Here is a 56,591-nt window from a genome sequence, read left to right as displayed (position 1 = left end):
GACGTCGTGATGCAGTTCGACGAGTGCACGCCGTATGCAACCAACGGCGTGCCGACCACGCACAAGGAAGCGGCCGACTCGATGCGCATGTCGCTGCGCTGGGCGAAGCGCTCGCTCGACGAGTTCAACCGGCTCGGCAACCCGAACGCGCTGTTCGGGATCGTCCAGGGCGGGATGTTCGAGGACCTGCGCGACGAATCGCTCGCGGGCCTCGCGGAACTCGGCTTCCACGGCCTCGCGATCGGCGGGCTGTCGGTCGGCGAACCGAAGGAAGACATGATGCGCGTGCTGCGGCACGTGGGCCCGAAGCTTCCGGCCAACAAGCCGCACTACCTGATGGGTGTCGGCACCCCGGAAGACCTGGTCGAGGGCGTGGCCAACGGCGTCGACATGTTCGACTGCGTGATGCCGACCCGCAACGCGCGCAACGGCTGGCTCTTCACGCGCTTCGGCGACGTGAAGATCCGCAACGCGACGCACAAGAACTCGCTGAAGCCGCTCGACGCGAGCTGCACGTGCTACACGTGCCAGAACTTCTCGCGCGGCTACCTGCATCACCTGCACCGCGTCGGCGAGATCCTCGGCGCGCAGCTCAACACGATCCACAACCTGCACTACTACCTGCAGCTGATGAGCGAGATCCGCGACGCGATCGAGACCCATACCTTCGACGCGTTCCGCCAGCGCTTCGCGGAGGATCGCGCCAGAGGTGTCGACTGACGGACCGGCTGCCCGCGCCGCGGCCCGTCACATCGGACGTGTACTAAATAACGCATCCCAACTGCCGAACCCGACCGCCAAATATTACAATCACCTTTCCAAACAAGTCGCAACGGTAACGGTTCGCGCTTTAACAGCTTGATCCGAAAGCGCATTTGCCGATCCGTTTGCGCATGGGGCCGGTGGTAGAATAACCGGCTTATTTTTCGATCTTCCCCTACGGAGAGACCAACGTGCCGTTCATTTCCAACGCGTTCGCGCAAGGTGCCGGTGGCGCCGAATCGAGCCTGATGAGCTTCCTGCCGCTCATCCTGATGTTTGCCGTGCTCTACTTCATCATGATCCGTCCGCAGATGAAGCGTCAGAAGGAGCACCGCAACATGCTCGCGGCCATGGCCAAGGGCGACGAAGTCGTCACGAGCGGCGGCCTCGTGGGCAAGGTGACGAAGGTCACCGAAGGCTACATCGGCGTCGAGATCGCCGAAGGCACCGAAATCACCGTGCAGAAGGCTGCGGTCACGACCATTCTGCCGAAGGGCACGATCAAGTCGCTGTAAGCCCTTCACCGAGCGTCCGGCTCCCCGCGCCGTGCCCGCCTGAGAGAGCGGGCCGCCGCGGCGCCGGACGCGACGCTTTCACGCCAACCACCCGTTCGGCTCCCTCATGAATCGTTATCCACTCTGGAAATATGTCGTGATGGTCGTGGCGCTCGCCATCGGCCTTCTGTACACATTGCCCAACTTCTTCGGCGAAGCGCCGGCGGTGCAGGTGTCGAGCGGCAAGGCCACGGTCAAGCTCGACTCGACCACGCTGACCCAGGTCGAATCGGCGCTCGCGTCCGCGCAGATCACGCCGGACGACGTCACCTTCGAGAACACGGCGACCAACGCGAACATCCGCGTGCGCCTGAAGGACACCGATACGCAGCTGCGCGTCAAGGACCTGCTGCAGAAGTCGCTGAACACCGACCCGAACGATCCGCAGTACGTCGTCGCCCTGAACCTGCAGAGCGCGTCGCCGCGCTGGCTGACCTCCCTGCACGCGCTGCCGATGTATCTCGGCCTCGACCTGCGCGGCGGCGTCCACTTCCTGCTCCAGGTCGACATGACGGGCGCGCTGACGAAGAAGCTCGATTCCGACGCGTCCGACGCGCGCACGCTGCTGCGCGACAAGAACATCCGCGACGGCGGCGTGAGCCGCGTCGACCAGTCCGTGGTCGTCAATTTCAGCGATGCGCAGACGGCGGAAGACGCCCGCAAGGTGCTCGCGCTGTCGATCACCGAACTGCAATGGGCGACCCAGCCCGGCGGCGGCGGCACGCAGGTCGTCGGCACGTTTACGCCGGCCGTGCAGAAGTCCGTCGAGGACGCCGCGCTCAAGCAGAACCTGACGACGCTCCACAACCGCGTGAACGAACTCGGCGTGTCGGAGCCGATCCTGCAGCAGCAGGGCAGCGACCGCATCGTCGTCGAGTTGCCGGGCGTGCAGGACACCGCGAAGGCGAAGGACATCATCGGTCGCACCGCGACGCTCGAAGCGCGCCTCGCCGACCCGCTCAACACGCACCCGAACCCGAACGACCCGGTGCCGCCGGGTGAAGAGCTGTTCACGCAGGGCAACCAGGCGCCCGTGCTGCTGAAGAAGGAAGTGATCTTCACGGGCGACCGCATCATCGATGCATCGGCCGGCTTCGACGATCACCAGCGTCCGTCGGTCAACATCCGCCTCGATTCGGCGGGCGGCCGCTCGGTGCGCGCGGTATCGCGCGAGAACATCGGCAAGCCGATGGCGATGGTGCTGTTCGAGAAGGGCAAGGGCGAAGTGCTGACGGTCGCGACGATCCAGTCGGAACTCGGCGACCGCTTCCAGATCACGGGCCAGCCGACGCCGCAGGCCGCAGCCGACCTCGCGCTGCTGCTGCGCGCCGGTTCGCTCGCAGCGCCGATGGACATCATCGAGGAACGCACGATCGGCCCGAGCCTCGGTGCCGACAACATCAAGATGGGCGTCCACTCGGTGATCTGGGGCTTCTGCGCGATCGCCGTGTTCATGATCGCGTACTACATGCTGTTCGGCGTGATCTCGGTGATCGGCCTGTCGGTGAACCTGCTGCTGCTCGTCGCCGTGCTGTCGCTGATGCAGGCAACGCTGACGCTGCCCGGTATCGCCGCTATCGCGCTCGCGCTCGGTATGGCGATCGACTCGAACGTGCTGATCAACGAGCGCGTGCGTGAAGAACTGCGCGCCGGCCAGCCGCCGCAGCTCGCGATCCAGTCCGGCTACGCGCATGCATGGGCGACGATTCTCGACTCGAACGTCACGACGCTGATCGCCGGCCTCGCGCTGCTCGCGTTCGGCTCGGGCCCGGTTCGCGCGTTCGCGATCGTGCACTGCCTCGGTATCCTGACGTCGATGTTCTCCGCGGTGTTCTTCTCGCGCGGGATCGTCAACCTCTGGTACGGCGGCCGCAAGAAGCTGAAGTCGCTCGCGATCGGCCAGGTGTGGAAGCCGGAAGGCGCCACTGCCGGCGCGTCGTTCACCGACGCCGACGAATCGACCGACACCGCACGCGCCGCGAAGCTCGCCGCCCCCGCGAAGGGCAACGCGCCGCGCGCCGGCAAGCCGCAGCTGCGCAATCGCGCGCAGCAAGGCGTGTCGCCGAAAAAACCGGGCTCGACCCAATAAGGCCCCGGAGACGAGACCATGGAATTTTTCCGCATCCGTAAAGACATTCCGTTCATGCGGCACGCGCTGGTGTTCAACGTGATCTCGCTGGTCACGTTCCTCGCCGCCGTGTTCTTCCTGTTCCACCGCGGGCTCCACCTGTCCGTCGAATTCACCGGCGGGACGGTGATCGAGGTGCAGTACCAGCAGGCCGCGGAACTCGAACCCGTGCGCGCGACGCTCGGCAAGCTCGGCTACGCCGACGCGCAGGTGCAGAACTTCGGCACGTCGCGCAACGTGCTGATCCGCCTGCAGCTGAAGGAAGGCCTCACGTCCGCGCAGCAGAGCGACCAGGTGATGGGCGCGCTGAAGGCGCAGAGCCCGGACGTCACGCTGCAGCGCGTCGAGTTCGTCGGCCCGCAGGTCGGCCGGGAGCTCGCGACCGACGGCCTGCTCGCGCTCGCGTGCGTCGTGATCGGCATCGTGATCTACCTGTCGTTCCGCTTCGAGTGGAAGTACGCAGTGGCCGGCATCATCGCCAACCTGCACGACGTCGTGATCATTCTCGGCTTCTTCGCGTTCTTCCAGTGGGAGTTCTCGCTGGCGGTGCTCGCGGCGATCCTCGCGGTGCTCGGCTACTCGGTCAACGAGTCGGTCGTCATCTTCGACCGGATCCGCGAGACGTTCCGCCGCGAACGCAAGATGAGCGTGCAGGAAGTGATCAACCACGCGATCACGACCACGATGTCGCGCACGATCATCACGCACACGTCGACCGAAATGATGGTGCTGTCGATGTTCTTCTTCGGCGGCCCGACGCTGCACTACTTCGCGCTCGCGCTGACGGTCGGCATCATGTTCGGCATCTACTCGTCGGTGTTCGTCGCGGGTTCGCTCGCGATGTGGCTCGGCATCAAGCGCGAAGACCTGATCAAGGACAAGAAGACCGCGCACGATCCGGACGATCCCAACGCAGGCGCGCAGGTTTAAGCGCCACGCTGCTTCGGCACAGACGAAAAGCCGGCCCGGTTGGGCCGGCTTTTTTCATGCCCGCGCCACCCGACATGCGTCGCGCAGCCCGCGGGCCCTGCCCCGTCACGCGTGTCGGCTACAATCGTGACCGTCCCGCCGCGCCACAAGCCAGCCGCGCGCCGGCGGGACAGCGCCTTCGCCCTCCGTTCAAACGTGCGGTCCCGATGATTCCCACGCGTGTCGTTCCTCGCCTTGCCGTTTGCGCAGCCGTCACGGTCGCGCTCCTGCCGTGCGTGTCGTCCGTCGGTGCGCAACAGCCGGCATCCGATCCGCCCGCTTCCGCTTCCGCTTCCGCTTCCGCTTCCGCACCCGCCACCTCGCCCGCCACGCCGGCCTCACCCGCCACCGCCCGGCCGCCTTCGCCCTGCCCGCCCGACTGGGAGCCGCAGATCTGCGAGCTCAAGGCCGCGGTGGAAGTCCTGAAGCGGCAGCACCTGACCGACGTCGACATCGGCGCGCTGCTCGACGCAACGACCCATGCGGGAATCAAGACGCTGCCGTACGCGCGTTTCTTCGACACGAAGGAGGAGCAGGCGCGGCGCGACGACGAACGGCGCGCGCGCGACGGCACGCCCGGCATTGGCATCGTGTTCGAGACACGGCCCGACGGGCTGCACATCGTCGACGTGATTCCCGACGCGCCCGCGGAAAAGGCTGGCGTGCGCCCCGACGATCTCGTCGTCGCGATGAACGATACGAGCGTCGTCGGCATCGATCCCGCCGACCTGACCAAGCTCGCCAAGGGCGACGCGGGGGCGCCGCTGAAGCTTACGGTCCAGCGCGGCCCGTCGCACACGATGCTGAGCTTCGCGCCCGTGCGGACGATCCTCAAGCCGCATCCGGCGACTACGAAACGGCTCGACGGCGACATCCTGTACACGCGGCTGTCGAGCTTCCCCGAACCGGCGGTCGGCGACACCATCGACGCCGTGCAGGCCGCGCGCCGCGCAGGCCCGCCCGTGAAAGGCATGATTCTCGACCTGCGCATCAACGGCGGCGGCGCGCTCAATGCGGCGATCGGCATCACCGCGCTGTTCACTGGCCGCGACCGCACCGCAATGGTGACGGTCGAACGCGGCGACACCAACCGCCGCCGCTACACGACCAACTGGCCCGATTACGAATTACCGGTCATGCACGGGCAGGACCCGCTCGCGCCGCTGCAAGCCGACGACTGGTGGCGCACCGTGCCGCTCGTCGTGCTCGTCGACGGACAGAGCGCGTCGGCCGCCGAAGCGACCGCAGCGGCGCTGAAGGATCTCGGCCGCGCGAAGCTGCTCGGCATGCCGACTTACGGCAAGGGGCTCGCGCAGACGGGCGTCGACCTGATCGACGGCACGCGCCTGAATTTCACGTTCGCGCGCAACCTGCGGCCGAACGGCTGCCCGATGGACGGCTACGGCGTCGTGCCGGACTGGCTCGTGCCGCCGCGCCGCGACTCCGACCTCGACGGCGTGCTGCTGTGGTACCGGGAAGCCGATCTCGCCCGCGCGCCGTATGCGGACCGGCTGGCGCCCGATCCGTTCGCGAAGGTGCGCAAGGAGCGGCAGAAGCTGCGCGAGCAACGTGCGCTCGCGAAGATCGATACGGCGAAGAGCGCGGCGTTGCCGCAGCGCGTATTCGGCACGGCAGCCGACTGGCAGCTCAGGCAGGCGCTTGCCGCACTCGCCGGGCGCCCCGTGCAGACCGTCGAAGCCAAACCGCAACTGATGCCCGCGCGGCCCGTGTGCGAACACGCCGGCAACTGACGCACGCCGCCCGCCCGATTACCGGAAGCCGAACCGCCGGCGCAGCACGACCAGCGCCACGAGGCTCAGCACGGCCGCGAACATCAGGTAGAAGCTCGGCGCGGTCTTCATCCCGGTCGCCTTGATCAGCCACGCGATGATGAACGGCCCGAAGCCGCCGAAGATCGTCACTGCGACGTTATATGCGAGCGACATCCCGGTCGTGCGCGTCTGCACCGGAAACACTTCGGACAACAAACCCGGCAGCGCCGCGAAGTACCCCGTCATCAGGAACGCGAGCAGCACCTGCAGCGCGATCAGCGTGCCGAAGCCCGGATGGGCAACCAGGTACGCGAACGCCGGGTAGATCAGCACGAGGATACCGACGGCCGGCGCGATCATCACACGCACGCGGCCGTAGGTGTCCGACCAGTGGCCGACGAGCGGCGCGAACGCCATCTGGATCACGCCGACGACGAGGATCGCCGCGAACGCGGCGGACGGCGCGAGGCCGAGCTGCTTCACGCCGTAGGTCGGCATGAACAGCACGAGATAGGTCGCGACGGTGCCGAGCACGACCACGCCCATTGCGGCGACGAGGCGCGCCTTGTGCGACGCGAACGTGTCGCGCAGCGGGTTCGCGGTGCCTTCCGCCGCGAGGAATTCGGGCGTCTCGTCGACCTTCGTGCGGATGTAATACGCGACCGGCCCGAGCAGCAGGCCGAAGAAGAACGGCACGCGCCAGCCCCACGATGCCATCTGCGCGGCCGACAGCTGCGCGTTCAGCACGGTGCCGAAGCCGGCGGCGAGCAGCGTCGTGAGCCCCTGGCTCGCAACCTGCCAGCTCGCGAAGAAGCCGCGCCGGCCCGGCACGTGCTCGGCAAGGAACGCGGTCGCGCTGCCGAACTCGCCGCCGGCCGAGAAGCCCTGCATCAGCCGCGCGGCGACGAGGATCACCGGCGCGGCGACGCCGATCGTCTCGTAGGTCGGCAGCACCGCGATGACCAGCGTGCCGGCCATCATCAGCAGGATCGACAGCGTGAGCGCGGCCTTGCGGCCCGCGCGGTCGGCATACGCGCCGAGCACGATCGCGCCGAGCGGGCGCATGAAGAACGACACGCCGAACGTGCCGAGCGTGAGCAGCAGCGACACGGTGTCGTTGCCGGCCGGGAAGAACAGCTTCGAGATCGTCACCGCGAAGAAGCCGTAGACGACGAGATCGAACCACTCGAGCGCATTGCCGATCGACGCGGCGACCACCGCGCGCCACACGCGCGGCGACGAGGCAATGGAACGGGACTGCGTGACGGCATGCATCGGCGATCTCCTTGTCGTTGTATGTTCTGTTCGAGGCGGCCGCTGTCGCACACAGTCTGGCCGCCCGGCGCCGCATGGCCGCATGCCGCGTTCGGGCGATTATAGGCGCGCAAAAAAAACCGCCGCGCCCCTGTAACGGGAGCGCGGCGGTTTGACCGCATGGGCCGGCGCGATGGCCGGCCCCGCCGGCGCACTTACTGCTGCTTGACCGCTTCTGCCGTGATCAGCAGCTTCGTCTTCATCTTGAAGCCGTACTGCTTGCCGTAGTCGAGGCCGAAGTCGTCGCGGCTGAATTCGCCGACCGCGTCGACGCCGCACACTTCACGCTTGAGCATCGGGTGCGGCATGCACTTGAACGAGTCGATCTTCAGCGTGACCGGCTTCGTGACGCCATGCAGCGTCAGGTTGCCGACCACCGACACCGGCTTGTCGCCGTCGAACTTGATCGCGCCCTTGTAGTTCGCCTGCGGGAACTTGGAGACGTCGAAGAATTCGGCCGTCTGCAGGTGCTCGTCGAGCTTCGCGCTACCCGTGTGGATCGACGCGATGTCGGTCGTCACGTCGACCGTGCCGGTCTTCGCCGCGCGATCGAGCGTCACCGTGCCGCTCGACTTGTCGAACTTGCCGCGCCAGACCGACAGGCCACCGAAGTGGTCGGCCTCGAAGCTCGGGTACGTGTGGCTCGGGTCGAACTGGTAGGTCGCGCTTTCGGCGAAGGCCGAGAACGACAGCGAAGCAGCCAGCGCGCCTGCGGCGATGATCAGATGCTTTTTCAAACTCTTTCTCCTAAGAACGGCGCCGCGCCCTCGCGCGGCATTCTGGTGAGGCGACAACCCGCCGCTTACTTCGTTGCGACGAGGTGGAACTTGATCTGCACTTCATCCGCGACGATCGACGTGTCCTTCCATTCGCCGGTGCCGACGTTGAAGGTCGAACGCTTGATCGGCAGCACGCCGTCGAACGTCTGCGTCGCGCCGTTTTGCGCGACCGTGACGGGCACCGTGACGGTCTCGGCCTTGCCCTTGATCGTCAGCTTGCCGGTCACGTTGTACTTGTTGCCGCCCGCCGGCGCGATCGTCGACGACACGAACGTCGCCTGCGGATACGCCTTCGCGTCGAACCAGTCCTTGCCGGCGACCTGGTCGTTGTACATCTTGTCGCCGAGGTCGAAGCTCGCGACGTCGATCGTCATTTGCGCGCTGCCCTGCGCGGCTTTCGCCGGGTCGAACTTCACCTGCGCGGAAAACTTCTTGAACGCGCCTTCGGTCGGCACGTTCATCTGCTTCGACACGGCGGACACCTTGCTCTTCGCGAGATCGACATCGGCATGCGCCGCGCCCGACGCGACAAGCGCCGCCGCGGCGAACGCGGTCAGCATGGAGCGGGAGAAAGACACTTTCATGGGATCCTTCATTTGGCAAAGGGAAGCATGCGCGACAGCAGGCCGTCGCGGTCCAACAGCTGGTGCTTGAGCGCCGCGAGCACGTGCATCGCAACGAGCGCAAGCAGAATGTAATTCAAAGACACATGCAGCGTCTTGAAGGTTTCCTTGAGCACCGGATCGGGATCGATCAGGCGCGGCAGCGGCACGATGCCGAGGTAGACGACCGGGATGTTCGACGCCGAGCTGTACAGGTAGCCGGTCACCGGGATCACGATCATCAGCACGTACAGCAGCATGTGCACGCCGTGGGACGCGGCCCGCTGCCATGCCGGCGTATTGCCCGGCAGCGCGGGGGCGGCGTGGGTCGCACGCCAGAGCACGCGCAAGACGGCCAGCACGAATGCCGTCACACCGATCCACTTGTGCCACGAGAAGTACTTCAGCTTGGTCGGCGTGAAGCCGGGGATGTCCGTCATCACCCAGCCGAGCGCGAACGCGCAGACGATCAGCAGCGCGATCAGCCAGTGCAGCGCGATCGCCGTCTGCGTATAGCTTACCGGTCTGGCCGGCAACGATTTCGATGCCATCTTGGATTCCTCAGTTCAGCGAAAAGCCGCGCCGGCCATTCGTCCGACGCTAGTCAAGGGCGCCATGCTACCGCAACCTTTTGACACGCGCGGACTCTGAAGACAGGCGCGCCAGCCAGCTGACAGTTTCCTGTCATGTTACCGATCAGTCACCGAACACACGATCGTTGACGCGCCGAAAAAGGCCTTTTGGTAAGATTGGCGCGGGTTCCGGCCCCGTCGACGGGTCTCCCCAGCCGTCGCACAACTGCCTTTTCCATGCAACGAAACGACCTGATTGCCTGTCACGAGTGCGACGCACTGTTGCACAAACCGCGCCTGAGCGGACGTGAAATCGCGCGCTGCCCGCGCTGCGATGCGCTGCTCTATCGCAATAGCGCCGCGCAGATCGAGCGGATCTGCGCGCTCGCGCTCGCGGCGCTGATCACGTTCACGATCGCGCAGGCGTTCCCGATCCTCGAAATGGACGTGAACGGCAACCGCGTGCAGACCACGCTGATCGGCGCGATCGATTCGCTGTGGCACCAGGACATGGCGATCGTCGGTGTGATGGTGTTCTGCTCGACCGTGCTGTTCCCGCTCGTCGAGATGGCCGCGCTGCTGTACCTGCTGCTGCCGATACGGCGCGGCGTCGTGCCGCCCGGCTTCAACCTGGTACTGCGCGCGATCGAACTCGTGCGGCCATGGGGCATGATCGAGGTGTTCATGCTCGGGATCCTCGTCACGATCGTGAAGATGGTGAGTCTGGCAAGAGTCGTTCCCGATGCCGCGCTGTTCGCGTTCGCCGCGCTCACGCTGATGATCGCCGTCGTGCTGATGTTCGATCCGCGCACGCTGTGGGACATCGCCGACGACCTGCGCGCCGGGCGCCCGCCCGGGCAGCCCGGCGATGCCGCTCCGCTGCCGGAAGCCGCCCGCCGATGACGATCCCGACCGCTGCCCGCGAGGGCTACGCCAGCTGCCACGCGTGCGGCCTCGTGCAGACGCTCGACCGTCCGCACGCACACTGCGCGCGCTGCGGCAGCGCGCTCCATTTCCGCACGCCGAACAGCCTGATGCGCACGTGGGCACTGCTGCTCGCGGCCGCGATCCTCTACATTCCCGCGAACCTGCTGCCGATCATGCGCACGGCGTCGATCGTCGGCTCGCAGGAAGACACGATCATGAGCGGCGTCATCTATTTCTGGATCTCCGGCGATTGGCCGCTCGCCGTCGTCGTGTTCGTCGCGAGTATCCTCGTGCCGATGCTCAAGCTCGGCGTGCTGCTGATCCTCGTGATCAGCACGCAGCGCCGCACCGCCTGGCGGCCGCTGCAGCGCACGCGCCTGTTCCGGATCGTCGAGCGCATCGGCCGCTGGTCGATGCTCGACATCTTCGTCGTGACGCTGACCGTCGCGCTCGTCCATTTCCGTTCGCTCGCCGTCATCACGGCCGGCCCCGGCGCACTCGCGTTCGGTTCCGTCGTGATCCTGACGATGCTCGCGTCGATGCAGTTCGATCCCCGCCTGATCTGGGATCCAGTCGAAACCTCAGGGAATCACCATGAATAGTCCACAAGGCCCGCAGCACGACGCGCCCCGGCCGCCCGATCCGACGATCTCGACGAAAAGCGGCTGGCTGCCGTCGCTCGTCTGGCTCGTGCCGCTGATCGCCGCGCTGATCGGCATCGGCCTCGTGATCAAGTCCGTGCGCGAGCGCGGCCCGGAAATCACGATCAGCTTCCACAGCGCCGAAGGGCTCGAGCCCGGCAAGACCCAGGTCAAGTACAAGGACGTCGAGATCGGCATGGTCAAGACGATCAAGCTGTCGAAGGACCTGGCGCGCGTGCTCGTCCAGGTGCAGCTCAAGAAGGAAGCGGAGGACTTTGCGGTCAAGGGCTCGCGCTTCTGGATCGTGCGGCCGCGCGTCGGCGCGACCGGCGTGTCGGGGCTCGGCACGCTGCTGTCGGGCGCGTATATCGGCGTCGACGCCGGGCGCTCGGAGGATACGGTGACCGACTTCACCGGCCTCGAGTCACCGCCTGCCGTCACGGGCGACCAGAAGGGCACGCAGTACGTGCTGCGCGGCGATTCGCTCGGCTCGGTCGACATCGGCTCGCCGGTCTACTACCGCCGCGTGCAGGTCGGCCAGGTGGTCGGCTTCTCGCTCGACAAGGACGGCACGGGCGTCACGTTCAACGTGTTCGTCAATGCGCCGTACGACCAGTACGTCGGCGTGAACTCGCGCTGGTGGCAGGCGAGCGGCGTCGACCTGCGGCTCGACTCGAGCGGCCTGAAGCTGAACACGCAGTCGCTCGCGACGGTGATCCTCGGCGGCATCGCATTCCAGACGCCGCCGAACCAGGGCGCCGGCACGACGGCACCGAACAACACGACATTCCGCCTCGCATCCGACGAGGGCGACGCAATGCGCGACCCGGACGGCCAGCCGCTGCAGGTCGTGATGAACTTCAACCAGTCGCTGCGCGGGCTCGCCGTCGGCGCGACGGTCGACTTCCGCGGCATCGTGCTCGGTGAAGTGACGAACATCGGCATCGACTTCGATCCGAAGACGAAGAACTTCCTGATGCCGGTGACGATGAACGTGTATCCGGAACGCCTCGGCCGGCGCTTCCGCGAAACGATCGAGAGCAAGGGCGAACCGGCCCGCCGCGAGATCGTCGAGCGGCTCGTCCAGCACGGGCTGCGCGGCCAGCTGCGCACCGGCAACCTGCTGACGAGCCAGCTGTACGTCGCACTCGACTTCTTCCCGAAGGCGCCGGCCGTGAAGATCGACACGGCGCGCCAGCCGCTCGAGCTGCCGACCGTGCCGAACACGCTCGACGAGCTGCAGCTGCAGGTCGCCGACATCGCGAAGAAGCTCGACAAGGTGCCGTTCGACCAGATCGGCGCGAACCTGAACAGCGCGCTCGCGAACGCCGACAAGCTGTTCAAGCAGCTCGACACGCAAGTCGCGCCGGAAGCGCGCGACACGCTGTCGGCCGCGAAGCAGACCTTCTCGACTGCCGAAGCGACGCTGCAGCAGGATTCGCCGCTGCAGTCCGACGTGCGCGGCGCGCTGAAGGAACTCACGCGCACGCTGCAGTCGCTGAACGCGCTCGCCGACTACCTCGAGCGCCACCCCGAATCGCTGCTCAAGGGCAAGCCAGGAGATCAACAATGACGACACGCGTGAACGGTTTCGCGAGCGGCACGGCGGCGGCTGTCGCCGCCCTTGCGCTCGCCGCGTGCAGCTCGCCGCCCGCGCGGTTCTACACGCTCAGCCCGGCCGACGCCGCAGCGCCGCTGCGCACGGCGCCGGCCAATCCGGCGTTCCTGATCGAGGTGCCGTCCGTCGGCGTGCCCGAACAGGTCGCGAAGAACCAGCTGGTCGTGCAGAAAAACGCCGCGCAGGTCGACGTGCTCGAGCAGGAACGCTGGGCGTCGCCGCCCGCCGACGAGATCCGCCGCGCGCTGTCGGACGATCTCGCGGCGCAGCTCGGGACGATCGACGTCGCGAATTCCGCGACCCCGCCCGGCGTGCCCGTGTATCGGATCAGCGTGAACGTGCAGCGCTTCGAGTCGTGGCCAGCCAAGCGCGCGGCGGTCGACGCCGTGTGGAGCGTGCGCTCGCTCGCCACGCAGGCCGTGATGACCTGCCGCACGAGCGTCGCGGAGCCGGTCGCCGATGGCTACGACGCACTCGTCGCCGGCCACCGGCGCGCGCTCGACGTGATTGCCACGCAAGCCGCGGCCGGTGTGCGCGCGATGGCCGCGCGCCGCAGTGCGCCGGCTTCGACGGCGCCCGCGGCCGGCGGCAAGACGGCCGCCGCGCCGGTCGTGCCGTGCCCGGCCAACCCGACGCCGGGCGGCGACGCCGCAGGCGCGACGGGCAAGTCCGGCGCATAAGGAGACCGCCGGCGGCCGCGCGGGCCTGCGCGGATTCGCCCGGCCGGTTCACCGGCCATCTCGCATGCGCCGGCCGGCGAGCCTCCCCGCCGGCTCGCCGGCGACCACCTGATGCGCGCCGCATCGTCGAAACCTTCGCGGCACCGGTGTCCACGCCATGCCTCGCCTGCATCGCCCGAACGGCCAACTTTGCATTGTTTGTCATAGGCGACCGGAACCGGTGTCTTAAAATGCGGTCGGCTTGCGTTTTCACCTGCGATTGACGATCCTACGCACTTTCAGGCTCGCGCCGCTCGTCGTGCGCGCCAGCCAGCGGCGCCGGGCCGCGTTCGGCCCGACCGCCATGCCTCCCGGCGCCCGCACGCGATCGGCGTGCACCGCAGCGGGGCAGCCGCATCGCGGGTCGCCGCGCATCGTCCTGCAACCGGCCCCGTCTCACCCGTTCTCCCCGGCGCCGCGCCGTTTCCCCGGCCGGCATCCCGAACCCGCCCGTCGAGGGCTTTCGCTATTCCGTTTATGTTTCGTTCCCTGACGACCCTGATCAAGAAGTGGCGCGCGTCGCGCAATGCCGGTCACCAGCTCGATGCGCTGCTCGCGCACGCCGACGCCGATGCGTCGTACGCCGAGCGCAGCGAATGGCTGATCGAGCTCGCGCACTGGCTGCGCCGCACCGGCACGATGCAGGCCGCGCAGGACACGCCGGCCGAGCGCGACGCCGATGCGCGCGCGTATCCGGCCCATGCGCGGCTGCGCTACCTGTTCCACATGCTCGATCGCAATCCCGCATGGAAAGCGCACGCTGCGCGCATCCTGCGCGGCGTCCTGCGCGAGTGCGACGGCATCTCGCTCCTGTGCGACGCCGGCATGCCCGTGCACTCGGGCTTCTTCGGCGCGCTGTTCGAGCGGATCGACTCGTCGCTGATCCCGCCCGCGCCGAACCGCCGCGAGCTATCGGCACTCTTCACGCTGATGTTCCCGACGCCGGAAGATGCGCAATGGATCGACGCGCTGCCCGACGACCTGCTCGCCCGCCTCGCCGAGCTGATCTCGTTCGACGTCACCGACGAGGAGCGCCACGAGCCGGGCTCGTTCTCGCGCGACCTGCTGGCCGCGCTGCACAACCTGACCTGCCAGATCAGCTCGACCGGCCTGTCGCAGACGGTGCGCAGCCGGCTCTCCGACGACGACGCGCGCAAGCCGCTCGAGACGCAGCCGTTCTACCGCCTCACGCGCGCGATGCTCGCGGTCGAGACCGCGCACGCGGCCGTCGAGGACGGTGGCGACCCGAGCAAGCTGCTGCACGAGGTGAACTACCTGCGCGTGCTGCTCGACGAATGCCGGATCGCCGTCGACGACGTGTTCTTGCACCTGTACCGCAACGGCGTGTCGGTCGACATCGTGTTCCAGGTCGAGCGGATGCGCATGCGCATCCTGCGCGCCGAGATGCTGCTCAACGCGTGGATGGCGCGCGACGACCTGCACGGGATGGCGCACCTGACGGCCGAACTCATCGACGCGAACCACAACAGCCAGAGCGTGTCGCACCTCGTGCGCAGCAACTTCTCGCTGTTCGCGCGCAAGCTCGTCGAGACCAACGCGGACACCGGCGAGCACTACATCTCGCGCGGCCGCGCCGAGTACCTGAAGATGCTGCGAATGGCCGCGGGCGGCGGCCTCGTCACCGTCGTGACCGTGTGCGTGAAGTTCGCGATCACGGGCGCGCACCTGCAGTCGATGCTCGAAGGGCTGCTCGCGGGCGTCAACTACGCGGCCAGCTTCATGCTGATGCACTTCCTGCACTTCACGCTCGCGACCAAGCAGCCCGCGATGACCGCGCCGACGCTCGCGCGCGAGCTCGACGACACCGGCCACGAGGAAGGCGTGAAGGCGTTCGTGTCGTCGGTGATCGCGCTGATCCGCACGCAGGCCGCCGCGATTTCCGGCAACGTGCTCGTCGTGCTGCCCGTGTGCCTGCTCGTGCAACTGTTCGCGGGCAACGTTCTGCACGCGAACCTGATTTCGCCGGAGAAGGCGCACGCGACGCTGCACTCGTTCTCGCTGCTCGGCCCGACGCCGCTCTACGCGGCGCTGACGGGCGTGCTGCTGTGGGCGTCGAGCCTGCTCGCGGGCTGGGCCGACAACTGGTTCGTGCTGCACCGGGTCGGCGACGCGCTCACGTACAACCGCCGGCTGCGCCTCACGCTCGGTGCGGCCGGCGCCGCGAAGCTCGCGCACTTCTGCCGGTCGAACGTTGCCGGCGTGGTCGCGAACGTCGGCCTCGGCCTGATGCTCGGCCTCATTCCGGCGATCGTCACCGTGTTCATGTTCCCGTTCGAGGTAAGGCACGTGACGCTGTCGGCCGGTTCGATCGGCATCGCGCTCGGCGTGCTCGGCAAGGACGCCCTCGGCACGCCCGAGCTGTGGTGGGCCGGCGCCGGCGTGCTCAGCATGGCGATCCTCAACGTGCTCGTGAGCTTCGCGCTCGCATTCACGATGGCCGTGCGCTCGCGCAGCCTGCGCCCGACCAAGGTGCGCGCGCTCGTCGCCGCGATCCTCCGCACGGTGCTGTCGAATCCGCTCGCGCTGTTCTGGCCGGGCAACGGCCAGGCCGCGCGCGCCGGCCAGCCGGGCTCGCACTGACCCCGCGGCGGCATGGCGGTGCCCGCCCGGGCGCCGCCGCGCCGGCCTCCCGGCACGCCTGCACGGCACCCGGGCCGGCACCGCAGCACCGAAACGCGACGCAACGCCGGCCCCGGCCGCCCGCGCCGCGTACAATGGTGGACTTTTGCACGTCCTCACCCGCCTTATGTCCTCGCCCACCCTGTACGAATTCTTCGCCCCCTGCCCGCGCGGCCTCGAAGCGGCGCTTGCCGCCGAGCTGGCCGAAATCGCCGGCCGCCACCTGAACGGCGCGCCGTTCACCGCGGGCGCGCAGGTGCCGGGCGGCGTCCACTTCAGCGGCGGCTGGGCCGCCGGCATGGCCGCGAACCTCCATTCGCGGATCGCAAGCCGGGTCCTGCTGAAGATCGCGCACCGCGCATACCGCAACGAGCAGGACGTCTACGCGCTTGCGCTCGAGCAGCCGTGGGAGCGCTGGTTCGCGGCGACGCAGACGCTGCGCGTCGACATCACCGCAATCAAGTCGCCGCTGAAGAGCCTCGAATTCGCGACGTTGCGCGTGAAGGACGCGATCTGCGACCGGATGCGCGACAAGACCGGCTCGCGCCCGAGCATCGACACCGGTGCGCCGGACGTGCGCGTGTTCGCATTCCTGACGGCGGGCGAGTGCACGCTGTACCTCGACACGTCGGGCGAGCCGCTGTTCAAGCGCGGCTGGCGTCTCGACAAGGGCGCGGCGCCGCTGCGCGAGAACCTCGCCGCCGGCATCCTGCGCCTGACGGGCTGGACGCCCGGCACGGCGCTGTACGACCCGATGTGCGGCAGCGGCACGTTCCTCGCGGAAGCCGCGCAGATCGCACTCGGCGTGGCGCCCGGCGTCGAGCGCCGGTTCGGCTTCGAGAAACTCAAGCAATACGACATCACCGCGTGGCAGGGGCTGAAGGTCCCGGCACTGGACGCGAAGCGCGCGGCGCGCGGCAAACGCGGCGAAGCGCTCGGCGTGTACGGCAGCGACATCTCCGGCGACATGCTCGAGAAGGCGCGCGCGAACCTCGAGCGCGCGGGCGTGCCGTCGGTGTGGCTCAAGCAGGTCGACGCGCGCGGGATGACGCCGCCGTGCGACGGCCCGGGCATCATCCTCGCGAACCCGCCGTACGGCGAGCGGATCGAGGTGCGCGGCCGCAGCGCGCGCGGCGAGGTGCGCGAGACGGGCCGCAACCGCGGCAACGACGACGCATTCCGCCGCACCCACACCGACGCGCCGGACAGCGAGTTCTTCAACGCACTCGGCGATGCGCTGAAGCAGCGCTTCACGGGTTGGCAGGCGTTCCTGCTGACGTCCGACCGTTCGCTGCCGGGCCAGTTGCGGCTGCGCGAATCGGCAAAGACGCCGCTGTTCAACGGCGCGCTCGAATGCCGGCTGTTCCGCTTCGACCTGATTGCCGGCAGCGTGAAAGCGCGCCCGGCCACGCCGGAAGGCGACGCGTAATCCGCATCATCGCCGCGATGGGGCCGCCGGTGCGGCTCCTCCGCGGCCACCGGAACGCCGCCGTTACCGCATCCGCGGCAACGGCGGCGTTTCGCTTCAGTGCTTCGAGCACTCCCGGCGCCCCATCGTGAACGGCAGCGCCTGCCCCGTCTCGAGCAACGTCTTGAGGCTCGACAGCACGACCGGCCACCCGCCGCGAATCCCGCGATCCATCTCCGAGCCCGGCAGCAGCCCGTCGTGCGTGACGGTCAGCTTCACGACGCCCTCGTGCGGCTCGACGAGATAGGTCACGCGCGATTCCTCGCCATCCCCCGACGGCGTACGCCACGTGACGACCAGCTTGCGTGGCGGATCGTGCTCGACCACTTCGCCGACGATGTCGACCCGCGACGGATCGTCGTAGTCCTGATGTTCCCAGCGCGAGCCCGGCCGCCAGTCGGGCGACGCGTTGCGATGCCGCACCCAGTAATCCTTCGTCAGCTCGGCGTTGGTCAACGCGTCGAACACGCGCTCGGGCGTCGATGCAATGAACGTCACGTACACAAAGGCGGGATTACTCATCGTTGCCTCCAGAATCGCCGGCCGCTTCCAGCCCGCGCTTGAGATCCGCCAGCGCCTGCAGGCGTTGACGCTCGAACTGGCCGATCCAGCGTTCTGCGATGTCGTGGATCGGCACCGGATTCAGGTAATGCAGCTTCTCCCTGCCGCGCCACGTCGTCGCGACGAGATTCGCAGCCTCCAGCAGCGCGAGATGCTTGCTCACGGCCTGCCGGCTCATCGCGAGCCCGTCGCACAGCTCGGACAGGGTCTGCCCGCTCTTCGCGCGCAGGAGGTCAAGCAACTGGCGGCGCGTGGCATCGGCCAGCGCCTTGAAAACGAGATCCATGCCGCTCCCGGGTCGATGACCTCATTATGCAACCAAACGGTTGCATGTCAAGGATGACAACTCTACTGACAATACGGTGTCAGCAGGCCGCGATCACACTGCAATCCCGGCGCAATGCAAGGCTGGTTTCCGCACCGAATCCGAATAACAACGTAACAAGGAGCTCGTCATGACGTCCGCAACTGCCACCGCCACCGCTACCCTGGAGCGCGCGATCGCGTGGTTCGACATTCCGTCCCTCGATTTCGACCGGGCGATCCGCTTTTACGAAGCCGTGCTGCAAACGACGCTGCAGCGCGAAGTCATCGGCGGCGTGCCGATGGCCACGTTCGACCGCGACGCATCGAGCACGGGCGGCAGCATCGTGTTCGATCCGCAGCAGATGAAGCCGAGCGCGAATGGCGTGCTCGTCTACCTGAACGCCGGCGAATCGGTCGTCGCGGCGCTCGAACGCGCGAAGCGTGCGGGCGGCGTCGTGCAGGGTTCGGTCGTCGAGCTGCCGAACAACTACGGCTACGTCGGCTACCTGATCGACACCGAAGGCAACCGCGTCGGCCTGCACGCGCCGAAATGCCACTGAGCGCAGCGGCCGGCCGGCTCGCGCGGCGCTATCATCGCGAAGTTCCCACCGCCGTTGGAGTCGAGGTGCCGTCATGACGCGCCGTGCCGACCGCCTGTTCCAGATCGCCGAGCTGCTGCGCGGGCGTCGTCTCACGACCGCACAGCAACTGGCCGACTGGCTGTCGGTGTCGCCGCGCACCGTCTATCGCGACGTGCGCGACCTGCAACTGTCAGGGGTGCCGATCGAAGGCGAAGCCGGCATCGGCTACCGGCTGAACCGCAACGCGAGCCTGCCGCCGCTCACGTTCACGGCCGAGGAGCTCGCGGCGCTCGCCACCGGCGCACGCATGCTCGAAACCTGGGGCGGTGCGCGCTTCGCGAGCGGCGCGCGCTCGGCGCTCGCGAAGATCGCGTCGGCCATGCCGGCCGACAAGCGCACCGCACTCGACCGCCTGCCCGTGTTCGCGCCGTCGTTCCACATCGACGAGACGTTTTGCGCGAAGGTCGACGCGATCCACCAGGCCATCGATACGCGCCACGTCGTCAGCTTCGGCTACCGCGACCGGCTCGGCGCGCATTCGCAACGCCGCGTGTGGCCGCTCGGGCTCGTCTACTGGGGCGGGCGCTGGACGATCGGCGCGTGGTGCGAGCTGCGCGGCGATTTCCGCACCTTCGACATCGCACGGATGGGCGACATCGTCGTGCACGAACAGTTTCCGGACATGGAAGGACGGCGGATCGCCGACTACATGCGGATCGCGGAAGCGCCGATGCGCTGACGCCGCACGACGGCGTGCGCACCGCGCGCCGCCGCCGTTCATGTTCCGGGCCGCCGTGCGGCCCCCGGCCTGCCTCTCCCTACTCGCCGAACACCACCGTCCGCTTCGGCCGCTCGTCGACGTGCAGCGAGAACACGTCGGGCCGCGCGTAATGCCCGACCACGTCGAAGTCGTAGCGCGCCCGCACGAGTTCATCGGTATCGACACGCGCGGTCACGAGCCCCGCTTCGCCGATCAGCGGCTCCGTCAGCAGGTCGCCGAGCGGCCCGACGATCACGCTGCCGCCGCGGATCAGCGGCCGCTCCGGATCCCATCCCGGCACGTCGATGCCGAGCGCGCGCGGCGACGGCTGCACCTGGCACGCACTGACGACGAAGCAGCGGCCCTCGTGCGCGATATGCCGCATCGAGCTCTGCCAGACATCGCGCTCGTCGACGGTCGGTGCGCACCAGATCTGCACGCCCTTCGCGTACATCGCACAGCGCAGCAGCGGCATGTGGTTCTCCCAGCAGATTGCGGCGCCCGCGCGGCCCGCGGCCGTGTCGACGACGGGCAGCGTCGAGCCGTCGCCCTGCCCCCAGATCAGCCGCTCGGTGCCGGTCGGCATCAGCTTGCGGTGTTTCGCGACGAGCCCGTCGCGCGGATCGAAGAACAGCGCCGTGCAGTAGAGCGTGCTGCCGCCGCGCTCGATCACGCCGACCACGAGGCTCGCGCCGGTGCGCTGCGACAACGCGGCCAGCTCGTCGGCTTCCGGCCCCGGCACGTCGATCGCCTGCGCGGCGTAGCGCGCATACGCGTCGCGGCCTTCGGGCAGCCGGTAGCCGAGCCGCGTGCCGAAGATCTCGCCTTTCGGATAGCCGCCGAGCACGGCCTCGGGCAGCACGACGAGCGACGCGCCGCTGTCGCGGATCGCGGTTTCGTAGCCGAGGATCGTATCGAGCGTGGCGCGCGTGCCGGCGGGCGATGCGCCGATCTGCAATGCGGCGATGACTGAAGTGGGCATGAAGGCGTCTCCGGTGAATGGGGTAACGCCATCTTTATCGATATGATGTCATCGATCAAATCGATAGAACGATAAGTGTCATGAATGCAGATGATATCGCCGGCCTCGACCTGAACCTGCTGAAGGTGTTCGAGGCGCTGTACGAGGAAGGCGGCGCGAGCCGCGCGGCGCTGCGGCTCGGCCTCACCCAGTCGGCGGTGAGCGCGGCGCTGGCGCGGCTGCGCGTGATCTATGCCGATCCGCTGTTCGTGCGCACCGGCCGCGGGCTCGCGCCGACGCCACGCGCGGACGAACTGAAACCGATCCTGTCCGACGCGCTCGACCGCTGCCGCGAAAGCCTCGCGATCGCGGCCGACGGCGGCGACCGCATCGGCCGCACGATCTCGATCGGGCTGTCGGACGACTTCGAGATCGCGCTCGGCCGCGCGCTGATCGATGGCGTCGCGCGGGAAGCCGCCGGCATCCGTCTGATCTTCCGGCAGACGCACAGCGGCATCGCCGGCGACGCGCTGCTGCGGCACGGCGTCGATCTCGCGATCGCATCGGGCGGCTTCTCGGCGAACGGGCTCAGCCGGCGTGCGGTCGCGACGGGCGGCTACGCGTGCCTGATCGATCCGGCCCCCCGCCCGCGGCCACCGCGCACGCTGACGCTCGCCGATTTCCTGCGGCGCGACCACCTGCTCGTGTCGTCGGGCGGCGTGATCGGGATCGTCGACGAGGCGCTGGCCACGCTCGGCCACAAGCGGCGCGTCGCGGCGTCGACCACGCATTTCGCCGCGTTGCCATACCTGCTCGCCGGCTCCGACGCGGTGGCCACGATTCCCGCGCACGCGGCGCGTGCGATCGCGCAATCCACGCCGCTGCGCGCGCTTGCATGCCCGGTCGACTTGCCGCACTACCCGGTCGAAATCGGCTGGCGCACGAGCACGCAGCGCGACCCGGCGATCGTGCGCGTCCGCGACACGATCGCCGCATGCGTCGCGCACCTCGTCGCACCATGAAAAAGGCCCGGCCGGTTTGCCCGCGAATCGAAGCGGGCAGCCGCGTTGCCGGCACGTGCGTCAGTCGACCGACTTCACCATGTCCTCGATGACCTTCTTCGCGTCGCCGAACACCATCATCGTCTTGTCCATGTAGAACAGGTCGTTGTCGAGGCCCGCGTAGCCGGCCGCCATCGAGCGCTTGTTGACGATCACCGTGCGCGCCTTGTACGCCTCGATGATCGGCATCCCCGCGATCGGCGATGCCGGATCGTTCTTCGCCGCCGGGTTCACGACGTCGTTCGCGCCGAGCACGAGCACGACGTCGACCTGGCCGAATTCGCCGTTGATGTCCTCCATCTCGTGCACGATCTCGTACGGCACCTCCGCTTCCGCGAGCAGCACGTTCATGTGCCCCGGCATCCGGCCCGCGACCGGATGGATCGCATACTTCACGTCGATGCCCTTCTCGATCAGCTTGTCGGTCAGCTCCTTCAGCGCGTGCTGCGCACGGGCCACTGCGAGCCCGTAGCCCGGCACGATCACGACCGTTTCCGCGTTGCCGAGCATGAACGACGCGTCTTCGGCCGAGCCGGATTTCACCGGACGCTGCTCCTTCGCACCGGCTGCCCCACCGGCCGCCGCCTCGCCGCCGAAACCGCCGAGGATCACGTTGAAGAACGAGCGGTTCATCGCATGGCACATGATGTACGACAGGATCGCGCCCGACGAGCCGACGAGCGAACCGGCGATGATCAGCATCGCGTTGTTCAGCGAGAAGCCGATGCCGGCCGCCGCCCACCCGGAATACGAGTTCAGCATCGACACGACCACCGGCATGTCCGCGCCGCCGATCGGGATGATGATCAGCACGCCGAGCACGAACGCGATCGCCGTCATGATGATGAACGGCAGCCACGACTGCGTGATGAAGAACAGGATGCCGAAGCCGAGCATCGCGAGCGCGAGCATCAGGTTGAGCAGGTGCTGCCCCGCATACACGACCGGCGCGCCCTGGAACAACCGGAACGTGTACTTGCCCGACAGCTTGCCGAACGCAATCACCGAACCGGAAAACGTGATCGCGCCGACGAACGTGCCGATGAACAGCTCGACGCGGTTGCCGTACGGGATGAAGCTCGACGACACCGCGTCCTGCGGCACGAGCCCGAACGCTTCCGGCTCCGACACCACCGCATACGCGATGCACACGGCCGCGAGACCGATCAGCGAGTGCATCGCCGCGACGAGTTCCGGCATCTTCGTCATCTCGACGCGCGCGGCGACGAACGCACCCACGCCGCCGCCGACGATCAGCGCGCCGAGCACCAGCGCGAGGCCGAGCGGCAGGTTCGCGCCGAGCCACGCGGCCTGCTTGACGATCAGCGCAATCGTCGTGAGGATCGCGATGGCCATCCCGGCCATTCCGAACAGGTTGCCGCGCCGCGCGCTCTTCGGGTTCGACAGGCCTTTCAGCGCCTGGATGAAGCACACCGACGCGACGAGGTACAGCAGCGTGACGACGTTCATGCTCATCGCGCGCCCTCCTTGCCACCCTCGGCCTGCCTGGGCGCCTTCTTGCGGAACATTTCCAGCATGCGCCTCGTCACGAGGAAGCCGCCGAACACGTTGACGGCCGCGAGCGCGACCGCGAGCGTGCCGAACACCTTGCCGGTCACGCCGACGGTGAGCGCCGCCGCGAGCATCGCGCCGACGATCACGATCGCCGAGATCGCGTTGGTCACGGCCATCAGCGGCGTATGCAGCGCCGGCGTGACGTTCCACACCACGTGGTACCCGACGTACACCGCAAGCACGAAGATGATCACGTTGATCACCGTGTGATTGATGACTTCCATGGTCTCCTCCTCTCCCCGGTTACTTGTGCGCGACTTCGCCGTCGCGGCACAAGAGCGTCGCGGCGACGATGTCGTCGGTCAGGTCGATGTTGAGCGTGCCGTCCTTCGTGACGATCAGCTTCATGAAGTCGAGCAGGTTGCGCGCATACAGCGCCGACGCGTCCGATGCGACCATCGACGCGAGATTCGTGTAGCCGGCGATCGTCACGCCGTCGTGCACGATCACCTGGTCGGCGACCGTCAACGGGCAGTTGCCGCTCCTGCGGCCGTCGAATTCCGGGCCGCGGCCGGCCGCGAGATCGACGAGCACCGAGCCCGGCTTCATCGACTGCACGGTTTCAACGGAGATCAAGGTCGGCGCCGGGCGCCCGGGAATCAGTGCAGTCGTGATCACGATGTCGGCCTGCTTCGCGCGCTCGTGCACGAGCGCGGCCTGGCGGCCGAGCCACGACGGCGGCATCGGGCGCGCATAGCCGCCCACCCCCTGCGCAGCCTCGCGCTCTTCGTCGGTTTCGTACGGGACATCGAGGAATTTCGCGCCGAGCGACTCGATCTGCTCCTTCACGGCCGGCCGCACGTCGGACGCCTCGATCACCGCGCCGAGGCGCTTCGCGGTCGCGATCGCCTGCAGGCCCGCGACGCCCGCGCCGAGGATCAGCACGCGCGCGGCCTTCACGGTGCCCGCGGCCGTCATCAGCATCGGAAAGAAGCGCGGATACAGCGCCGCGGCAACCAGCACGGCCTTGTAGCCCGCGATGTTCGCCTGCGACGACAGCACGTCGAGACTCTGCGCGCGCGTCGTGCGCGGCGCGGCTTCGAGCGCGAAGCCCGTCACGCCGGCCGCGGCGAGTTTTGCCGCCTGCTCGCCGTTGAACGGCTCGAGCATGCCGACCAGCACGGCGCCGCGCTTGAGCAACGGCAGTTCGGCGTCGGTGGGCGCCTGGACCTTCAGCACGATGTCGGCATCGAAAGCGGCCGACTGGCCGGTCAATTCGGCACCGGCGGCCGCGTAAGCCTGGTCCGGATAACTGGCCGCGATGCCGGCTCCTTTCGCGATACTGACGCGATGGCCGGCCGCCGCGTATTTCTTCACGGTTTCCGGCGTCGCAGCCACGCGCGCCTCGTTCGCCCGCGTTTCAGCAGGCACGCCAATATGCATCGTCGGTCCCTCCAGTCGTTGCCAGTATTTCGTTTCTTGCGATTTCTGCTGCACAGCGAGCCGGGCAGGCTGACTACCGGCTCACGAGCAATGGCATTCATCATCCACTTTAGGCGAAAGCGATGGCCGTACCAGCACGCTCCGCACGATCGTGCGAGATTGCGACGCCAGGCCGTCCGGTGTCGCCGCGCATCGGCGGGACAGACGAGTTTCGAGGGTCGGATTCGTTTAGCGCACCGACCGGCAGTATTCGGGCGCAACCGGTAAAATGCCGAACCATGAAACCCGAAATCTGGACCCCGCATGTGACGGTCGCCGCGCTCGTCGAGCACGCCGGCCGCTTTCTCGTGATCGAGGAAGAAACCTCGTCGGGCCTGCGCATCAACCAGCCGGCAGGCCATCTCGAAGCCGGCGAAACGCTGGCCGACGCCGTGATCCGAGAGACGCTCGAGGAAACCGCGCACCCGTTCACGCCCGACGCGCTCGTCGGCGTCTATCTGGCGCACTACGACCGTCCCGGCACCGCCGGTGCAACCTATTTGCGCTTCACGTTCTGCGGCACGGCCGGCGAGCCGATCGCGGGCCACGCGCTCGACGACGGCATCGTCCGCACGCTGTGGATGAGCGCCGACGAACTGCGCGCGTGCCACGAGCGCCACCGCTCGCCCGCGGTGATGCGCTGCGTCGACGATTACCTTGCCGGGCGGCGCATTCCGCTCGATTTCGTGCACACGCATTCGGTCGCGCCGCGCCCCGAAGCATTCGAACGTCAGGCGGTCAACAAATGAGCAAGCGCCGTGTAGTGGTAGGCATGTCGGGCGGCGTCGATTCGTCGGTGACCGCGTGGCTGCTGAAGGAACAGGGCTATGACGTGGTCGGCCTGTTCATGAAGAACTGGGAAGACGACGACGACGGCGAATACTGCTCGACGCGCCAGGACTGGATCGACGTCGTGTCGGTGGCCGACCTGATCGGCATCGACGTGGAAGCCGTCAACTTCGCGGCGGAATACAAGGATCGCGTGTTCGCCGAATTCCTGCGCGAATACTCGGCCGGCCGCACGCCGAACCCCGACGTGCTGTGCAACGCCGAAATCAAGTTCAAGGCGTTCCTCGATCACGCGATGTCGCTCGACGCGGAAATGATCGCGACCGGCCACTATGCGCGCGTGCGCGAGCGCGACGGGCGTTTCGAACTGCTGAAGGCTTTCGATCATACGAAAGACCAGTCGTACTTCCTGCACCGGCTGAACCAGGCGCAACTGTCGAAGACGATGTTCCCGCTGGGCGAGATCCCGAAGACGAAGGTGCGCGAGATCGCCGCGCAGATCGGGCTGCCGAACGCGAAGAAAAAGGATTCGACGGGTATCTGCTTCATCGGCGAACGGCCGTTCCGCGATTTCCTGAACCGCTATCTGCCGACGAAACCCGGCCCGATGAAGACGCCGGACGGCAAGGTCGTCGGCGAGCACATCGGCCTCGCGTTCTACACGTTCGGCCAGCGCAAGGGCATCGGCCTCGGCGGCAGCAAGAGCGGCAACGGCGATCCGTGGTTCGTCGCCGCGAAGGACATCGCGTCGAACACGCTGTACGTCGTGCAGGGCCACGATCATCCGTGGCTGCTGTCGCGCGGGCTCGTCGCCGGCAACGTGAGCTGGGTCGCCGGCGAACCGCCGGCCGACGGCTTCGCCTGCGGCGCGAAAACGCGCTACCGGCAGGCCGACGCGGCGTGCGCGTTCGGCGCCGCCACGCCCGGCCCGGCAGGCGAAGCGCGCTTCTCGCTCGCGTTCGACGACGCGCAGTGGGCCGTCACGCCCGGCCAGTCGGCCGTGCTGTACGACGGCGAGATCTGCCTCGGCGGCGGGATCATCGAATCCGCGGCTGCCGCCCCGGCGGACGGCCACGCGCGCTCGCTCGCCGAAGCACGCTGACACCTATTCGGTTTAGACTTGCGGCTCGCCGCGTCCGGCGGAACACGATTCCGTCGCGGCCGGCGTGCCGCCGCGCAGCGTACGCATGGCGGTATTTCAAAATGCAGGGTCTATTCATGTATGGAACGCGCATGCGTTGCCACGAGAAGGGCCGCTCGCGACGCCGCGAGCGGCCCTTCTCGTGGCAACCCCAAATTTACAAATTCATTCCACGGGAATAGACCCTAGGAGTCCCCATGCTTTCACGACGCTATCTGGCGATGTGGTGTGCCGTCCTGCTGCTCGTCGCAGCAGCCGCGCTCGCCTCGATCCACGTGCTCTCCTGGTTCTGGATCGTTCTCCCCGCCGCCCTCGTCGCGCTCGGCCTGTACGACCTGAAGCAGGACCGCCACGCGATCCTGCGCAACTATCCGCTCTGGGGCCACTTCCGCTTCCTGTTCGAATTCATCCGACCTGAAATCCGCCAGTATTTCGTCGAGGACGACACCGACGAGAAGCCGTTCTCGCGTGCGCAGCGCAGCCTCGTCTACCAGCGCGCGAAGAACGTCGCCGACAATCGTCCGTACGGCACCGAGCTGAACGTGAAGGCCGTCGCGCACGAATGGATCAGCCACTCGCTCGCGCCGACGAAACTGCCGAACCACGATTTCCGCGTCCGCGTCGGCGCGAATCGCGCGCAACCGTACGACATTTCGATCTTCAACATCTCGGCGATGAGCTTCGGCTCGCTGTCCGCGAACGCGATCCGCTCGCTGAACCTCGGCGCGAAGAAAGGCGGTTTCGCACACGACACGGGCGAAGGCTCGCTGTCGAAGTACCACCGCGAGAACGGCGGCGACATCATCTGGGAAATCGCGTCCGGCTACTTCGGCTGCCGCAACGACGACGGCACCTTCAATCCCGACAAGTTCGCGAAGCAGGCCGCCGATCCGCAGGTCAAGATGATCGAGGTCAAGCTGTCGCAGGGCGCGAAGCCCGGTCACGGCGGTGTGCTGCCGGCCGCGAAGATCACGCCGGAGATCGCCGAGACGCGCGGCGTGCCGATGGGCAAGGACTGCATCTCGCCCGCGACGCACTCGGAGTTCTCGACGCCGCGCGGGCTGCTCGAATTCGTCGAGCGGCTGCGCACGCTGTCGGGCGGCAAGCCGACCGGCTTCAAGCTGTGCGTCGGCCATCCGTGGGAATTCTTCGGGATCGCGAAGGCGATGATCGAGACCGGCATCGTGCCGGACTTCATCGTCGTCGACGGTGCGGAAGGCGGCACCGGCGCGGCGCCGCTCGAATTCACCGACCACGTCGGCGTGCCGCTGCAGGAAGGGCTGCTGCTCGTGCACAACACGCTCGTCGGGATCGGCGTGCGCGATCGCGTGAAGATCGGCGCGAGCGGCAAGATCATCACCGCGTTCGACGTCGCCCGCACGCTCGCGATCGGCGCGGACTGGGTGAACTCGGCGCGCGGCTTCATGTTCGCGGTCGGCTGCATCCAGGCACAGACCTGCCACACGGGCCGCTGCCCGACCGGCGTCGCCACCCAGGATCCGGTGCGCCAGCGCGCGCTCGTCGTGCCGGACAAGGCCGACCGCGTGTACAACTTCCACCGCAATACCCTGCACGCGCTGCAGGAACTCGTGCAGGCGGCCGGCCTGTCGCATCCGTCGGAGCTGCGCGCGCATCACATCGTGCAGCGCATCGCGCCGCACGAGGTCCGGCTGATGTCGCAGTTGCTGAAGTACCTGAAACCCGGCGCACTGCTCGACGGCAACACCTGCGGCTTTACGCTGTACGACAAGTGGTGGCCCATTTCGCGCAGCGATTCGTTCACGCTCGGCGAGGCCGTGTACGCGTCGATCGAATGAAGCGCGCAACCGCCCCCCGCTGCGGGGCGGCCCGGCAAAAAGAAAAGCGCCCCGCGGGGCGCTTTTCTTTCGTCTGCCGAATGCGTGAATGCGCCGCGTGCGGCTCAGTTCTGCGGCGGCGTATCGGTGAACGACGGCCGTTGCAGCAGCTTCACGAAGTGCTTGTCGAGGTTCGGATGGCGATCGCGCCAGTTGAGCTCGGGCATCCGGAAATCGAGATAGCCGAGCGCGCAGCCAAGTGCGATGTCGGCGAGCGTGTAATGATTACCGACGCACCACGTCTTGCCGCCGAGCCCCTGCGACATCGCGACGAGGCCGTCGTCGATCTTGCGTTGCTGGCGCGCGATCCAGCTCGCACTGCGCTGCGCCTCGTCGCGCATCGTATGCTCGACGCGAATCGCGACTGCCGCGTCGATCACGCCGTCGCCCAGCGCTTCCCAGCAGCGCACTTCGAGGCGCTCGCGGCCCGACGGCGGAATCAGCTTGCCGACCGGCGACAGCGTGTCGACGTATTCGCAGATCACGCGGGAATCGAACACCGCGGCACCATCCTCCATCACGAGGCACGGGACCTTGCCGAGCGGATTCGATGCATGAATATCCGTCTCCGGCGCCCACACGTTCTCGAGCTCCAGCTTGTAGTCGATCTTCTTTTCAGCCAGCACGATCCGCGCCTTGCGGACGTACGGGCTGCTGAGCGAACCGATTAATTTCATCATCTGCCTTTTTAAGGGAACCGCCGAGAGTATACGTTGTCGCCGATCATAACCGGCCCGCGTCGCGCGACAGAAAATCGCCCGGACGGCCTGTGGATGGTTTGCAACAACCGCCGCGCGGGCCTTCCGGCACGGCTTCCCGCCCCTCTCTCACGCGCGGCGTCCCGCAGCGCTACAATCGCACGATGAATGCGCCCCTCGATACCGCCATCGCCGTCGACGTCTACCGCCAGCGCCGTGAACGCGTGCTTGCCGCACTGCGTGCCGCGGGCGGCGGCGTCGCTATCGTCCCCACCGCACCCGAAGTGCCGCGCAACCGCGATACGGACTATCCGTACCGGTTCGACAGCTACTTCCACTACCTGACGGGCTTCGGCGAGCCGGATGCCGTGCTCGTGCTGAACGCGGCCGCGCCGCACGGCGCGCCGGAGTCGATCCTGTTCTGCCGCGGCAAGAATGCCGATCGCGAGATCTGGGAAGGCTTCCATTACGGGCCCGAAGCGGCGCGCGACGCGTTCGGCTTCGACGCGGCGTTCGCGGTCGACGTGATCGACACCGAGATGCCGCGCCTGCTCGCCGACTCGGGCACCGTGCACTACCGGTTCGGCGCATCGGCCGATTTCGAGCGCCAGCTCGCGGGCTGGGTCGACGCGGTGCGCGCGCTGGCGCGCACGGGCGTCGCCGCACCGGACGCGATGCTCGACCTCACGCCGCTGCTCGACGACATGCGGCTCGTGAAGGACGCGCACGAGCTCGCGATCATGATGCGCGCCGCACACATCTCCGCGCTCGCGCACCGCCGCGCGATGCAGGCGTGCCGCCCCGGCATCCGCGAATACGAACTCGAAGCCGAGCTGCTGTACCTGTTCCGCAAGCACGGCGCGCAGTCGCCAGCGTACGGTTCGATCGTCGCGGCCGGCGCGAATGCATGCGTGCTGCACTACCCGGCCGGCAACGCGGCCGCGCGGGACGGCGACCTGATCCTGATCGACGCCGCCTGCGAACTCGACGGCTATGCGTCGGACATCACGCGCACGTTCCCGGCCAACGGGCGCTTCTCGCCCGCGCAGCGCACGCTGTACGACATCGTGCTCGCCGCTCAGCAGGCCGCGATCGACGCGACGCGTGCGGGCGTGCCGTTCGAGGCGCCGCACGACGCCGCCGTACGCGTGCTCGCGCAGGGGCTGCTCGACACCGGCATCATCCCGACAACACGCTTCTCGAACGTCGACGACGTGATCGCCGAGCGTGCGTACACGCGCTTCTACATGCACCGCACCGGCCACTGGATCGGCATGGACGTGCACGATTGCGGCGACTACCGCGAGCGGCTCGCCGAGCGCGACGGCAACGGCGCGCTGCCGTGGCGCACGCTGAAGGCCGGCATGACGCTGACGGTCGAACCCGGCCTGTACGTGCGCGCCGCCGACGACGTGCCGCCCGAGTACTGGAACATCGGCATCCGCATCGAGGACGACGCAATCGTGCGCGAGCACGGCTGCGAGCTGATCACGCGCGGCGTGCCCGTCGCGGCGGACGAGATCGAAGCGCTGATGCGCGCGGGCGCATGACCGGCTGCCGCCCACCGTTACCACCGTTCCACGAATCAAGATGACGACCGCTTCCTCCCCGGCCACGCCGCACTACGACCTCGCCATCGTCGGCGCGGGCCCCGTCGGGCTTGCGCTCGCCGGCTGGCTCGCGCGCCGCAGCGCCACGCAGCATGCATCGATCGCGCTGATCGATGCACGCGAACCGGCCGCGAGCGCGAACGATCCGCGCGCGATCGCCGTGTCGCACGGCAGCCGCGTGCTGCTCGACACGCTCGCGTGGCCTGCCGACGCGACACCGATCGAACATATCCACGTATCGCAGCGCGGCCATTTCGGCCGCACGCTGATCGACCGCGACGAGCACGATCTCGCCGCGCTCGGCTATGTCGTGCGCTACGGCTCGCTCGTGCAGGCGCTCGCGGGCGCCGTGCGCGGCACGCGCGTCGACTGGCTCACGTCCACCACCGCACGCGCGCCGCAGCAGGATGCCGACGGCGTCACGCTGACGCTCGACGGCCCGCAAGGCGAGCGCACGCTGCGCGCACGCATCGTCATCAATGCCGAAGGCGGGCTGTTCCACGAACAGCAGGCCGATACGGCCAAGCATCGCCGCGACTACGGGCAGACGGCGCTCGTCGGCACGGTCACGGTATCGGCGCCGCGCCCGAACGTCGCGTGGGAACGCTTCACGCACGAGGGCCCGCTCGCGCTGCTGCCGCTCGGCGGGCCGCGCCAGGCCGAGTACGCGCTCGTCTGGTGCTGCACGCCCGACGAAGCGGCGCGCCGCGCCGCGCTGCCCGACGACGCGTTCCTGCGCGAACTCGGCAGCGCGTTCGGCGAACGCATGGGCGACTTCGTCGCGATCGCGGGCCGTGCGTCGTTCCCGCTCGGCCTGAACGCCGCCCAGACGCTCGTCAACGGCCGCGTCGCGATCGTCGGCAATGCCGCGCAAACCCTGCACCCCGTTGCGGGCCAGGGGCTCAACCTCGGGCTGCGCGATGGGCATACGCTCGTCGACACGTTGTCCACGCAAGGCTTCGAAGCGACCGCGCTCGCCACCTTCAACGCGCGCCGCGCGCTCGACCGGCGCTTCACGATCGGCGCGACCGACACGCTGGCTCGCCTGTTCACGATCGACTCGGGCCCGCTCCCGCTGTTGCGCGGCGCCGCACTCACCGCGCTCGAGTTCGTCCCACCGCTCAAGAAGATGATCGCGCGCCAGATGATGTTCGGCCAGCGCAACTGACGCGCGGCGCGCACAGTCGCGCCACTCAAACCGGGTCAAATCGGCGGGGCATGGGAATACGGTAAAATACGCGTTTCCGTCTGCCCTTTCCCTGCCCGCGCCCGCCGCGGGCGGTGCCATTGCGATGCCCGTTATCGGCCCTCACGTATTGCGTAACAACCTGTTCGTCGCTCCGATGGCCGGGGTGACGGATCGTCCGTTCCGCCAGCTCTGCAAGCGGCTGGGGGCCGGTTACGCCGTGTCCGAGATGGTCGCGTCCAACGCGCAGCTGTGGAAAAGCGCAAAGACGATGCGGCGCGCGAACCACGAAGGCGAGGTCGAACCGATCGCGGTCCAGATCGCGGGCGCCGATCCGGCGATGATGGCCGAAGCGGCCCGCTACAACGTCGACAACGGCGCGCAGATCATCGACATCAACATGGGCTGCCCGGCGAAGAAGGTCTGCAACGTCGCGGCCGGCTCCGCGCTGCTGCAGAACGAGCCGCTCGTGCAGCGGATCGTCGAGGCGGTCGTCGCGGCGGTCGGCACGGGGCCCGATGCGGTGCCCGTCACGCTGAAGATCCGCACGGGCTGGGATCGCGAACACAAGAACGCGATCACGGTCGCGCGCCTGGCCGAAGCCGCCGGCATCTCGATGCTCACCGTGCATGGCCGCACGCGCGCCGACCTGTACCGCGGCGACGCCGAATACGAAACCATCGCGGCCGTGAAGGCGGCGGTGCGGATTCCGGTGGTCGCGAACGGCGACATCACGTCGCCCGCGAAGGCGAAGGCCGTGCTCGATGCAACCGGCGCCGATGCCCTGATGATCGGTCGTGCCGCGCAAGGTCGGCCGTGGCTGTTCCGCGAAATCGATCATTTCCTGCAAACCGGCGAGCTGCTGCCCCCGCCGCGGATCGACGAGATCCAGCACGTGATGAACGAACACCTGGAAGACCACTACGCGTTCTACGGTGAATTCACGGGAGTCCGTACTGCGCGCAAGCACATCGGCTGGTACACTCGCGGCCTTTCCGGTGCCAACGGGTTCCGGCACAGGATGAACACGCTCGATTCCACCCGCGAGCAGCTCGCCGCCGTCAATGCATTCTTCGAGGCGCAAAAGGCGCTGTCGGACCACCTCGTCTACGTCGATGACGAAGAGGAAAACGGCCAGGGCGAGTCGGACGACCATAACCAGTTAGCAGCATGAGCAAGCACAACATCGAACAATGTGTCCGCGAGAGCCTGGACGTGTATTTCCGGGATCTAGACGGCTCCAATCCGCACGACGTCTATGAAATGGTGATGTCCTGCGTCGAAAAGCCGATGCTCGAGGTCGTGCTCGTACAGGCAGGCGGCAACCAGTCGCTCGCCGCGGAGTACCTCGGCATCAATCGCAATACGCTGCGCAAGAAGCTGCAGCAGCACGGCCTGCTGTAGGCAGCCGTCCCGTCCCCGTTTCCCTGGCTATTGGTGGTTCCATCATGATCAAGCAAGCGCTCATTTCCGTTTCCGACAAGACCGGCATCGTCGACTTCGCGAAGTCGCTGTCCGACCTCGGCGTCAAGCTGCTGTCGACGGGCGGCACTGCGAAACTCCTCGCCGACGCGGGCCTGCCCGTTACCGAAGTGGCTGATTACACGGGCTTCCCGGAAATGCTCGATGGGCGCGTGAAGACGCTCCACCCGAAGGTGCACGGCGGCATCCTCGCCCGCCGCGACCTGCCCGAGCACATGCAGGCGCTGGAACAGCACGGCATCCCGACGATCGACCTGCTCGTCGTGAACCTGTACCCGTTCGTCGCGACCATCGCGAAGGACGACTGCACGCTCGCCGACGCGATCGAGAACATCGACATCGGCGGCCCGACGATGCTGCGCTCGGCCGCGAAGAACCACCGCGACGTGACGGTCGTCGTCGATCCGGCCGACTACGCAGTCGTGCTCGACGAAATGAAGGCGAACGGCAATGCGATCGGCTACGCGACCAACTTCCGTCTCGCGACGAAAGTGTTCGCGCACACCGCGCAATACGACGGCGCGATCACGAACTACCTGACGAGCCTGACCGACGAGCTGCAGCATGCATCGCGCAGCGCGTACCCGGCAACGCTGAACATGGCGTTCGACAAGGTGCAGGACCTGCGCTACGGCGAGAACCCGCACCAAAGCGCCGCGTTCTACCGCGACCTCGCGACGCCGGCCGGCGCACTGGCGAACTACCGCCAGCTGCAGGGCAAGGAACTGTCGTACAACAACATTGCCGATTCGGACGCAGCGTGGGAATGCGTGAAGACGTTCGACGCACCGGCCTGCGTGATCATCAAGCATGCGAACCCGTGCGGCGTGGCCGTTGGCAACGATTCGGCCGACGCGTACGCGAAGGCGTTCCAGACGGATCCGACCTCGGCGTTCGGCGGCATCATCGCGTTCAACCACGAAGTCGACGAAGCGGCTGCCCAGGCCGTCGCGAAGCAGTTCGTCGAAGTGCTGATCGCACCGTCGTTCTCCGACGCCGCGAAGCAGGTGTTCGCCGCGAAGCAGAACGTGCGACTGCTGGAAATCGCGCTCGGCGACGGCCACAACGCATTCGACCTGAAGCGCGTGGGCGGCGGCCTGCTCGTGCAGTCGCTCGACTCGCGCAACGTGCAGCCGAGCGAGCTGCGCGTCGTCACGAAGCGCCAGCCGACCGCGAAGGAAATGGACGACCTGCTGTTCGCGTGGCGCGTCGCGAAGTACGTGAAGTCGAACGCGATCGTGTTCTGCGGCAACGGCATGACGCTCGGCGTCGGCGCCGGCCAGATGAGCCGCGTCGATTCCGCGCGCATCGCGAGCATCAAGGCGCAGAACGCGGGCCTCACGCTGGCCGGTTCGGCGGTCGCATCGGATGCGTTCTTCCCGTTCCGCGACGGCCTCGACGTCGTCGTGGCGGCCGGCGCGACCTGCGTGATCCAGCCGGGCGGCTCGATGCGCGACGACGAAGTGATCGCGGCAGCCGACGAGCACGGCATCGCGATGGTCCTGACGGGCGTGCGCCACTTCCGTCACTGATCGCATGCGGCACGCGCGGCCGCTGCACGACGACCCGGCGGCATCGCACCCGCCGGGTTTTTTATTGCGCGGCGCCTGCGTACACGACCGAGCGGCCAGCGCGCCGCACCATTCGTTGTAGTATCGCTGCATCACGCATTTCTCCTTACTCATGCGAATTCTCGGCATCGACCCCGGCCTGCGCGTCACCGGCTTCGGCATCATCGACGTCAGCGGCCACCGCCTCGCGTATGTCGCGAGCGGCGTGATCCGCACGCCGACCGCCGACCTGGCCACCCGGCTCGGCACGATCTTCCAGGGTGTCTCGACCATCGTGCGCGAGCACGCACCCGACCAGGCCGCGATCGAAAAGGTGTTCGTCAACGTGAACCCGCAGTCGACGCTGCTGCTCGGCCAGGCGCGCGGCGCCGCGATCTGCGGCCTCGTCGCGGGCGGCCTGCCCGTCGCCGAATACACGGCGCTGCAGCTCAAGCAGGCGGTGGTCGGCTACGGCCGCGCGACCAAGACGCAGATGCAGGAAATGGTCACGCGGCTGCTCAACCTCTCGGGACAACCGGGCTCCGACGCGGCCGACGCGCTCGGCATGGCGATCTGCCACGCACACGGCGGCAACACACTCAGCACGCTCGGCGGCCTCGCGCCGGCGCTCGCGAAGAAAGGGCTGCGCGTGCGGCGCGGGCGGCTGGTCGGCTGACACCGCGCGCCTTTACACGGCACGCCGGACCGGCCGCCGTGCCCGTGCGCGACGCACCCGCGACGTGCGTCGCCCCGGCCTGACGGCCGATCCCGTCGGCATTGCGCCGCACGTGCGCTACACTCGCGCTTTCTCCCTCGCATCACGCCATCCATGATCGGTCGCATCGCCGGCATCCTGCTCGAAAAAAACCCGCCTCACCTGCTCGTCGACTGCAACGGCGTCGGCTACGAAATCGACGTGCCGATGAGCACCTTCTACAACCTGCCGCAAACGGGCGAGCGTATCGTGCTGCTCACGCAGCAGATCGTCCGCGAGGACGCGCACTTGCTGTACGGCTTCCTGAGCCCGCAAGAGCGCACGACCTTCCGCGAGCTGCTGAAGATCACCGGCATCGGCGCGCGCATGGCGCTCGCCGTGCTGTCCGGCATGAGCGTGCAGGAACTCGCGCAGGCCGTGACGATGCAGGACGCCGCGCGCCTTACGCGCCTGCCCGGCATCGGCAAGAAGACAGCCGAGCGCCTGCTGCTCGAACTGAAGGGCAAGCTCGGCGCCGATCTCGGCGCGCTCGCCGGCGCCGCGTCGCCGTCCGACCATGCGACCGACATCCTCAACGCGCTGCTCGCGCTCGGCTATTCCGAGAAGGAAGGCCTCGCCGCGATCAAGAACGTGCCGGCCGGCACCGGTGTATCCGACGGCATCAAGCTCGCACTGAAGGCGCTGTCGAAGGCGTAACGTACGCATGACGCGCCGCCAGACGGTGCGTTGAAGCCAGTGTCGCGCGGCCGCGCGGCGCTCGCCAGTCGGCCGTTCGGCCAGGTGGGCGGGACAGCCGCGCGCGGTACAATGGCCGCATGATTGAAACCGACAAACTCGCCACCGAGCAGCGGATCATCGCCGCCACGCCCGCCTCGTCGCACGAGGAGGTGTTCGAACGTGCGCTGCGGCCGCGCCAGCTCGACGACTACGTCGGCCAGGAAAAGGTGCGCGGCCAGCTCGAGATCTTCATCGAAGCCGCCAAGCGCCGCTCCGAGCCGCTCGACCACGTGCTGCTGTTCGGGCCGCCGGGCCTCGGCAAGACGACGCTCGCGCACATCATCGCGCGGGAGATGGGCGTGAACCTGCGCCAGACGTCGGGCCCCGTGCTTGAGCGCGCGGGCGATCTCGCCGCGCTGCTGACGAACCTCGAGGCGAACGACGTGCTGTTCATCGACGAGATCCACCGGCTGTCGCCGGTCGTCGAGGAAATCCTGTACCCGGCGCTGGAGGATTACCAGATCGACATCATGATCGGCGAAGGCCCGGCCGCGCGCAGCGTGAAGCTCGACCTGCAGCCGTTCACGCTGGTCGGCGCCACCACCCGCGCCGGGATGCTGACCAACCCGCTGCGCGATCGCTTCGGGATCGTCGCGCGCCTCGAGTTCTACGACGCCGAGCAACTGTCGCGCATCGTGCGGCGCTCGGCGTCGCTGCTGAACGCGCAGATCGATCCGCACGGCGCGCTGGAAATCGCGAAGCGCTCGCGCGGCACGCCGCGGATTGCCAACCGGCTGCTGCGCCGCGTGCGCGACTTCGCGGAAGTAAAGGCCGACGGCCAGATCACCGCAGCCGTTGCCGATGCCGCGCTGGCGATGCTCGACGTCGATCCGGTCGGCTTCGACCTGATGGACCGCAAGCTGCTCGAGGCGATCCTGTACAAGTTCGACGGCGGCCCGGTCGGTATCGACAACCTCGCGGCGGCGATCGGCGAAGAGCGCGACACGATCGAGGACGTACTCGAGCCGTACCTGATCCAGCAGGGCTTCCTGCAGCGCACGCCGCGCGGGCGCATCGCGACCCTGCTCACGTATCGCCACTTCGGGCTTTCCGCACCCGACGCCGGCCGCACCGAACGCGGCGAATGGGCGGCTCCCGACGGGAAGTAACCCGTCGCCCGAGCCGCACCCGCCATGACGACACCACCCAGCCGCCACCCCGCCGCACCCGCACCGGGCCCGCGCTGGGCCGAGCCGATCCGCAAGCGGCTCGTGGCCGGCGTCACGCACCTGACGGCGGGCGGTGGCGGCCCGTCGCTCGACCTCTCTTCGCCGCCGGGAGACCCGGGGCTGTTCGGCCCCGACGCCGTCTGCTGGCGCGTGCATGCCGACTTCACGTCGATGATGACGGGCGGCATCGCCGCGCTGCTGCTGCAGGCGCTCCATCCGCTCGCCCTCGCGGGCGTCTGGGATCACTCGTCGTTTCGCACCGACATCCTGGGCCGCTTGCGGCGCACCGCCACGTTCATCACCGGTACGACGTTCGGTAGTCGCGCGGACGCACTCGCGCTGATCGAGCGCGTGAAATCGATCCACGCGCGCATATCGGGCACCGCGCCCGACGGCCGGCCATACCGTGCCGACGATCCGGCGTTGCTGACCTGGGTGCATGTCGCGGAAGTGTCGAGTTTCCTCGCCGCGCATCTGCGCTACGTGAATCCGGCGCTGCCGGGCGAGTTGCAGGATCGCTACTATGCCGAAACGGCATTGATCGCCGAACTGCTCGGCGCACACGAGGTGCCTCGTTCGCGCGCCGAGGTGGCCGCGTATCTCGCGCGCATGCAGCCCGAGCTCGAGGCCGGGCCGCGCACCTTCGACGTGATGTCCATCCTGCTGAACGTGCCGGTTGCGAAGCCCGCGCTGCGGCCAGCCGCGTCGCTCGTGATGCACGCCGGGATCGACCTGCTACCGCCGTGGGCGCAGCGCATGCTCGGCGTGTCGACGTTCGCGCCGCTGCGGCGCGCGGTGGTCCGGCCGGGCATACGGGTCGTCGCACCCGTGCTGCGCTGGGCGCTCGTGAACGGCGCGTCGAAGCGTGCGCGCCGCCGCGCCACCGCGAAACCGCCCGACGGCACCCCGCCCGCCTGACGATCCGCTTCCTCTTATCATTTCAATTTACTGTCAAATACCTGTGACAAGCTGACGGGCTTGCACCCGCGCACGGCCGCACGTGCCGTACGTCCCGCCCGCCGTGACCCGCGTGGCGTCCTGCCAACCCGACCGACACCCGATGCCCGCGATGCCACGCCTGCCGATTCGTTTCGCCCTTGCCGCCAGCCTGTCCGCCGTCTTCGCCCTCACCGCCTGCGGCGGCGACGATATCGCCGCCGTCGCGCGCTCGGACGCGCAACCGTCACCCGGCGGCACCCCGGCCACGCCAGCCCCAACGCCGCCCGCCACCGTCACGCCGCAACCGGGCAAGTGGAAAGCCGCTCGCGCGGGCGACCTGATCGACGTAACGCTCGGCGACCTCCATCCGACGCAAGGCGCGATCGGCTACGACCAGATCTACTACAAGCTCGGCCGCTACGAACTGCAGCCCGACAAGAAATTCGACGACTTCTGCGCGGACGAAGGCCTCGGCGGCATCGCTTCGGCTGGCTACACGGCCAGGTCAGTGCTGCGCGAGCCCGCGAGCTACACGTGCACGACGACCGACGCGAACGCCCGCGACCGCTCGGTGCTGAACCCGGTCGTGATCGGCCCGAACGGCGATGCGCTGTACCTGACCGATGGCCACCACGGCCTGTCGACCTACTACGAGACGCCCGGCGGTGGCCCGGCGCTGCACGTGCACGTCGTCGTCAAGGACAACCTCAGCGACTACTCGGGCGACGCGTTCTGGCAGCAGATGCAGAGCCGCGGCTATCTGCGACTCAAGGACGGTGAAGGCAAGCCGATCACGGCCGCCCAACTGCCGACCGGGCTCGGCCTGACACTCGGGATGACGAACGACCGCTACCGCTCGCTCGTCTATTTCACGCGCGACATCGGCTACAGCAAGCCCGCACAAGCCACCGACTACCTCGAGTTCTACTGGGCCGACTGGCTGCGCGCGCAACCGGGCACGTTCTCGCTCGCCAGCTATGACCTGACGCGCGTCGGCGCAACCGACCCTGATCCGGCGAAGGCCGACACGGGCTACCTGAACGCGGCCTGGAACGCGTCGACGCGTATGGTCGCGGCCACCGACCCCGTGATCGACGGCAAGACGGGGGCCGACCTCGGGCGCGCGGACGCGATCAACGGCGGGAAGAAATACAACAAGGGGGAATTCGACAAGCTGCGCCAGCCGATCACGGCGGACAAGCCCGGCAAGATCGCGTACGCGCTCGACTACAAGACACGCCACGCGCTGCCGCAGTAAGCAGCAAACACCACGCAGGAAGGAAACCGGCCGGCCATGCCGGACGGGACTGCTGGCTTAGAGCACCTTGCGGTACCCGTCGTCGTCGCTTGCGGCGTCCAGGTGCGACACGTCGGCCCACTGCACGACCTGCGCGCGGCCATCCACGTAATCGACGACGTTGATGCTCGTGTTGAGCAGCTGATAATTGCGCGGCGCCGACAGTTCGATGCCGTTCGCAAACCGGTACACGCAGTCGAGCACGCCACCGTGCGCGACGCACGCGATCCGGCCACCCGGATGCGCGGCGACGATCGGCTCGAGCGCATGCAGCACGCGGTGATAGAACGCACGCTGCGACTCGCCGCCCTCCGGCGCGAAGCCCGGATCACGCGTCTGCCACGCCGCGTACGCGTCCGGAAACAACGCCTCGATCTCGGTGCTGTCGTGCCCCTGGAATGCGCCGTACGAGCGTTCGCGCAGCCCTTCCCGCAGCAGCAGCGGCAACCCGAGCGTATCGGCGAAGGGCTGCGCGGTCTGCTGCGCACGCATCAGGTCGCTCGAATAGACCGCGTCGATCCGCGCACCGTCACGCGCGTCGCGTGCGAGCCGCGCGGCCAGCTTTTGCGCCTGCGCGAGCCCCGTGTCGGCCAGCGGGATGTCGATATGACCCTGGATGCGCTTGATGCGATTCCAGGCGGTCTCGCCGTGGCGGATGAAAAGAATCTGCGTGGTGGCCATCGCGGCGCGTCTCCGGGGAAGAATCAGGGCCGCACTTGCAGCCAGAATGTCACGGGGCCGTCGTTGACGAGCGACACCTGCATGTCGGCGCCGAACTCGCCCGTCTCGACGACCGGATGGCGTGCACGTGCGGCCGCGACGAAATAGTCGAACAGCCGCGCGCCTTCATCGGGCGGCGCGGCCGGCGTGAAGCTCGGACGCAGCCCACTGTTGGTATCGGCCGCCAGCGTGAACTGCGACACGAGCAGCAGGCCGCCCGCGCGGCCCTCGCCGTCGATATTCGACACCGGCAGGTTCATCTTGCCGGCGGAGTCGCTGAACACGCGGTAGCCGAGCATCTTCGCGAGCAGCTTGTCGGCCGCTGCGTCGGTGTCGCCGCGCTCCGCGCAGACGAGCGCGAGCAGGCCCGCGCCGATCTCGCCCGTCGTGCGGTCGCCGACGCGCACGTCGGCGCGCTTCACGCGCTGGATCAGCGCGATCATGCGGTCAGCGTGACGCGCGCGAAGCGGCGCTTGCCGACCTGCACGACGAACTCGCCGGCTTCGACCTTCAGGCCCTTGTCCGACACGGTCGCGCCATCGATCTTCACGCCGCCCTGCTCGATGTTGCGCAGTGCCTCGCTCGTCGACGGCACGAGACCGGCCTGCTTCAGCAACTGGCCGATCGCGAGCGGCGCGCCCGCGAGCGTGACCGACGGAATGTCGTCCGGCACGCCGCCCTTCGCGCGGTGGTTGAAATCTTCGAGCGCACGCTCGGCCTCGGCCTGCGAGTGGAACCGCGCGACGATTTCCTGCGCGAGCAGCACCTTGAAGTCGCGCGGGTTGCGGCCGCCCTCGATCTCGCGCTTGAAGCCGGCGATCTCGTCCATCGGGCGGAACGACAGCAGTTCGAAGTAACGCCACATCAGCGTGTCCGAGATGCTCATCAGCTTGCCGAACATGTCGGTCGGCTTCTCGCTGATGCCGACGTAGTTGCCCTTCGACTTCGACATCTTCTCGACACCGTCGAGGCCTTCGAGCAGCGGCATCGTGAGAATGCACTGCTGTTCCTGACCGTACTGCTTCTGCAGTTCGCGGCCGACCAGCAGGTTGAACTTCTGGTCGGTGCCGCCGAGCTCGAGATCGGCGTTCAGCGCGACCGAATCGTAGCCCTGCATCAGCGGGTACAGGAATTCGTGGATCGAGATCGGCACCCCGCCCTGGAAGCGCTTCGTGAAATCCTCGCGTTCGAGGATCCGCGCGACCGTGTAGCGCGACGCGAGCTTGATCATCCCGTCCGCGCCGAGCGGCATCGACCATTCGCTGTTGTAGCGGATCTCGGTCTTGGCGCGATCGAGCACGAGCGCGGCCTGCTCGAAGTAGGTCTTCGCGTTCGATTCGATCTGCTCACGCGTGAGCGGCGGACGCGTCGCGTTGCGGCCCGACGGATCGCCGATCAGCGACGTGAAATCGCCGATCAGGAAGATCACCGTGTGGCCGAGATCCTGCAGCTGACGCATCTTGTTCAGCACGACCGTATGGCCGATGTGGATGTCGGGCGCGGTCGGGTCGAGACCGAGCTTGATGCGCAGCGGCGTGCCGGTGGCCGCGCTGCGCGCGAGCTTCTGCGCGAACTCTTCCTCGATCAGCAGCTCGTCGACGCCGCGCTTCGTGACGGCGAGCGCATGCCGGACTTCGTCGGTGATCGGGAAAACAGGCTTGGAACTGGGTTCGGTGCTCATCGGTGCCAGGAAGAATGTCGCAAAAACAGGGATTTTCCCATAACTTGCGCGCGCATCGCTTAACGGCGCGTCAGGTTGCGCGGATAATCGGGCGCAAGGCGCGTGGCACCGGCCCGCGCCGCACGATCCAGGAGGACCCAACGTGCCGCAACGACAGCCGCAAAACGCCCATCCGGCCGACGGCATCTACTTCGGGCTGATGTCGGGAACCAGCATGGACGGCGTCGATGGCGTCGCCGTGCGTTTCGAGGCCGGCCGCGCGCCGGTCGTGCTCGCGGAAGCGTTCGTCGGCTTCGCGCAATCGCTGCGCGACGCGCTGTTCGCGCTGCAGCAGCCCGGCGACGACGAGATCGACCGCGAATCGCTCGCGGCGAACGCGCTCGTCACGCGCTACGCGGTGTGCTGCCACGAATTGCAGCGCACCGCCGGGCTGTCGCGCGACGAGATCCGCGCGATCGGCGTGCACGGCCAGACCGTGCGCCATCGCCCCGAGCGCGGCTATACGCGGCAGATCAACAACCCGGCACTGCTCGCCGAGTTGACCCAGGTCGACGTGATCGCCGATTTCCGCAGCCGCGATGTCTCCGCGGGCGGCCACGGCGCACCGCTTGCGCCAGCCTTCCATGCCACGGTGTTCGGCGCGCCGGGCGAGACGCGCGTCGTCTGCAATCTTGGCGGAATCAGCAACATCACGATCCTGCCCGGCGACATGAACGAGAAGCGCGGCGACGTGCGCGGCTTCGACTGCGGCCCCGCGAACGCGCTGCTCGACGAATGGGCGACCCGTCATCTGGGCAAGCCCTACGACGACGGCGGCAAGTTCGCCGCGCGCGGCACCGTGCATGCGCCGCTGCTCGACATGCTGCTCGACGAGCCGTATTTCGCCGCCCTGCCGCCGAAAAGCACCGGGCGCGACCTGTTCAATCCCGCCTGGCTCGACGCGAAGCTCGCCGCGTTCGCGCAGGTCGCGCCGGAGGACGTGCAGGCGACCCTCACCGCGCTCACCGCCGTGTCGATCGCTCGCGAGATCGCACAGCACGCAGCGGGCTGCAAGGCCGTGTTCGTATGCGGCGGCGGCGCACGCAATCCGGTGCTGCTCGACGCGCTCCGGCACGCGCTGCGCGAGGCAGGCGTGCCGGCCACGGTCGATACGACGGCCGCGCTCGGCGTGCCGCCTCAGCAGGTCGAGGCGCTCGCGTTCGCATGGCTTGCGTACCGTTTCACCGCACGCCAGCCCGGCAATCTCGCAACGGTCACCGGTGCGGCCGGCAATCGCGTGCTCGGCGCGCTATATCCGCGCTGACGCGATAGCCGCCGCGCAGCGGGCGCCACATTGCGCGCGCGCATAAAAAAAACGGGGCATGAAGCCCCGTTTTTCATTCCGGCGAACCGGCGCGAACCTGCCGTGCGCTCAAACCGAGAACGACGAGCCGCACCCGCAGGTGGTGGACGCGTTCGGGTTCTTGATCACGAACTGGGCGCCGTTGAGGTCGTCCTTGTAGTCGATCTCGGCGCCGACCAGGTATTGGTAGCTCATCGAGTCGATCAGGAGCTGGACGCCGTTCTTGTTCATCACGGTGTCGTCCTCGTTGACTTCCTCGTCGAACGTGAAGCCATACTGGAAGCCGGAGCAGCCGCCGCCCTGCACGAACACGCGCAGCTTCAGGTCGGGATTGCCCTCTTCGTCGATCAGTTGCTTGACCTTGTCGGCTGCGGCGTCGGTGAAGACGAACGGAACCGGCATTTCGGCCGTCGTTGCTGCGGATTCGGTAACAGCGTTCATTGCGAACTCTCCAAAAAGCTTTAGCCGCTATTGTAGGGCCGATCAGAAGATCGTGCTGAAGTCCATGAAATCAATAGGTTCTTGTCGATTTCGTCAAACGCGCCCGCGCGGCCGCGGCAGCACGCGCCTGGAAGCGGGCATAAAAAAACCGCCAGCGCGAAAGCTGGCGGTTTTTCCGGCGGACGCCGCCCGGGAGCGGCGAGGCCATGAAGCGGAATTAACGCTTCGAGAACTGCTTGGCGCGGCGTGCCTTGCGCAGACCGACCTTCTTACGCTCGACTTCACGCGCATCGCGCGTGACGAAGCCTGCGCTCGACAGCGACGGCTTCAGCGTCGCATCGTAGTCGATCAGTGCACGGGTGATGCCGTGGCGCACTGCACCTGCCTGACCCGTTTCGCCGCCGCCATTGACGTTGACCTTGATGTCGAACGTCTGGCCGTGGTTCGTGAGTTCCAGCGGTTGACGCACGATCATCAGCGACGTTTCGCGCGAGAAGTAGTCAGCGATGGGCTTGCCGTTGACGATGATGTCGCCCTTGCCAGCCTTGATGAAGACACGTGCGACTGCGCTCTTGCGGCGGCCCGTACCGTAGTTCCAGTTACCGATCATGTGGGTCCCCTTAGATCTCGAGCGCCTTCGGCTGTTGAGCCGAGTGCGGATGCGTCGCTTCTGCGTAGACCTTCAGCTTCTTGATCATCGCGTAGCCGAGCGGGCCCTTCGGCAGCATGCCCTTGACCGCCTTCTCGAGCGCGCGGCCCGGGAAGCGTTCTTGCATCTTGCCGAACGTCGTTTCATAGATACCGCCCGGGTAGCCCGAGTGACGGTAGTACTTCTTGTCCAGAGTCTTGTTGCCCGTGACCTTCAACTTGCTTGCGTTGATGATGATGATGAAATCACCAGTGTCGACGTGCGGGGTGAACTCAGGCTTGTGCTTGCCGCGCAGACGGCGTGCCACTTCGCTGGCAACACGGCCGAGAACCTTATCCGTCGCGTCAATCACGTACCATTCGCGCGTCACCTCATGGGCTTTTGCGGAAAACGTCTTCATGATCGATCCAAAAAAATTGCTTTGCCCGATGTGTTCTTCCTGCTTGTCTGTGTGCGCTTCGAGGCGCGGTGCAGGCTCTCCCTGTTCTTTTTCCGTGGGCATGAATGCGGAAAAGCCCTGAATTATAAAGGAAATACGGACAGGCGGTCAAAGAGAATCCACGTCCCGTGCCCACGGCGGCCGAAATGGGCCAAAATCCGTTCGTGCCCCGACAAGCCAGGCGAACCGAGCGCCCGGGGAGGCACCCATCGACGCGCGGCACATGACCTTGCCGCGCCAGACCGGCCGAATCTGGAAAACAACAAACAAGCATGATGAATCAACGACTTACGCCCCTCCTCGCGGCCGCACTGCTGGCTGCCGCGACGCCTGCCGTCGCCGCCCGCACCGACTGCGAAGCCAAGCTCGACGCGCTCGATACGCGCCTTGCCGAAGCCCGCACTGCCCATGCAGACGATCGCGTCGCCCGCCTGCGCGCGGTACGCGAACGTGTCCGCCACTTCTGCGCACGCAGCCACGGCCAGGCGTCGGCCGTCCACGCGCCGGCACCCGACACACGCTCGCGCGCCACACCATCCGGTGCGACCGCGCAGCCTGCAACAAGGCAGCCCGCCTAACGATGCCAGGGCGTGCAAGCCGCACGCCGATGTTTGCATGGGACGAAAAAAAGCCCGAACGGCTGGTTCGGGCTTAATCCACCATAGGAGGAGGGTGGAGGAGACATTCGGAGGTTGCCGCAGCGCGACAACCAATGAGGCTCATTATACGAACGCGTCGCCGATCCCACAAGAAAATTTGCATTACGAAATCAAACACCATAATGCGGAATTTCGGGCGGCGCGTTTGAAAATTTGATTTTTCTCTTTGAAATCAATCACCTGATCCCGACGAGCACGATCAGGCATCACCCTCCTCTAGAGCAAAACCCCTAAAATCGGAGGGGAATTGGCCGTCCAGCGCGCTGCGCGCGCGGCGCCCGCATCGCGCGTCGTGCAGCGCATCAGCCGACCGTTGCGCAGCGGGCTACAATGCCGGATCGAATTCGAATCAGGCAACGCTGGAGTGCAAGCATGGAATGCAAAGTAAGCTGGATGGGCCAGGACGGCATGGCGTTTTCCGCCGAGACCGGCAGCGGCCACCTCGTCGCGATGGATGGCGCACCCGAAGGCGGCGGCCACAATCTCGCGCCGCGCCCGATGGAAATGGTGCTGCTCGGCACCGGCGGCTGCACGGCCTATGACGTCGTGCTGATCCTGCAGAAGAGCCGCCAGGAAGTCAGCGGCTGCTCGGTCACGCTGAAGGCCGAGCGCGCGAGCGAAGACCCGAAGGTGTTCACGAAGGTGCACTTCCACTTCACCGTCACCGGCCGCAACCTGAACCCCGCCACGGTCGAACGCGCGATCAACCTGTCGCACGACAAGTATTGCTCCGCGTCGATCATGATCGCGAAGACGGCCGAACTCACGCATTCGTTCGACATCGTCGCCAGCTGAACGCACGGCGAGCGTGCACGAAAAAAGGGCCGGCGCTCCGTTGGGAGACGCCGGCCCTTTCGCATTCGAACGGCAAAGCAGGCCGATAAGCCGGATTCTGTGCACGCTGCGCGCCGAGGCACGCAACGCGTGGCAGTCATTCCTCTAGGCGCGCCATTGCTGACGCGCTCAAGCTTCCTACCCGCAGACGAGACGGGGGCCCCGTCCTGCATCCGAAAATGCGCGCCTGCCTACTTGGAATTGCTCCGGGTGGAGGTTACCGTGCCAGCGAACGTCGCCGTCGCCGCGGTGCGCTCTTACCGCACCGTTTCACCCTTACCTGATCCCGGCTTGCGCCGGGCCATCGGCGGTTTGCTTTCTGTTGCCCTGTTCCGCGTGTCGCCACGGATGGCCGTTAGCCATCACCCTGCCCTGTGGAGTCCGGACTTTCCTCGCCCTCGCGCGCCCGAAGGCGCCGAGGCCGCGACTGCCTGGCCTGCTTTGCGACGCGCATTCTAGCACTGCGCGCCGCCGCCGGCAGCATACGCGCGGCGGCCGCTGCGAAACACGGCCGGATCGTCGTAGAACGCAGCCTCGGCATTCGCATCGCACCAGCCCGGTACGCCGAGCACCGGGAGCGGTGCGAAATCGCGGCTCGTCAGCGCGCGCGTCGCGAGTTCGGCGGCGACACGCGCGTCGACATGCGCGATGCGTTGCGCATCGGGCCATGAAAAATAGTCGTCGCTCACTTCGACGATCCACGTATGCGCGGTGCAGGATTTGTAGGGCGCGACGAGCTTCTCGAGCAGCGCATGGCCGACGAGCCGCGCCTCGCAGCGCGTGCCCCACGCACCGCGCGCGGCGACCAGCAGCCGCGGCCAGTCGAACCCGCGCAGCGCGTCGGCGAGTGCGCGGTCGGCCGTCACGAACAGCGCGGCGTTCTCGTCGAACAGCGTAAGCGCGTCGCGCAGCGTGCCGCGCACGGGGCCGACACCGCCTGCCGCGTCGATCGCCGCGGCCTGGCGCGCATTCAGCGCGGCCTTGATGCGCGGATACGCGAACCAGACGAGCGCGTTGAAGAAATCGTGCAGATTGTGGCGGGTCGGGACGCCGCCCGTCTCCGCGATATGGATCTCGTACGCCACGCCGGGCGGCAACGCGGCCTGCGGCACGAACCGGAGCGGCCGGCCGCGGCCGCTGAGGCGCGCGCCGTCGGGCCCGGAGTCGCTCAACGCGCCGTTCAGCGCATCGAGCAGCATGGCCTCGCCCGCCCGTGCGGCAGCCTGCACAACGCGACCGGGCCGTGCGTAGGGGGCGAGCCACGGCACGGACCAGTCGATCCGCGCAAAATCCGCCGCCCCGCTGCCGGCCGTGCGGCCGGGTTCGCGCGGCGGCGCGAAGGTCACGCCAATTTCCAGCCGATCGTCTCGCCGCCGCGCAACGGCACAACCGGCGTATCGCCCGCGAAGATCTCGCGCGGCAGTTCCCATGCCTCGCGACGCAGCGTGACCGTTTCGGCGCTGCGCGGCAGCCCGTAGAAATCGGCGCCGAAGAAACTCGCGAAGCCTTCCAGCTTGTCGAGCGCGCCGGCGTGGTCGAACGCTTCCGCATACAGTTCGAGCGCGTGCAGTGCCGTGTAGCAGCCCGCGCAGCCGCACGCGGTTTCCTTCGCATCGCGCGCATGCGGCGCGCTGTCGGTACCGAGGAAGAAGCGCGGGTTGCCCGACGTCGCGGCCTCGACCAGCGCGACGCGATGCGTCTCGCGCTTCAGCACCGGCAGGCAGTAGTAATGCGGGCGGATCCCGCCGACGAACAGCGCGTTGCGGTTGTACAGCAGGTGATGCGCGGTGATCGTCGCGCCGAGCAGGCCGGGCGCCGCGTCGGCATCGCGCACGTAATCGGCCGCATCCTTCGTCGTGATGTGTTCGAACACGACCTTCAGGCCCGGGAAATCGCGGCGCAGCGGCGTCATCACGCGATCGATGAAGACCTTCTCGCGGTCGAACAGGTCGATCGACGCATCGGTCACCTCGCCGTGCACAAGCAGCGGCATACCGGTTTCCTGCATCGCCTCGAGCGTCTTCGCGCATTTCGCGAGATCGGTGACGCCGTGGTCGGAATTCGTCGTCGCGCCGGCCGGATACAGCTTCACGCCGTGCACGAAGCCGCTTTCGCGCGCGCGGCGGATCTCGTCGGGCGGCGTGTTGTCGGTCAGGTACAGCGTCATCAGCGGTTCGAACGTCATCCCGGCCGGCAGCGCGGCGAGGATGCGCCCGCGATAGGCCTGCGCCTGCGCGGTGGTCGTCACCGGCGGCTTCAGGTTCGGCATGACGATTGCGCGGCCGAACTGACGCGCGGTGTGCGGCAGCACGGCGGCCAGCATGTCGCCGTCTCGCAGGTGCAGGTGCCAGTCGTCGGGACGGGCGAGCGAGAGCGTCGCCGGGGAGGAAGCGTTCGAGGCAGTCATAGGAGGCGTCGTGAGGAACGGGCTTGCCATCGGCGGGGCCGGAACGCACAGCGCGTGCGGGCCGACTGACGGCAAACCGCAACACGGGGCCTTTGGCCAGCGGAATCCGCTTTTTACCGCTCAGGGCTCGGTGATATGCTAGAAGCCGCATTGTACCGGGGTTCGCCCGGTTCGTTACCCCCCGCTTCAGCCTGCCGCCCCAAGTAAAATGTGCCAACTCTTAGGAATGAACTGCGCCGCGCCGACGGACGTCACATTCTCCTTCACCGGTTTCGCGGCCCGGGGCGGGCTGACCGATCACCATGCCGACGGCTGGGGCATCGCGTTCTTCGAGGACAAGGCCTGCCGCCTGTTCATCGATCACCAGGCATCGGCCACATCGCCGATCGCCGAAATGGTGAAGCGCTACCCGATCAAGTCCAAGAACACGATCGCGCACATCCGCAAGGCCACGCAAGGCCACATCCTGCTCGAGAACAGCCATCCGTTCATGCGCGAGCTGTGGGGCCGGCACTGGATCTTCGCGCATAACGGCGATCTGCAGGACTACGCACCGGACATGGACGGCAGCGTCTACCATCCAGTCGGCACGACCGACAGCGAACAGGCGTTCTGCGTGCTGATGCAGGGGCTGCGCGAAGCGTTCCCCGGCGCGCAGCCGCCGTTGCCCGAACTGTTCGAGCGCGTCGGCGAGCTGACGCGCGGCATCACCGATCACGGCGTGTTCAACTTCCTGATGTCGAACGGCCAGGCGCTGTTCGCGCACTGCTCGACGCGGCTGCATTATCTCGTGCGGCGCTGGCCGTTCTCGACCGCGCACCTCGTCGACGAAGACCTGTCGATCGACTTCGCGAAATACACGACGCCCGAAGATCGCGTCGCGGTGATCGCGACGCAGCCGCTCACCGACAACGAGGTCTGGACCGCGTTCGAGCCGGGCGAGCTGATCATGTTCCAGTGTGGCGACGTCGCCGCGCGGATGCGGATCCCGGTGCCCGAGCGCGTGCTCGAGAAGCTGCGCAATCCGGCGCTCGACGCGTCGGCGTCGGCGCCGCGCGACGCACGCGAGGCGCTCGTCACCGCCGCCGACATCGACTCCGACGACGCAATCGACTTCTGAGACCGGCGCACCAGCGCCCGCTCGCCTCCCCCTGCCGGCCGCTGCTCGGCAAGACGATCGCCCGCCGCGCCCGATCACGACGGGCTGTTTCGCGCACACGATTGCATGACGCCTGCCGCCGGAACATCTCGCACGCCCGGTGCCGATTCCGTTTCATCCGAGCCGCATTGCGGTATATCGGAGCGACGTCACACGTCATTCGCTCGATTTAATTCATTTCCCATAGAAAATAATTAAAACGAGACGAAAATAAATCTCCCGAAAAAAATCCCATAATCCGGAAACCGCATTTTAAAGCGCCGACCTGACGCAAACCGTGCGCCACCCCACCGATACGGCGATCACGAGGCCACGCACACCAAATCGACCAAGTCCTTACCCAACAAGGCTTTCAGTTCGATTCATCACACAAGCAAGAAATACCAAGTGAAAACGGCATGATTGCCGCAATTGTTAGCTTCCCGACAATCACCCGCCCTCCCGGTCAATAGACTCCGCTCATCCTCGGTGTGACGAATCGCGATTGGCAGGGAAACGGCCACGGCCGCCGCACATCCATTCATGCCATTCCCCGCCGCGGATTGCGCATTCACTGCACCGCGGTGAAAACCACATCAAAACAACAGAGAGGGGCTTGTCGTGAATCATTCATTTCGATCGATATGGAGCGAGACCGCCGGCTGCTGGGTCGCGGTTGCGGAAACGGCACGGGCGCGCGGCAAGCGTTCGGGCCGCCCGTCCGGCACAAGCCGCTGCGCCGCGCGCGCGGCAACGCGCCGGACATCGCTTCGCATCGCCGCAGTCGGCGCCGCGCTGGCCGCATTGTCGGCCGGCTCCACGTACGCATCGACGTGCGGCAGCGGCGCGGCCGTCGCGAGCGGCGGCACCTGTGCGCTCGGCAGTTTCAGCCCGACCGTCAACGACGACCTCGTCGGCGCCACGACCGTGTCGGGCGGCGACCGGGTCGGCCTGACGGGCGCATGGACCGGGGCGACCGGCGACATGGGCTACACGCCGATGCCGCTCGGCAACACGTCCATCATTTCGGGCAACCCGAATCAGCCGTTGTTGACGCTCGGCGGCAAGACGCAAAGCGTCGGCACCCCCGACTCGATCACGGGCGGCCGTACGTCGGTCGCCACCTACGATTCGTCCGCGTTCGCCTCGTCGAATGCAGGCTCGACCGTCGTGCAGGTCTACCACGACGTCAACGGCAACCAGTATGTGAACACGCGGATCGGCACGGTCGAGAACTCGGGCGGCACGCTCGACGTCTCGATCGGCAACCCGGCGAACGCGCCCGCGGCGGCCGGCAATGCGATCACGATCGCGGCCAAGCAGACCGACCTCACCTACGCGGACGGCACCGGCTCGGCACCGAGCGTCATCAACTGGAATTCGCGCAACCAGATCTGGTTCATTACCGGCGACTATCTCGCGAGCGGCGGCCCCGTCGGCAGCATCCAGCTCGACGTGCCGGCCTACGCGGGCACCTTCACCGCGTTCGACGGCAGCACGTGGACCGTCACCGACGCCGCGTCGCTCGCCGCGTACAACGACTTTCTCGTGCGTTCGGTCCGGAACGGCGCGCTCGGCTCGCAGGCCGCCTACGACAACGCGTTCGGCCAGGCCGTGACGCTCTCCCCGCAGACCTTCGAGTATGCGAACAACGTGTCGCCCGGCGACAAGAACGCGCTGCCCAGAAACTACCCGTCCGCGATGCACGGTACGGGCGCGAACGCGACGCTGCACATCGGCAAGGACGGCCAGATCGACTTCCGCGGCTCCAACACGATCGACGCGAGCGCCGCCGTCGTCGCGGAGAACGGTGCGCACTTCGTCAACGACGGGCGCCTGTCGGGCGACTTTACGCTGGTGCGCCTGCTGAGCGGCGCGAGCGGCGTCAACAACGGCGCGATTTCATCCGGCTATACGGCCGGCAACAACGTCAACACCGGCGGCACCGCGCAGCCCGACAACTTCGGCCTCAACACGTACGTCGAAGGCAGCGGCGTGTACGCAAACGGCGCGGGCACCACGTTCGTCAACAATGGCGTGATGAACGTCGGCGCATGGAATCTCACCCACAACCGGCTCGACCTGCAGAACTACGCAGTGGCCGCAACCGACGGCGCGAGCGCGTCGAACGCCGGCACGATCAACGTCGGCGTCAACGCGACGACGCTCGACAGCCAGGTGATCGGCGGCCTCGTCGCCGGCGGCCGCTTCACGAACGAAGCCGGCGGCACGATCTACCTCGGTCGTGCGGCCCAGTACGATGCCGGCGCGCCGGAAGCTGCGAACGACATCGCGCTGTCCGCGCACGCGTACGGCATCCTGCTCGGCGCCTCGGGCACCGCGAGCAACCTCGGCACGATCGTGATCGGCTCGCAGACGCAGAACGGCGCCGCGCTGGCGAGCATCGGCTCGTCGTCCGGCACACTGAACAACGCGGGCGCGATCGTCGTCAACGGCGCGGCTTCCGGTACGCCGCTCGCCAACGTCGGCATGCTCGCGGCCAACACGGCCGCGGCCGTGACCAACACCGGCACCATCACGCTGAATGGCGTAAACGGCATCGGCATCATGGTCGTCGGTACCGGTACGACCGCGACGGCCGCGACCTCGACCGGCACGATCGACGTGGCCGGCGGCCTCGATCCCGCGTCGGGCACGCGCAACTATGGCGTCTGGGCCGAGGGGCCGCGCGCGAAGGCCACGCTCGACGGCGCGCTCAACCTGACGGGCACCGGCGCGATCGGCGTGCACGCACGCTCGGGCGCGACGATCGACGTCGGCGCCAATGCGGTGCCCGCCTTCATGTCGGGCACCAACCAGATCGGCTTCTACGCCTATGGCGCGGGCTCGAAGATCAACGTCGCCGCGCAGCACCTCAGCGTCGACACCGACGATTCGACGCTGTTCCGCGTCGCGGGCGGCGCGGCCTACACGGGCACGACGACGGCCGGCACGCTGACGACCGACGTCAATGGCCAGCGCGCGCACGGCGTGCTCGCGACCGACGCCGGCACCGTGCTGACGACCGGCAACGCGATCTACAACGTCAATGGCGCGAACGGCATCGCGATCGCGGTCGAAGGCGGCGCGCAAGGCACGATCGATGCGGGCGCGACGATCAACCTGAATGCGTCCGGTGCGATCGCCGGCGTCGTCGACGGCCAGGCGCACGACCTCGCCGGCGCCAATGCCGGCGCACCGGTCGCGACGACGCTCACCAACCACGCCGCCGTCACGTCATCGACTGCCGGCGTCACCGGCTTCGTCGCGCAGAACCTCGGCACGCTCGAGAACCGCGACACGGTGCTGCTGACGGGCGCCGGCTCGACGGGCGTCGTGATCGGCACGCTCGGCACGGTGAACAACGCGTCGACGATCCGCGTCTCCAACGGCACCGGCGCGCTCGTCCAGGGTGCGTCGGCGACGCTCGCCAACGCAGGTTCGATCGAGGCCGACGACGGCATCGCGGGCGTACGCCTGACGGGTGCCGGCGCCTCGGTCGCACTGTCGGGTGCCGGCACCGTCACCGCGAACGGCAGCGCCGACGGCATGCTGATCGACTCGACCGTGACAGGCGGCGGGCTCGCGGCCGGCGCGACGTCGATCACGGCCGGCGGCTCGGGCAAGGGGATCGACAACCAGGGCACGAACACGACGATCGTGTTGTCGGGCACGCAAATCGGCACGACCGGCGGTGGCGCCGACGGCCTGTCGTCGACGGGGGCCGGCGCACGCATCGCGACCGATGCGGCGACCGTCGTCCGGACCACCGGCGACAACGCGCGCGGCTTCTTCGTGTCGGGCGTTGATTCGACGCTGACGGCCAACGGTACGATGGTCTCGACGACCGGCGCGGGTTCGGCCGCGATCGTGACGGGCGGCGGCGCGACCGCGCTGCTGTCGGGCGCGAAGATCACCGCAGCCGGCACGGCCGCCGACGGCCTCGTCGCGCAGAACGGCGGCCGCATCGGCGATACGGGCTCGACGATCGCCAGCGCCGCCGGAAACGGCGCAACCGCCGACAGCGGCGGCGTGCTCGCGTTGACCGGCACCACACTCAAGGGCGCGACGGCCGGCGTGCTGACGTCCGATACGCTCGCAAACGGCGCGACGAGTTCGGTGCTCGTCGACGGCGGCAGCGTCGCGTCCGCCACCGGGCCGGCCTTCGCCGCGCGCGGCGGCACGGCCGACATCGCCGTGCGCAACGGCACGGTCGTGACGGCGGGCAACGGCACGCTGCTCGACCTGTCGAACGGCAGCCACGCCACCTTCACCGCATCGGCCGTGAACCTGGCCGGCGACATCGTCTCCGACGCATCGAGCACCGGCAACGTGTTCCTCGCGAACGGCACGACGCTGGCGGGCAAGATCGATCCGGTCGCACTGACCGTCGACCCCACCAGCACGTGGCGCATGACGGGCAGCTCCGTGCTGAGCAGCCTGAACAACGCGGGCCTGGTCGCGTTCGCCGCACCGACCGGTTCGCCGACGCTCACGGGCAGCTACAAGACGCTGACGACCGGCAGCTACGTCGGCAATGGCGGCACGATCGCGCTCAATACGTTCCTCGGCGCCGACGCATCGCCGACCGACCGGGTGATCGTGAACGGCGGCGCCGCGAGCGGCACGACGGGCCTGAAGATCGCCAACACGGCCGGCACCGGCGCGCAGACGAAGGGCGACGGGATTCCGGTGGTCGTCACGACCAACGGCGGCACGACCACCACGTCGGCGTTCCAGCTCGCGGGGCCCGTGCAGGCGGGCGCGTACGAATACCGGCTCTATCGCGGCGGGCAAGGCGACGCGAACGGCTGGTACCTGCGGTCGCAACTCGATCCGTCGGACCCCGGCGACCCGATCCACCCGTCCGGTGGCGGCGACGGCGGCGCGAATGGCAACGGCGGCACGCTCGCGTATCGCCCCGGCGTCTCGGGCTACGCACTCACGCCGCTGCTCAACGCCGACTACGGCTTCTCGACGCTCGGCAAGCTGCACGAGCGCGTCGGCGACATCTACAACCTCGAAAAGCAGCAGCCCGGCAATCGCGACGGCGTGTGGGGGCGTATCGGCGGCCAGAGCCTCGACGCGAACGCGGGCCGCTTCGCGGCCGACGAGCGCACGTTCTTCGCGCAGTTCGGCAAGGACTGGACGCTCGACCAGGCGCCGAACGGCGGCGGCAGCACGCATGCGGGCGTGACGGCCAGCATCGGCGTGTCGAACGCGAGCTTCAGCGACATGGCGCGCGCCGATACGGCCAACCTGTCGACGTCGACGGGCTCGGTCGAGATGCACGCGCAGAGCATTGGCGGCTACTGGACGAAGTACCTGTCCGACGGCACGTACTTCGACAGCGTCGGGCAGGTCACGCACTACGGCAACCGTTATCGCGACAGCTACGGCAACGAAGCGTCGCAGAACGGCTTCGGCATCGCACTGTCGCAGGAAGCCGGCAAGCCGTTCGCGATCGGCAACATGCCGATCGCAGTCGAACCGCAGGCGCAGCTGATGTATCAGTACCTGAAGCTGAACGGGTTCAACGACAACGTCTCGGCGGTATCGGGCACGACGACGAACGCGCTGCGCGGCCGCGTCGGCGTGCGCATCTTCCGGCCGAACCTCCAGTCGGATTCGGGTGGCGGCGCCGCGACACCGTACTTCACCGCCGACGTGCTGCACGACTTCCTGTCACCGGGCCAGACCGTCGTCGGCGGCACGCCGTTCGCGACGCATCTCGGCCGCACGTGGTACGAACTCGGTGTCGGCGTGACCGCAAGCTTCGGCAAGTCGGGCGAGCTGTATGCGAACGCGAAGATCGCGCGCAACATCGGCGGCGATTACCGGCGCGGCATCGTCGGGCAGGTCGGCTACCGCTACAGCTGGTAACGCCCGCGCGCAGCGGACGAAAAAAAACCGCCCGGCGCTCGGCCGGGCGGTTTTCGTATCGACGCACATGCAGCGCCGACGAGCGCGAACGCTCAGTGCAGGATCTTCGCGAGGAAGTCCTTCGCGCGTTCCGATTTCGGATTCGAGAAGAAATCGTCCTTGCGGTCGTCCTCGACGATCGCGCCCTTGTCCATGAAGATCACGCGATGGGCGACCTTCTTCGCGAAGCCCATCTCGTGCGTGACGACCATCATCGTCATCCCTTCCTGCGCGAGTTCGACCATCACGTCGAGCACTTCGTTGATCATCTCCGGATCGAGCGCGGACGTCGGCTCGTCGAACAGCATCGCGATCGGGTCCATCGACAGCGCACGCGCGATCGCGACGCGCTGCTGCTGGCCGCCCGACAACTGGCCCGGGAACTTGTGCGCATGCGCCTTCAGGCCGACGCGATCGAGCAGCTTCATGCCCTTGTCGTTCGCCTCGTCCTTGCCGCG

General features: G+C 67.6%; 52 protein-coding genes and 1 other RNA gene (1 of these 53 running past the window's edge). 32 read left to right on the top strand and 21 right to left on the bottom strand.

What is annotated here, in order from left to right:
* From tgt to B7G54_RS26455, 5 genes are all read left to right on the top strand, one after another.
* Positions 1-720 carry the 3' portion of a tRNA guanosine(34) transglycosylase Tgt gene (gene tgt, locus B7G54_RS26475; protein ID WP_085041765.1) on the top strand. It extends 468 nt beyond the left edge of the window, so 720 of the gene's 1,188 nt are visible here — the last part of the coding sequence; its start codon lies off the left edge, out of view; its stop codon occupies positions 718-720.
* A 233-nt stretch (positions 721-953) separates the two neighbouring features.
* Complete coding sequence (gene yajC / locus B7G54_RS26470; protein ID WP_006476868.1) at positions 954-1,277, top strand: preprotein translocase subunit YajC; 324 nt, start codon at positions 954-956, stop codon at positions 1,275-1,277.
* 106 nt (positions 1,278-1,383) lie between these two features.
* Entirely contained in the window at positions 1,384-3,405 is a 2,022-nt protein-coding gene (gene secD, locus B7G54_RS26465; RefSeq protein WP_085041764.1) for a protein translocase subunit SecD, read from the top strand.
* Positions 3,406-3,423: 18 nt separating this feature from the next.
* Complete coding sequence (gene secF, locus B7G54_RS26460) at positions 3,424-4,374, top strand: protein translocase subunit SecF (protein WP_050011793.1); 951 nt, start codon at positions 3,424-3,426, stop codon at positions 4,372-4,374.
* 206 nt (positions 4,375-4,580) lie between these two features.
* Positions 4,581-6,164, top strand: a complete 1,584-nt coding sequence (locus B7G54_RS26455; RefSeq protein ID WP_244289436.1) for a S41 family peptidase — start codon at positions 4,581-4,583, stop codon at positions 6,162-6,164.
* An 18-nt stretch (positions 6,165-6,182) separates the two neighbouring features.
* Here the strand turns inward: B7G54_RS26455 and B7G54_RS26450 are convergent, their stop codons facing one another.
* The 4 genes from B7G54_RS26450 to B7G54_RS26435 all read right to left on the bottom strand — a co-directional run bounded on the left by B7G54_RS26450 (position 6,183) and on the right by B7G54_RS26435 (position 9,431).
* Positions 6,183-7,460, bottom strand: a complete 1,278-nt coding sequence (locus B7G54_RS26450) for an MFS transporter (protein WP_085041763.1) — start codon at positions 7,458-7,460, stop codon at positions 6,183-6,185.
* Between the two features lie 194 nt (positions 7,461-7,654).
* Positions 7,655-8,236, bottom strand: coding sequence for a YceI family protein (locus B7G54_RS26445; RefSeq protein ID WP_085041762.1), 582 nt, complete (start codon positions 8,234-8,236; stop codon positions 7,655-7,657).
* Positions 8,237-8,301: 65 nt separating this feature from the next.
* Positions 8,302-8,862, bottom strand: coding sequence for a YceI family protein (locus tag B7G54_RS26440; protein WP_085041832.1), 561 nt, complete (start codon positions 8,860-8,862; stop codon positions 8,302-8,304).
* Positions 8,863-8,870: 8 nt separating this feature from the next.
* Positions 8,871-9,431 (bottom strand): cytochrome b, encoded by a 561-nt coding sequence (locus B7G54_RS26435; RefSeq protein ID WP_085041761.1) that lies wholly within the window; start codon positions 9,429-9,431, stop codon positions 8,871-8,873.
* Positions 9,432-9,689: 258 nt separating this feature from the next.
* Here B7G54_RS26435 and B7G54_RS26430 point away from each other — a divergent pair, with 258 nt between their 5' ends.
* The 6 genes from B7G54_RS26430 (at position 9,690) to B7G54_RS26405 (ending at position 17,426) form a co-directional block, all read left to right on the top strand.
* Positions 9,690-10,355 carry a paraquat-inducible protein A gene (locus B7G54_RS26430; protein WP_085041760.1) on the top strand — a complete coding sequence of 222 codons (666 nt, stop codon included), beginning with the start codon at positions 9,690-9,692 and terminating at the stop codon, positions 10,353-10,355.
* On the top strand, positions 10,352-10,981 hold the full coding sequence (locus tag B7G54_RS26425) for a paraquat-inducible protein A (RefSeq protein WP_085041759.1): 630 nt from the start codon (positions 10,352-10,354) through the stop codon (positions 10,979-10,981). Before B7G54_RS26430 ends, B7G54_RS26425 begins: the two co-directional genes overlap by 4 nt.
* Positions 10,974-12,593 (top strand): PqiB family protein, encoded by a 1,620-nt coding sequence (locus B7G54_RS26420; RefSeq protein WP_085041758.1) that lies wholly within the window; start codon positions 10,974-10,976, stop codon positions 12,591-12,593. Before B7G54_RS26425 ends, B7G54_RS26420 begins: the two co-directional genes overlap by 8 nt.
* Positions 12,590-13,318: a PqiC family protein gene (locus B7G54_RS26415; protein ID WP_085041757.1), complete on the top strand. Its 729-nt coding sequence runs from the start codon at positions 12,590-12,592 to the stop codon at positions 13,316-13,318. The genes B7G54_RS26420 and B7G54_RS26415 overlap by 4 nt, the downstream gene beginning before the upstream one ends.
* A gap of 516 nt (positions 13,319-13,834) precedes the next feature.
* Positions 13,835-15,958 carry a site-specific recombinase gene (locus B7G54_RS26410; RefSeq protein ID WP_085041756.1) on the top strand — a complete coding sequence of 708 codons (2,124 nt, stop codon included), beginning with the start codon at positions 13,835-13,837 and terminating at the stop codon, positions 15,956-15,958.
* 166 nt (positions 15,959-16,124) lie between these two features.
* Positions 16,125-17,426 carry a THUMP domain-containing class I SAM-dependent RNA methyltransferase gene (locus B7G54_RS26405; protein ID WP_085041755.1) on the top strand — a complete coding sequence of 434 codons (1,302 nt, stop codon included), beginning with the start codon at positions 16,125-16,127 and terminating at the stop codon, positions 17,424-17,426.
* Positions 17,427-17,522: 96 nt separating this feature from the next.
* On the opposite strand, the gene B7G54_RS26400 is transcribed toward B7G54_RS26405, so the two are convergent.
* Positions 17,523-17,987: an SRPBCC family protein gene (locus tag B7G54_RS26400; RefSeq protein WP_085041754.1), complete on the bottom strand. Its 465-nt coding sequence runs from the start codon at positions 17,985-17,987 to the stop codon at positions 17,523-17,525.
* On the bottom strand, positions 17,980-18,312 hold the full coding sequence (locus B7G54_RS26395; protein ID WP_085041753.1) for an ArsR/SmtB family transcription factor: 333 nt from the start codon (positions 18,310-18,312) through the stop codon (positions 17,980-17,982). Before B7G54_RS26395 ends, B7G54_RS26400 begins: the two co-directional genes overlap by 8 nt.
* Positions 18,313-18,481: 169 nt before the next feature.
* On the opposite strand from B7G54_RS26395, the gene B7G54_RS26390 reads away from it, so the two are divergent.
* A complete protein-coding gene (locus B7G54_RS26390; RefSeq protein ID WP_085041752.1) occupies positions 18,482-18,892 on the top strand; it encodes a VOC family protein in 411 nt (136 codons plus the stop codon).
* A 73-nt stretch (positions 18,893-18,965) separates the two neighbouring features.
* On the top strand, positions 18,966-19,652 hold the full coding sequence (locus tag B7G54_RS26385) for a helix-turn-helix transcriptional regulator (protein ID WP_085041751.1): 687 nt from the start codon (positions 18,966-18,968) through the stop codon (positions 19,650-19,652).
* A 79-nt stretch (positions 19,653-19,731) separates the two neighbouring features.
* Here the strand turns inward: B7G54_RS26385 and B7G54_RS26380 are convergent, their stop codons facing one another.
* On the bottom strand, positions 19,732-20,655 hold the full coding sequence (locus B7G54_RS26380; protein WP_085041750.1) for a carbon-nitrogen hydrolase family protein: 924 nt from the start codon (positions 20,653-20,655) through the stop codon (positions 19,732-19,734).
* A gap of 80 nt (positions 20,656-20,735) precedes the next feature.
* Between B7G54_RS26380 and B7G54_RS26375 the strand changes: the two genes are divergently transcribed.
* Complete coding sequence (locus tag B7G54_RS26375; RefSeq protein ID WP_085041749.1) at positions 20,736-21,656, top strand: LysR family transcriptional regulator; 921 nt, start codon at positions 20,736-20,738, stop codon at positions 21,654-21,656.
* Positions 21,657-21,716: 60 nt separating this feature from the next.
* Here B7G54_RS26375 and B7G54_RS26370 read toward each other — a convergent pair whose 3' ends face one another.
* Genes B7G54_RS26370 through B7G54_RS26360 form a run of 3 tightly spaced genes read right to left on the bottom strand, consistent with a single transcriptional unit; the run spans position 21,717 to position 24,653 of the window.
* Positions 21,717-23,171: an NAD(P)(+) transhydrogenase (Re/Si-specific) subunit beta gene (locus B7G54_RS26370; RefSeq protein WP_085041748.1), complete on the bottom strand. Its 1,455-nt coding sequence runs from the start codon at positions 23,169-23,171 to the stop codon at positions 21,717-21,719.
* Entirely contained in the window at positions 23,168-23,494 is a 327-nt protein-coding gene (locus tag B7G54_RS26365) for an NAD(P) transhydrogenase subunit alpha part 2 (protein WP_085041747.1), read from the bottom strand. Before B7G54_RS26365 ends, B7G54_RS26370 begins: the two co-directional genes overlap by 4 nt.
* Before the next feature lie 19 nt (positions 23,495-23,513).
* Positions 23,514-24,653, bottom strand: a complete 1,140-nt coding sequence (locus tag B7G54_RS26360) for a Re/Si-specific NAD(P)(+) transhydrogenase subunit alpha (protein ID WP_085041831.1) — start codon at positions 24,651-24,653, stop codon at positions 23,514-23,516.
* A gap of 278 nt (positions 24,654-24,931) precedes the next feature.
* Here B7G54_RS26360 and B7G54_RS26355 point away from each other — a divergent pair, with 278 nt between their 5' ends.
* From B7G54_RS26355 to B7G54_RS26345, 3 genes are all read left to right on the top strand, one after another.
* Positions 24,932-25,441 carry an NUDIX hydrolase gene (locus B7G54_RS26355; protein WP_085041746.1) on the top strand — a complete coding sequence of 170 codons (510 nt, stop codon included), beginning with the start codon at positions 24,932-24,934 and terminating at the stop codon, positions 25,439-25,441.
* On the top strand, positions 25,438-26,583 hold the full coding sequence (gene mnmA / locus B7G54_RS26350; RefSeq protein ID WP_085041745.1) for a tRNA 2-thiouridine(34) synthase MnmA: 1,146 nt from the start codon (positions 25,438-25,440) through the stop codon (positions 26,581-26,583). Before B7G54_RS26355 ends, mnmA begins: the two co-directional genes overlap by 4 nt.
* Positions 26,584-26,819: 236 nt before the next feature.
* Entirely contained in the window at positions 26,820-28,439 is a 1,620-nt protein-coding gene (locus B7G54_RS26345; RefSeq protein ID WP_085041744.1) for an FMN-binding glutamate synthase family protein, read from the top strand.
* A 104-nt stretch (positions 28,440-28,543) separates the two neighbouring features.
* Here B7G54_RS26345 and B7G54_RS26340 read toward each other — a convergent pair whose 3' ends face one another.
* A complete protein-coding gene (locus B7G54_RS26340; RefSeq protein WP_085041743.1) occupies positions 28,544-29,158 on the bottom strand; it encodes a glutathione S-transferase family protein in 615 nt (204 codons plus the stop codon).
* A gap of 182 nt (positions 29,159-29,340) precedes the next feature.
* On the opposite strand from B7G54_RS26340, the gene B7G54_RS26330 reads away from it, so the two are divergent.
* The 10 genes from B7G54_RS26330 to B7G54_RS26285 all read left to right on the top strand — a co-directional run bounded on the left by B7G54_RS26330 (position 29,341) and on the right by B7G54_RS26285 (position 39,862).
* Positions 29,341-30,726, top strand: a complete 1,386-nt coding sequence (locus tag B7G54_RS26330; RefSeq protein WP_085041742.1) for an aminopeptidase P N-terminal domain-containing protein — start codon at positions 29,341-29,343, stop codon at positions 30,724-30,726.
* 40 nt (positions 30,727-30,766) lie between these two features.
* Entirely contained in the window at positions 30,767-31,954 is a 1,188-nt protein-coding gene (locus B7G54_RS26325; protein WP_085041741.1) for a UbiH/UbiF/VisC/COQ6 family ubiquinone biosynthesis hydroxylase, read from the top strand.
* Positions 31,955-32,078: 124 nt separating this feature from the next.
* The gene (gene dusB / locus B7G54_RS26320; RefSeq protein ID WP_085041740.1) at positions 32,079-33,146 is read left to right on the top strand and encodes a tRNA dihydrouridine synthase DusB; all 1,068 of its coding nucleotides are present in this window, start codon (positions 32,079-32,081) and stop codon (positions 33,144-33,146) included.
* Positions 33,143-33,376, top strand: coding sequence for a Fis family transcriptional regulator (locus B7G54_RS26315; protein ID WP_006476892.1), 234 nt, complete (start codon positions 33,143-33,145; stop codon positions 33,374-33,376). Before dusB ends, B7G54_RS26315 begins: the two co-directional genes overlap by 4 nt.
* Before the next feature lie 44 nt (positions 33,377-33,420).
* Positions 33,421-34,986: a bifunctional phosphoribosylaminoimidazolecarboxamide formyltransferase/IMP cyclohydrolase gene (gene purH / locus B7G54_RS26310; protein ID WP_085041739.1), complete on the top strand. Its 1,566-nt coding sequence runs from the start codon at positions 33,421-33,423 to the stop codon at positions 34,984-34,986.
* A gap of 151 nt (positions 34,987-35,137) precedes the next feature.
* Complete coding sequence (ruvC, locus tag B7G54_RS26305) at positions 35,138-35,680, top strand: crossover junction endodeoxyribonuclease RuvC (protein WP_085041738.1); 543 nt, start codon at positions 35,138-35,140, stop codon at positions 35,678-35,680.
* A 153-nt stretch (positions 35,681-35,833) separates the two neighbouring features.
* Complete coding sequence (gene ruvA / locus B7G54_RS26300) at positions 35,834-36,415, top strand: Holliday junction branch migration protein RuvA (protein WP_085041737.1); 582 nt, start codon at positions 35,834-35,836, stop codon at positions 36,413-36,415.
* A gap of 119 nt (positions 36,416-36,534) precedes the next feature.
* Complete coding sequence (ruvB, locus tag B7G54_RS26295) at positions 36,535-37,605, top strand: Holliday junction branch migration DNA helicase RuvB (protein WP_085041736.1); 1,071 nt, start codon at positions 36,535-36,537, stop codon at positions 37,603-37,605.
* A 24-nt stretch (positions 37,606-37,629) separates the two neighbouring features.
* Positions 37,630-38,583: an oxygenase MpaB family protein gene (locus B7G54_RS26290; RefSeq protein WP_085041735.1), complete on the top strand. Its 954-nt coding sequence runs from the start codon at positions 37,630-37,632 to the stop codon at positions 38,581-38,583.
* Positions 38,584-38,734: 151 nt separating this feature from the next.
* On the top strand, positions 38,735-39,862 hold the full coding sequence (locus B7G54_RS26285; RefSeq protein WP_106409032.1) for a ParB/Srx family N-terminal domain-containing protein: 1,128 nt from the start codon (positions 38,735-38,737) through the stop codon (positions 39,860-39,862).
* Positions 39,863-39,919: 57 nt separating this feature from the next.
* Here B7G54_RS26285 and B7G54_RS26280 read toward each other — a convergent pair whose 3' ends face one another.
* The 3 genes from B7G54_RS26280 to tyrS are packed head-to-tail and all read right to left on the bottom strand — an operon-like array spanning position 39,920 to position 42,302.
* Positions 39,920-40,582, bottom strand: a complete 663-nt coding sequence (locus B7G54_RS26280; protein WP_085041733.1) for a histidine phosphatase family protein — start codon at positions 40,580-40,582, stop codon at positions 39,920-39,922.
* A 23-nt stretch (positions 40,583-40,605) separates the two neighbouring features.
* Complete coding sequence (gene dtd / locus B7G54_RS26275) at positions 40,606-41,064, bottom strand: D-aminoacyl-tRNA deacylase (RefSeq protein WP_085041732.1); 459 nt, start codon at positions 41,062-41,064, stop codon at positions 40,606-40,608.
* Positions 41,061-42,302 carry a tyrosine--tRNA ligase gene (gene tyrS / locus B7G54_RS26270; protein WP_085041731.1) on the bottom strand — a complete coding sequence of 414 codons (1,242 nt, stop codon included), beginning with the start codon at positions 42,300-42,302 and terminating at the stop codon, positions 41,061-41,063. Before tyrS ends, dtd begins: the two co-directional genes overlap by 4 nt.
* A 142-nt stretch (positions 42,303-42,444) precedes the next feature.
* Here tyrS and B7G54_RS26260 point away from each other — a divergent pair, with 142 nt between their 5' ends.
* The gene (locus B7G54_RS26260; protein ID WP_085041730.1) at positions 42,445-43,605 is read left to right on the top strand and encodes an anhydro-N-acetylmuramic acid kinase; all 1,161 of its coding nucleotides are present in this window, start codon (positions 42,445-42,447) and stop codon (positions 43,603-43,605) included.
* Positions 43,606-43,713: 108 nt separating this feature from the next.
* Here B7G54_RS26260 and erpA read toward each other — a convergent pair whose 3' ends face one another.
* The 3 genes from erpA to rplM all read right to left on the bottom strand — a co-directional run bounded on the left by erpA (position 43,714) and on the right by rplM (position 45,134).
* The gene (erpA, locus tag B7G54_RS26255; RefSeq protein WP_011350956.1) at positions 43,714-44,085 is read right to left on the bottom strand and encodes an iron-sulfur cluster insertion protein ErpA; all 372 of its coding nucleotides are present in this window, start codon (positions 44,083-44,085) and stop codon (positions 43,714-43,716) included.
* 217 nt (positions 44,086-44,302) lie between these two features.
* The gene (gene rpsI, locus B7G54_RS26250) at positions 44,303-44,695 is read right to left on the bottom strand and encodes a 30S ribosomal protein S9 (RefSeq protein WP_006476904.1); all 393 of its coding nucleotides are present in this window, start codon (positions 44,693-44,695) and stop codon (positions 44,303-44,305) included.
* A 10-nt stretch (positions 44,696-44,705) separates the two neighbouring features.
* Positions 44,706-45,134 carry a 50S ribosomal protein L13 gene (gene rplM / locus B7G54_RS26245; protein ID WP_009687896.1) on the bottom strand — a complete coding sequence of 143 codons (429 nt, stop codon included), beginning with the start codon at positions 45,132-45,134 and terminating at the stop codon, positions 44,706-44,708.
* A 311-nt stretch (positions 45,135-45,445) separates the two neighbouring features.
* Between rplM and B7G54_RS26240 the strand changes: the two genes are divergently transcribed.
* Both B7G54_RS26240 and B7G54_RS26235 read left to right on the top strand, forming a co-directional pair.
* On the top strand, positions 45,446-45,751 hold the full coding sequence (locus tag B7G54_RS26240) for a DUF1090 family protein (protein ID WP_085041729.1): 306 nt from the start codon (positions 45,446-45,448) through the stop codon (positions 45,749-45,751).
* A 411-nt stretch (positions 45,752-46,162) separates the two neighbouring features.
* A complete protein-coding gene (locus B7G54_RS26235) occupies positions 46,163-46,627 on the top strand; it encodes an OsmC family protein (protein ID WP_175130515.1) in 465 nt (154 codons plus the stop codon).
* A gap of 70 nt (positions 46,628-46,697) precedes the next feature.
* Here the strand turns inward: B7G54_RS26235 and rnpB are convergent.
* The 3 genes from rnpB to pyrC all read right to left on the bottom strand — a co-directional run bounded on the left by rnpB (position 46,698) and on the right by pyrC (position 49,073).
* Positions 46,698-47,109: RNase P RNA component class A (rnpB, locus tag B7G54_RS26230), an RNA gene on the bottom strand.
* A gap of 12 nt (positions 47,110-47,121) precedes the next feature.
* Positions 47,122-48,012 (bottom strand): DUF3025 domain-containing protein, encoded by an 891-nt coding sequence (locus B7G54_RS26225; protein ID WP_085041727.1) that lies wholly within the window; start codon positions 48,010-48,012, stop codon positions 47,122-47,124.
* A complete protein-coding gene (gene pyrC / locus B7G54_RS26220) occupies positions 48,009-49,073 on the bottom strand; it encodes a dihydroorotase (protein WP_085041726.1) in 1,065 nt (354 codons plus the stop codon). The genes B7G54_RS26225 and pyrC overlap by 4 nt, the downstream gene beginning before the upstream one ends.
* Positions 49,074-49,281: 208 nt before the next feature.
* Between pyrC and B7G54_RS26215 the strand changes: the two genes are divergently transcribed.
* Positions 49,282-50,193: a class II glutamine amidotransferase gene (locus tag B7G54_RS26215; RefSeq protein WP_085041725.1), complete on the top strand. Its 912-nt coding sequence runs from the start codon at positions 49,282-49,284 to the stop codon at positions 50,191-50,193.
* Between the two features lie 639 nt (positions 50,194-50,832).
* Complete coding sequence (locus B7G54_RS26210) at positions 50,833-56,094, top strand: autotransporter outer membrane beta-barrel domain-containing protein (RefSeq protein ID WP_085041724.1); 5,262 nt, start codon at positions 50,833-50,835, stop codon at positions 56,092-56,094.
* A 92-nt stretch (positions 56,095-56,186) separates the two neighbouring features.
* Here the strand turns inward: B7G54_RS26210 and B7G54_RS26205 are convergent.
* Positions 56,187-56,591, bottom strand: a 405-nt coding sequence (locus tag B7G54_RS26205; RefSeq protein WP_133059223.1) for an amino acid ABC transporter ATP-binding protein, incomplete at its 5' end; no start/stop codon positions are given.

The sequence above is a fragment of the Burkholderia puraquae genome (genome assembly GCF_002099195.1).
GTDB lineage: Bacteria > Pseudomonadota > Gammaproteobacteria > Burkholderiales > Burkholderiaceae > Burkholderia > Burkholderia puraquae.
This window is presented reverse-complemented; position numbering and strand designations above follow the sequence as displayed.

Excerpts from the sequence above, each read along its gene's own strand:
- B7G54_RS26290 (WP_085041735.1), top strand. The coding sequence starts at position 37,630 with ATGACGACACCACCCAGCCGCCACCCCGCCGCACCCGCACCGGGCCCG.
- B7G54_RS26340 (WP_085041743.1), bottom strand. The coding sequence starts at position 29,158 with ATGATGAAATTAATCGGTTCGCTCAGCAGCCCGTACGTCCGCAAGGCG.
- B7G54_RS26400 (WP_085041754.1), bottom strand. The coding sequence starts at position 17,987 with ATGAGTAATCCCGCCTTTGTGTACGTGACGTTCATTGCATCGACGCCC.
- B7G54_RS26440 (WP_085041832.1), bottom strand. The coding sequence starts at position 8,862 with ATGAAAGTGTCTTTCTCCCGCTCCATGCTGACCGCGTTCGCCGCGGCG.
- dtd (WP_085041732.1), bottom strand. The coding sequence starts at position 41,064 with ATGATCGCGCTGATCCAGCGCGTGAAGCGCGCCGACGTGCGCGTCGGC.
- purH (WP_085041739.1), top strand. The coding sequence starts at position 33,421 with ATGATCAAGCAAGCGCTCATTTCCGTTTCCGACAAGACCGGCATCGTC.
- B7G54_RS26435 (WP_085041761.1), bottom strand. The coding sequence starts at position 9,431 with ATGGCATCGAAATCGTTGCCGGCCAGACCGGTAAGCTATACGCAGACG.
- B7G54_RS26410 (WP_085041756.1), top strand. The coding sequence starts at position 13,835 with ATGTTTCGTTCCCTGACGACCCTGATCAAGAAGTGGCGCGCGTCGCGC.
- tyrS (WP_085041731.1), bottom strand. The coding sequence starts at position 42,302 with ATGAGCACCGAACCCAGTTCCAAGCCTGTTTTCCCGATCACCGACGAA.
- B7G54_RS26405 (WP_085041755.1), top strand. The coding sequence starts at position 16,125 with ATGTCCTCGCCCACCCTGTACGAATTCTTCGCCCCCTGCCCGCGCGGC.
- B7G54_RS26325 (WP_085041741.1), top strand. The coding sequence starts at position 30,767 with ATGACGACCGCTTCCTCCCCGGCCACGCCGCACTACGACCTCGCCATC.
- B7G54_RS26420 (WP_085041758.1), top strand. The coding sequence starts at position 10,974 with ATGAATAGTCCACAAGGCCCGCAGCACGACGCGCCCCGGCCGCCCGAT.
- secD (WP_085041764.1), top strand. The coding sequence starts at position 1,384 with ATGAATCGTTATCCACTCTGGAAATATGTCGTGATGGTCGTGGCGCTC.
- B7G54_RS26380 (WP_085041750.1), bottom strand. The coding sequence starts at position 20,655 with ATGCCCACTTCAGTCATCGCCGCATTGCAGATCGGCGCATCGCCCGCC.
- B7G54_RS26240 (WP_085041729.1), top strand. The coding sequence starts at position 45,446 with ATGATGAATCAACGACTTACGCCCCTCCTCGCGGCCGCACTGCTGGCT.
- ruvB (WP_085041736.1), top strand. The coding sequence starts at position 36,535 with ATGATTGAAACCGACAAACTCGCCACCGAGCAGCGGATCATCGCCGCC.
- B7G54_RS26280 (WP_085041733.1), bottom strand. The coding sequence starts at position 40,582 with ATGGCCACCACGCAGATTCTTTTCATCCGCCACGGCGAGACCGCCTGG.
- B7G54_RS26285 (WP_106409032.1), top strand. The coding sequence starts at position 38,735 with ATGCCACGCCTGCCGATTCGTTTCGCCCTTGCCGCCAGCCTGTCCGCC.
- B7G54_RS26425 (WP_085041759.1), top strand. The coding sequence starts at position 10,352 with ATGACGATCCCGACCGCTGCCCGCGAGGGCTACGCCAGCTGCCACGCG.
- B7G54_RS26375 (WP_085041749.1), top strand. The coding sequence starts at position 20,736 with ATGAATGCAGATGATATCGCCGGCCTCGACCTGAACCTGCTGAAGGTG.
- B7G54_RS26345 (WP_085041744.1), top strand. The coding sequence starts at position 26,820 with ATGCTTTCACGACGCTATCTGGCGATGTGGTGTGCCGTCCTGCTGCTC.
- B7G54_RS26385 (WP_085041751.1), top strand. The coding sequence starts at position 18,966 with ATGACGCGCCGTGCCGACCGCCTGTTCCAGATCGCCGAGCTGCTGCGC.
- B7G54_RS26395 (WP_085041753.1), bottom strand. The coding sequence starts at position 18,312 with ATGGATCTCGTTTTCAAGGCGCTGGCCGATGCCACGCGCCGCCAGTTG.
- B7G54_RS26365 (WP_085041747.1), bottom strand. The coding sequence starts at position 23,494 with ATGGAAGTCATCAATCACACGGTGATCAACGTGATCATCTTCGTGCTT.
- secF (WP_050011793.1), top strand. The coding sequence starts at position 3,424 with ATGGAATTTTTCCGCATCCGTAAAGACATTCCGTTCATGCGGCACGCG.
- B7G54_RS26360 (WP_085041831.1), bottom strand. The coding sequence starts at position 24,653 with ATGCATATTGGCGTGCCTGCTGAAACGCGGGCGAACGAGGCGCGCGTG.
- B7G54_RS26370 (WP_085041748.1), bottom strand. The coding sequence starts at position 23,171 with ATGAGCATGAACGTCGTCACGCTGCTGTACCTCGTCGCGTCGGTGTGC.
- pyrC (WP_085041726.1), bottom strand. The coding sequence starts at position 49,073 with ATGACTGCCTCGAACGCTTCCTCCCCGGCGACGCTCTCGCTCGCCCGT.
- B7G54_RS26235 (WP_175130515.1), top strand. The coding sequence starts at position 46,163 with ATGCCGGATCGAATTCGAATCAGGCAACGCTGGAGTGCAAGCATGGAA.
- B7G54_RS26355 (WP_085041746.1), top strand. The coding sequence starts at position 24,932 with ATGAAACCCGAAATCTGGACCCCGCATGTGACGGTCGCCGCGCTCGTC.
- ruvC (WP_085041738.1), top strand. The coding sequence starts at position 35,138 with ATGCGAATTCTCGGCATCGACCCCGGCCTGCGCGTCACCGGCTTCGGC.
- B7G54_RS26415 (WP_085041757.1), top strand. The coding sequence starts at position 12,590 with ATGACGACACGCGTGAACGGTTTCGCGAGCGGCACGGCGGCGGCTGTC.
- mnmA (WP_085041745.1), top strand. The coding sequence starts at position 25,438 with ATGAGCAAGCGCCGTGTAGTGGTAGGCATGTCGGGCGGCGTCGATTCG.
- rpsI (WP_006476904.1), bottom strand. The coding sequence starts at position 44,695 with ATGATCGGTAACTGGAACTACGGTACGGGCCGCCGCAAGAGCGCAGTC.
- B7G54_RS26390 (WP_085041752.1), top strand. The coding sequence starts at position 18,482 with ATGACGTCCGCAACTGCCACCGCCACCGCTACCCTGGAGCGCGCGATC.
- B7G54_RS26455 (WP_244289436.1), top strand. The coding sequence starts at position 4,581 with ATGATTCCCACGCGTGTCGTTCCTCGCCTTGCCGTTTGCGCAGCCGTC.
- rplM (WP_009687896.1), bottom strand. The coding sequence starts at position 45,134 with ATGAAGACGTTTTCCGCAAAAGCCCATGAGGTGACGCGCGAATGGTAC.
- B7G54_RS26430 (WP_085041760.1), top strand. The coding sequence starts at position 9,690 with ATGCAACGAAACGACCTGATTGCCTGTCACGAGTGCGACGCACTGTTG.
- dusB (WP_085041740.1), top strand. The coding sequence starts at position 32,079 with ATGCCCGTTATCGGCCCTCACGTATTGCGTAACAACCTGTTCGTCGCT.
- erpA (WP_011350956.1), bottom strand. The coding sequence starts at position 44,085 with ATGAACGCTGTTACCGAATCCGCAGCAACGACGGCCGAAATGCCGGTT.
- B7G54_RS26450 (WP_085041763.1), bottom strand. The coding sequence starts at position 7,460 with ATGCATGCCGTCACGCAGTCCCGTTCCATTGCCTCGTCGCCGCGCGTG.
- B7G54_RS26330 (WP_085041742.1), top strand. The coding sequence starts at position 29,341 with ATGAATGCGCCCCTCGATACCGCCATCGCCGTCGACGTCTACCGCCAG.
- B7G54_RS26315 (WP_006476892.1), top strand. The coding sequence starts at position 33,143 with ATGAGCAAGCACAACATCGAACAATGTGTCCGCGAGAGCCTGGACGTG.
- ruvA (WP_085041737.1), top strand. The coding sequence starts at position 35,834 with ATGATCGGTCGCATCGCCGGCATCCTGCTCGAAAAAAACCCGCCTCAC.
- B7G54_RS26215 (WP_085041725.1), top strand. The coding sequence starts at position 49,282 with ATGTGCCAACTCTTAGGAATGAACTGCGCCGCGCCGACGGACGTCACA.